This window comes from Massilia niastensis DSM 21313, assembly GCF_000382345.1.
Lineage (GTDB): Bacteria > Pseudomonadota > Gammaproteobacteria > Burkholderiales > Burkholderiaceae_D > Telluria > Telluria niastensis.
Window position 1 is genome coordinate 1 of sequence record NZ_KB908126.1, and the last position, 41189, is coordinate 41189.

Genomic DNA, 41189 nt, shown 5'->3' on the forward strand with positions numbered 1-41189 from the left:
GGGCCCGGCGCATCTGCGCAAGCTTCTGTACATGCCTGCTGTTGTGGCCAGGCGCTGCAACCCACACATCAAAGCCCTGAACGACCGGCTGCTTGCCAAAGGCAAGTCCAAGATGGCGGCTATCGGTGCAGCAATGCGCAAACTGGCGCACCTGTGCTTCGGCGTTGTCCACTCCGGCAAGCCCTACGACCCAGAATTTGCGATGTAGGGCTTGACGGTGAAGACGGTATCTACGTCAGATCCGCCGCCGCCTGCCTGGCCCGCAATGCCAGCGCATACCGGTGCCTTGCCCGCAGCCGCGGGTTGGTCACCAGCCGTCCCAGGGTCTCGCCGACCACCATCACCACGCCCAGCAGCGGCAGCACCAGCATCAGTCCCACCACCCCCGCCAGCATGCCGCCGGCGAAGATCATCAGGACCGTCACCAGCGGATGGATGTGCAGGCTGCGCCCCAGGGTCAGCGGCATGAACACGAAGTCGTCGAGCAGGCGCACCAGCACGAACACCCCGATCGCGCCGTAGGCCACCAGCGGATTGGCGGGCGCATCGGTCGAGGCCACGATCACCACCAGCACGCAGCCGGCCACCGAGCCGACGAAGGGTACCCAGGCCAGCACCGCCGAGATCAGGCCCAGCAGCAGGGGCGAGGACACGCCGATGGTCCACAGGCCGAGCGCCAGCACGGCCGTGTCGAGCACGGTCAGCTTGAGCAGGCCTTCGAAGTAGCGGCGCGCGGTCTGGTCCACTTCGTGCAGCAGGTAGAGCGCGCGCTCGAAGTAGGCATTGGGCACGGCGCGCGCCAGGAAGCGCTTGAAGCGCAGCCCGTCGCGCAGGAAGAAGAAGGTCAGGAAGGGCGCCAGCAGCAGGGACGGGACCCAGGTCGCCACGCCCACCAGGATCTCGCCCAGGTGTTCCTGCGCGAAGTCGTCGGTATAGGTGCGGAAGGCGCGGTTCACGCTCGAGGTCAGGTGCATCTCGGCCAGGAGCGGGAACCGCGCTTCCAGCAGGGTCATCGTGTTGTGCACGAAGGCCACGCCGCCGTCGAGGTAGAGGCCGATGGTCTTTTCCCAGGAGTCTTCTTCCGGTCCGCCGCCCCAGGCCATGGCCGCGGTCAGGGCCAGCGCCGCGAAGGCGGCGAACAGGGCGCACACCGACAGCGCGGCGGCATGGCGGCCGAAGCCGGCGCGCACCATGCGCTGCATGGGACCCAGCAGGATGTAGTGCAGCACGGTGCCGAAGATGAAGGGCAGGGCCAGCCACAGCATCTGCTGCACCACCAGCAGCAGCAGGCAGGTGGCGGCGATGATGCCGCTCCAGACCACCGGACCGGCGCTTTCCTCGTGGATCATAGGGCTTCCAGCTGGGGACGCCCGGTGCCCATCCACTCGCGCAGGCGGTAGCCGATGTGGCGCGCCAGCGCCAGCGAGATCTTGTAGCCGATCACGGCATCGGTTTCCAGCAGGGCCAGGAAGTCGGCGCGGAAGAAGACCGCCATCTCGCACGGCTCCAGCGCACGCGCCTGGGCATTGCGCGGCGAGTTGTCGAGCAGCGCCAGGTCGCCGAAGAAGCTGCCCGGCTCCAGTTCCGCCACCACCTGGGTGCTGCCTTCGTGCGCGCGGCTGATCAGCACCCGGCCGCTCATCAGGAGGTACAGGGCCTGGCCTTCCTCGCCTTCGTCGAAGACGATCTCGTCGGTCAGGTAGCGCCGCTCGTGCATCAGGCCATCGACGATCTTCAGCTCCAGCGGCGTCAGGGTGTTGAACAGCGTCGAATTCTTCAGGCGATGCAGACGCGGCGACATCCGAGGGGGCTTGAGAAAACCGAAAATCACGATCGCTCCAGTGCGGTCAACAATGTTGTTCGTTTGATTATCCCCGATCCCATTCCGCAACGCATCAATAATGCTGGGCAGGCGCCCGGCTGTGTGGCGCATTGTCCAATCGCCTCAACTGTGCGCCCCTTGCGGATCAAAAGCGTGTAACATAATTCTTATAGGAAACAGTTATTATCTTTATATTATCTGCCGCATGAACAGTGCGCGGCCGGACCATGCTTACCCACAAGGATGGGGCAGTGATCGATACGCATACTTTTCTGCTGGCGCTCGGGATCGGCAATATCGGATTCGCCATCCTCATGGCCGGCTACATCCATGGCGCGGCGCCCAGCGCCGGCCTGCGCCTGTGGATCTGGGCCCGGCTCGGCATGGGCCTCACCCAGCTGCTGTGCTGGAGCCGGCCCCACCTGGGCCTGCCGCTGCTCGACGGCCTGGAGGGCGTGGGCTGGATCCTGGCCGTGACGCTCGAGGTGGCGGCCTACTGCGTGTTCTTCGGATTCACGCGCTGGGGCCGGGTGCTGCTGCCGATCGCCGGACTGTCGCTGGCGATCATGGTGGCCGCCGGCAGCATGGGGGCGACGCGCGCGCAGCTGAGCGCCCTGGTCGCCGGCGTGGTCGCCATCTTCGCCGGCGCGATGGCGTGGATCCTGCTGCGGCCCCGCCACGATAGCGGCGCCGGCTGGCGCGCGCCGTCGCTGCTGCAGCGGATCATCGGCGTCAACGACGGGCTGTTCGCGCTGGCGGTCGCGCTGTGGGCTGCGACCTCCCTGGCGGGCGGACGCTCGGCCCATGCCATGCAGGCCTTCGCCTACCTGACCGGCTATCTCCTGATGATCGTGAACGGCTTCGGCTTCCTGCTGCTGTGCAAGCAGAAGGACGATGCGGAGATGGTGCGCCTGGCCACCACCGATTCCCTGACCGGCCTGCCCAACCGCCACGCCTTCCTCGAGCGGGCCGAGCACGCGCGCCTGGCGGCGCAGCGCCTGCGCCAGCCGCTGGCGCTGATGATGATCGACATCGACCACTTCAAGCAGCTCAACGACCGCTGGGGCCATGCCAGCGGCGACGAGGCGCTGGGCGTGTTCGCGCGCACCGCGCGCGAGGTGATGCGCGGGCACGAGACCATCGGCCGCCTGGGCGGCGAAGAGTTCGCGATGATCCTGCCGGGCGCCGCGATCGATGCCGCGGTCCAGGCCGCGCAGCGCCTGCGGCTCGCGGTGCGCAGCGCGACCGTCATCACCAGCGGGCCGGCGTACACGATGACGGTCAGCATCGGCGTGGTCGTGCTCGATCCGAACGAAGACCTCAGTACGGCGCTGGCGCGCGCCGACCATGCGCTGTATGCGGCCAAGCGCGATGGACGCGACCGTGTCGAAGTGGGGGAGCCGCAGCTGCGCCGCGCCTGAATATTGGAAGAGGAAAGCTTAACGGAAAAAGAAAAAGGGTCCGACGAATCGGACCCTTTTCCCTTGATGCTGGCGGAGCGGACGGGGCTCGCCGACGTTCCGCCGGCCGCGGTTTCCCTTGCAAGGGAAACCCTTCTCGCCCAAATCCGTCTTCCCCTCAGGGGAAAACTCCTGCATCTCAATGTTGGCGGAGCGGACGGGGCTCGAACCCGCGACCCCCGGCGTGACAGGCCGGTATTCTAACCAACTGAACTACCGCTCCGTTATTCTTCTTATTACTGCTTCAACCTACTTGAAAAAAAAGGGTCTGACGAATCAGACCCTTTTCTCTGATGCTGGCGGAGCGGACGGGGCTCGAACCCGCGACCCCCGGCGTGACAGGCCGGTATTCTAACCAACTGAACTACCGCTCCGTTTTATTCTGATCTTGCTTCATCAACCTTCCGAATGCTTGGTGGGCGCTGAGAGGGTCGAACTCCCGACCTAATCCTTGTAAGGGATCCGCTCTACCAACTGAGCTAAGCGCCCGCTCTCTCTTTCAGAGGTTTCTACTGACGTTTGTCATCACGTCCGAAGAGGCCCGAATTATAGAGGTTAGTTTTCGGAGTACGCAAGGGGTTTTCGAAAAAAAGAAAAAATCACACCCGGCATGTGGTGTGGAGAGTGTTGTAAATACGTGCACCGCATACATTTGCTTGCTCACTGGCATACACATCACGGAAAATACCGGCTTTGCCAAGCGGGCAACCTTGAGACATCGCCAAGATGCCGGTGCCCCCAGGACGGGCCATACCGTCCGCGCTGCCGACGGCGGCGTCATAAGAAGAGAGCGGAGACACCGGTTCTTTTTTACATCGTTAGGAAAATTCCATGATGAAGATGTCGAAGATGCACAAGCGTGTCATGAGCGCGCATGGCGCAATGCTGGCCCTGACCGCTGCGATGCCGATCGCTCCGGCGATCGCCCAGTCGGCCCAGAACGCCCCCGAACTGCAAACCGTGACCGTGACGGCGCAGCGCCGCACCGAGAACATCCGCGACGTGCCGGTGTCGGTCACCGCGCTCAAGGGCGAGAAGCTGGATGTCCTGATTTCCGGTGGCGAAGACATTCGCCTGCTGGCCGGCAAGGTGCCGAGCCTGAACGTGGAATCGTCGAACGGCCGTACCTTCCCGCGTTTCTACATCCGCGGCTACGGCAACACCGACTTCAACACCTTCGCATCGCAGCCGGTCTCGCTGGTCTACGACGACGTGGTGCAGGAAAACCCGATCCTGAAAGGCTACCCGATCTTCGACCTGGCCAGCGTCGAAGTGCTGCGCGGCCCGCAGGGCACGCTGTTCGGCCGTAACACCCCGGCCGGCGTGGTCAAGTTCGAATCCGAGAAGCCGAAGCTGGGCAAGGTCGAAGGCTACTACAACGCCTCGGCAGCCTCGCACTACACCGTGAATGTCGACGGCGCCGTCAACGTGCCGCTGTCGGACAAGTGGGCGATGCGCGTGTCGGCCACCGGCCAGCACCGCGACGAATACGTCGACAACTACAGCGACCTGGCGAAGACCCGCAAGACCTCCGAAGAAGACGGCTACAACGAACACGCCGAACGCGTCCAGTTCCTGTACCAGCCGGACAAGACCTTCAGCGCGCTGCTCAACGTGCACCAGCGCCAGACCAAGGGCAGCGCCCGCCTGTTCCGCGCCAACCTGATCAAGAAGGGCAGCAACACCTTCGCCGACGGCACCGACCTCGACTCGATCGTCACGAATGGCCAGAACTTCCAGACCCTGAAGTCGAACGGCGCCAACCTGCGCCTGACCTGGGACATCGGCGCGGTCAAGCTGTTCTCGATCACCGGCTACGAGCACGTCAGCGACTACTTCAGCCGCGGCGACATCGATGGCGGCACCCCGGCCGGCCCGGGCTTCATCCCGTTCCAAGTCGAAACCAGCGACTTCATCAGCGACCTCGACCAGTACACCCAGGAATTCCGCGCCGAGTCGCAGTACGCGGGCCCGTTCAACTGGCAGGCCGGCCTGTACTTCTTCGATGAAGACGTCACCGGCGGCAACGAAAACTTCAACAGCGACACCGGCGCGCGCACCACGCGCGTGCGCTCGACCCAGAAGAACGAAGCCTGGGCCGCGTTCGCGTCGGCGACCTACAACCTGACCCCGGACTGGACGATCCGCGGCGGCGTGCGCTACACCAAGGACGAGAAGGACTTGCGGACCGTGGAAGCGACCAACATCGTGCTGGTGGGCCCGGTGGTGCCGGTATCGGAAAGCAAGGACAAGATCAACTGGGACCTGTCGGCGACCTACAAGCTGACCAAGGACATCAACATCTACGGCCGTGCCGCGACCGGTTTCCGCGCGCCGAGTATCGCCGCCGCGTCGGAATTCTCGCCGCTCTCCGTGGCCAATGCGGAAACGATCAAGTCGTTTGAACTGGGCGTGAAGGCCGACCTGTTCGACCGCCGCGCACGCTCCTCGTTCTCGATCTACGACTACACCGTCAAGGACCAGCAGCTGACCGTGGTGGGCGGCAACACGAATGTCAACCGCCTGATCAATGCCGAGAAGACCAAGGGCAAGGGCGCCGAGTTCGACTTCGAAGCGGCCATCAGCACCGCCCTGCGCGTGAGCGCCGGCGCGAGCTACAACTACACCCAGATCCGCGACGGCAACCTGTCGGTCTTCAAGTGCGCACAGTGCACCGTGACCGATCCGCTGAACGCCGCCGGCCGCGTCGTCATCGACGGCAACCCGCTGCCGCAGGCGCCGCGCTGGACCGTGAACGCGACCGCCCGCTACGGCGTGCCGTTCCGTGACGGCGAACTGTACGTGTTCACCGACTGGTCGTACCGCAGCAAGATCAACTTCTTCCTGTACGAAGCCACCGAGTTCACCGGTGCTCCGCTGACCGAAGGCGGCCTGCGCGTCGGCTACATCTTCGGCAACGGCAAGTACGAAGTGGCTGCCTTCGGCCGCAACATCACCGACCAGCGCCGCATCACCGGCGCCATCGACTTCAACAACCTGACCGGCTTCACCAACGAGCCGCGCCAGTGGGGCATGCAGTTCAAGGGCAACTTCTGATCGCCTGAAGCTCAGCAGAAAGGCCGCGCACCGCGCGGCCTTTTTTTCGTCCAGCGCCGGCTCTGCATCGGTAACTAATTGATAATGATAGGTTTTTTGCCATCCGCCGGCATGGTAACCGAAGTGTGACATGCATTATTTTGTGTCTTTAACGTTTTCCCAAAGAAACGATGTTTTTGAAAAAAAGCCGCTTCTCGGTGTGGCGAATACACCGAATCCAATAGGTTTTTTCCTGCGTCCACTCTTCCTTTCACGTTACTCTGCACCCGCCGCTTTTCAGACGGCACCGGCCATGCCGGTCATAAACGCACAGGCGACCCCATTTGCCTGACGGAAAACCAACGTAAGGAAGAACCATGAAGCGAACGCATTCCATTCGCCCGGCCATGTTGAACATCTGCGCCGCCATGTCCCTCGCAGCAGCCTCGGTCTCGGCCGTCGCCGGCGTCGGCGACGACGCGCAGTCGCAGGGCCAGCAATTCATCCTCGACACTGACCGCATCATCGTGAAGTACAAGGATTCGCAGCCAGCCGCCAAGGGCATGCTGGCGCGCGCCGCCGCCATGACGGCCGACCGCAAGGCCCGCCTCGACCGCGCAGGCCAGCAGTTCGGCATGATCATGCGCGAGAGCCACACCATTACGACCGGCGCCCAGGTGTTCAAGCTCGAGCGCAGGCAGCGCCTGCAGGACCTGCGGGCGCTGGCCGCCGAAATGAAGGCGCGCGACCCGTCGATCGAATACGCGGAACCGGATCTCATCATGACCCACATGGCGACCGCGAACGATCCGCAATACACCAACCAGTGGCACTACTTCGACGCCACCGGCGGCCTGCGCCTGCCGGCGGCCTGGGACAAGTCGACCGGCAGCGGCGTGGTCGTGGCGGTGATCGATACCGGCTACCGTCCGCACGCCGACCTGAGCGGCCAGTTCCTGCCGGGTTACGACTTCATCAGCACCACCAGCATCGCCAACGACGGCAACGGCCGCGACAGCGATGCGAGCGATCCGGGCGACGCGGTCGTGGCCGGCGAATGCGGCAACGGCCAGCCGACCAATGACCAGTCGTCGAGCTGGCACGGCACCCACGTGGCCGGCACCATCGCCGCGCGCACCAACAACAGCGTCGGCGTCGCCGGCGTGGCCTACAACGCCAGGATCGTGCCGGTGCGCGTGCTCGGCAAGTGCGGCGGCTACACCTCCGACATCGCCGACGCGATCACCTGGTCGTCGGGCGGCACCGTGTCGGGCGTGCCGGCGAACGCCAACAAGGCGCGCGTGCTGAACCTGTCGCTGGGCGGCGCCGGCACCTGCAGCGCGACCACCCAGAACGCGATCAACGGCGCCCGCTCGCGCGGCGCGGTGGTAGTGGTGGCGGCCGGTAACTCGAACACCAATGTCAGCAACTCGAATCCGGCCAACTGCTCGGGCGTGATCGCGGTCGCGGCCACCGGCAAGACCGGCGGCCGCGCCTCGTACTCGAACTACGGCACCCTGATCGACGTGGCGGCGCCGGGCGGCAGCAGCGGCTACGGCGTGCTGTCGACCCTGAACTCGGGCCAGAAAGCCCCGGCATCGGACAGCTACGCCTACTACCAGGGCACGTCGATGGCGACCCCGCACGTGGCCGGCGTGGCCGCGCTGATGCTGTCGGTGAAATCGGCCCTGACCCCGGACGAGGTGGAAAGCAAGCTGAAGTCGTCGGCGCGCGCCTTCCCGGCCACCTGCTCGGGCTGCGGCGCCGGCATCGTGGACGCGGCGGCGGCGGTCAATGCGGCCCTCGGCACCGCCACCACCCCGCCTCCGCCCGCGGGACCGACCCTGGCCGAGAGCGAGTCGAACAACTCGATGTACTCGGCTGACCGGGTGAGCACCAGTGGCACCAGCGTGACCGGCAACATCGGCGGCACCAGCGACACCGACTACTTCCGTGTCGATCTGCCAGCCGGCAAGACGCTGAGCGCGACCTTGAGCGCGGGCAGCAGCTCCGCCGACTACGACCTGTACGTGTACAACAGCGCAGGCACGACGCTGGGCCGGGGCGAGAACGACGCCGGCATGACCGACAGCGTCAGCTCGGCCAACACCGCGAGCGTGGCCTCGAGCCGCTTCGTGCGCATCGTGTACCGCAGCGGCGGCACCGGCGCGACCAACGGCAAGTACACCCTCAAGCTGGGCTGGTAAGCCGGAGTTGTTGCCGTTTACGGCAAGCTGGAAAGGCCGCGCATTGCGCGGCCTTTTTTTCGTCCGGCGCAAGCGCGTACGCTGCGAACTCATCGTCCAGGGCGCAAAAACCAGAAGTATGACAAGAACGATTGTCCGAAAATTACAGATTTTGAACAGCAGGTACGCGCTGCCGATGTAAATGTGGCAGCAAAGATTCTGTACTTTTAACGCTTTTCCGAAGAAACCATGTTTTTGCAAAAACGGGGGTTTTGGGTGTGGTGAATACAACGAATTCGATTGGAATTTTCCAACGTTCACTCTTCCTTTCGCGCTACGCTGCTCCAGCCGCTTTCAGACGGCACCGGCAATGCCGGTACACAACGACACAGGCGAGATCATCCGCCTGACGGAAACTAAACATAAGGAAGAACCATGAAGCAATCGCATTCGTATCGTCCGGTAATGTTGAAAATCTGTGCAGCAGTATCCCTCGCAGTGGCGTCGGTCTCGGCCGTCGCGGGCGTGGGCAACAGCGAGCAGCCCCGGGGCCAGCAGTTCGTCCTGGAGACTGACCGCATCATCGTGAAGTACAAGGATTCGCAGCCGGCCGCCAAGGGCATGCTGGCGCGCGCCGCCGCCATGACGGCCGACCGCAAGGGCCGCCTCGACCGCGCAGGCCAGCAGTTCGGCCTGGTCGTGAGCGAGAGCCACACCATCTCGACCGGCGCCCAGGTGTTCAAGCTGGGCCGCAAGCAGCGCCTGCAGGACGTCGAAGCGCTGGCCGCCGAAATGAAGGCGCGCGACCCGTCGATCGAATACGCGGAACCGGACCGCATCATGACCCACATGGCGACCGCGAACGATCCGCAGTACACCAACCAGTGGCACTACTTCGACGCCACCGGCGGCCTGCGCCTGCCGACGGCCTGGGACAAGTCGACCGGCAGCGGCGTGGTCGTGGCCGTGATCGATACCGGCTACCGCCCGCACACCGACCTGAGCGGCCAATTCCTGCAGGGCTATGACTTCATCAGCAGCGCCACCATCGCCAACGACGGCAACGGCCGCGACAGCGATGCGAGCGATCCGGGCGACGCGATCGTCGCCGGCGAATGCGGCGGCGGCCAGCCGGTGCAGAACCAGTCGTCCAGCTGGCACGGCACCCACGTGGCCGGCACCATCGCCGCGCGCACCAACAACAGCGTCGGCGTCGCCGGCGTCGCCTACAACGCCAGGATCGTGCCGGTGCGCGTGCTCGGCAAGTGCGGCGGCTACACCTCCGACATCGCCGACGCGATCACCTGGTCGTCGGGCGGCACCGTGTCGGGCGTGCCGGCGAACGCCAACAAGGCGCGCGTGCTGAACCTGTCGCTGGGCGGCGGCGGCACCTGCGATGCGACCACCCAGAACGCGATCAACGGCGCCCGCTCGCGCGGCGCGGTGGTGGTGGTGGCGGCCGGTAACTCGGCCACCAACGTCAGCAACTCGAGCCCGGCGAACTGCTCGGGCGTGGTCGCGGTCGCGGCCACCGGCAAGACCGGCGGCCGCGCCTCGTACTCGAACTACGGCACCCTGATCGACGTGGCGGCGCCGGGCGGCGATGGCGCCAACGGCGTGCTGTCGACCCTGAACTCGGGCACCGGCGCGCCGGCGTCGGACAACTACGCCTACTACCAGGGCACCTCGATGGCGACCCCGCACGTGGCCGGCGTGGCCGCGCTGATGCTGGCGGTGAACACCAACCTGACTCCGGACGACATCGAAGCGAAGCTGAAGTCGACCGCGCGCGCCTTCCCGGCCAGCTGCTCGGGTTGCGGCACCGGCATCGTGGACGCGACCGCGGCGGTCGATTCGGCCAGCACCGTCACGCCGCCGGGACCGACCGTGAACGAGACCGAGTCGAACAACACGACCGGCACCGCCAACCTGGTCGGCACCACGGGCACGACCGTGAACGGCGCCATGGGCAGCACCAGCGACACCGATTACTTCCGTGTCGACTTGCCGGCCGGCAAGACGCTGAGCTCGGTCCTGACCCCGGGTTCGGGTACCGCCGACTACGACCTGTACGTGTACAACAGCGCGGGCACCCAGCTGGGCAAGAGCGAGAACGGCGCCGGCGTGGCCGATACCGTCAACTCGGCCAACACCGGCAGCACCACGGCGACCCGCTATGTGCGCGTGGTGTACTACAGCGGCGGCACTGGCGCCACCAACGGCAAGTACACCCTCAAGCTGACCTGGTAAGGGTTGCCGGCAACGGCAGTGCGACATGAAACACGCGGCTCCGGCCGCGTGTTTTTTTGACGGCTAGCGCATCCCGGATCCGAGGCCGGTGCCCGGCGCGCCGTGGCGACCCGGCGTGATCAGGCCGCGCTGCGCGGCGACCACCACGGCATGGGTCCGCGCCTTCGCGTCCAGCTTCACCATCACGCCTTTCACATGGGTCTTGACCGTGCCCACGCCGATGCCGAGCCGGCGCGCGATCTGCTTGTTGCAGCAGCCTTCCGCCAGCAGTTGCAGGACATCGGACTGGCGCCCGGTCAGGGTCGAGCGGCGCAGACTGTCGGCCACGCGCGCCGCAATCGGATCGCTCAGGTAGCACTCCCCGTCCAGCAGGAGGCGCACCGCCTTCACCAGCTCCTGGGCGCTGCACGACTGCAGGAGGTAGCCGCGCACGCCGCTCGAGATCGCGGTATGGACATCCCACTCCTTCTCCAGGGGCGTGACGATCAGCACCGGAATCCTGTTGCCATGGCGGCGGGCCAGCTCGACACCGCCGGCATGGTCGGCGATCAGCACCCTGGCGTGGGAGCGCAGCCCGGGGTCGCGCGAATCGAGCGTCACGCGCCATTCGCCATGCTCGGCGAGAAAGGCATGCAGCCCTGCGCACATGGCCGGATCGGCATGGGCGATGTGGATAGGAAAGTTCTGGAATTGCATCATATCTCCTCAAAATTGCGTCCATCGGCCTGGTCCCGGCCAAACTTGTGTTGGCGGCCAGGGCCGCTCAGAGCAGGGAGATGGTGCCCACCGCGCCGTGGCGCGTCATCTTGGTGTAGGGGCACAGGCGTTCGGCGTTGCGCACCAGGCCTTCGGCCACGCGGCGCTCCACGCCGGGCAGCGCGATGCGCACGTCCGTGGTCAGCATGTACAGGCCATCCATCGGATCGCGTCCGAACGCCACCTGGACATCGACGCGCGCGGCCGGGATCTCCAGGCCGACGCGCGTCGCAAGCATGTGGAGCGCGCCATGGAAGCAGGCGCCATAGGCGGCGGCGAACAGCTGCTCCGGATTGGTGCCGCTCCCGGGTCCGCCCAGCTCTCCCGGCAGGCGCAGCTCGACCTCGAGTTGCCCGTCGTCCGAGCGCGCCACTCCCGATGCCCGCGCATGGCCGCTTTCGCCTCCGGTGACCGTGACCGTGGTGCGGTACAGTTCCTGGAACTGCTCGCCGCGGTAGCGGCTCAGCAGGATGTCGGGAGGCGGCTTGAGCGGGCTCATTGATTTACGCCTTGGCGGCCTGTTGCTGTTGCAGCCAGCTGTCGAGGCGCGTCGCGCCCAGGCGCGCGTTGGGGCCGGGCACCAGCGTGTCATCCTCCAGCAGGGCGCCGAAGTAGCGCGAGCCGGCGTCTTCCACCACTTCACGCTGGTCGCCGGTCGTGCGCAGGTATTGGCGCACCAGCTCGGTCATGGGCATGCGGTCCGGACCGGCGATCTCGACCACGCCGTTGACCGGCGCGCCGAGGGTGTAGTCGGCCATCGCCTGCGCCACGTCATCGGAGACGATCGGCTGGATGTTGGCCTTCGACAGGTGCACGGTATTGCCCTGGGCGCCAGACTGGGCGATCCCGCCGATGAATTCGAAGAACTGGGTCGAGTGCACGATGGTGTAGGGCATGCCCGACTCGCGGATCAGTTTCTCTTGCAGGATCTTGCCGCGGAAGTAACCGCTCTCGGCCAGGCGGTCGGTGCCGACCACCGACAGCGCCACGTGGTGCTTGACGCCGGCGGCGGCTTCGGCGGCCAGCAGGTTGCGGCCCGAGGCGCCGAAGAAATCGAGCACCGCCTGGTCTTCGAAGGAGGGCGAATTGGCGAGGTCGACCACGATGCTGGCGCCGGCCAGCGCCTCCGCCAGGCCTTCGCCGGTGACCGTGTTCACACCGGTCGCGGGCGAGGCGGCCAGGACTTCGTGGCCGCGCTCGCGCAGGATGGCGCAGGTTTTGCTGCCGATCAGGCCAGTGCCGCCGATGACGACGATTTTCATGATGTGTTCCCTGTTGAGTGGTCCGGGCTGCCTGTCCGCGCCTCGTCTGGCGGAATGCGCCGGACCGGGCCCGTGCTCCAGTACGTCTGGAGTGCCGCTTGCGGAAATCGCAATGGAATCAGTGTAGGCAGCGCGTCCGGCGCGCACTAGATACGCGGAGGGCTGCACATTGTTGTGCGCCGCGCACCAATCGCCGGGGCTGCGTGCGCCGGCGCGGCGCTCAGTCCAGGCCGAACCCGTCCAGGTACTGCAGGTCGAGCGCGCGCACCTGGACCGTCATGTAGTCGACGAAGACCCGGATCCGCGACGGCAGGTGGCGCCGGCTCTGGTAGCAGATGTAGTGGCCGCGGTCGTCCGGCGCATAGGGCAGCAGGCAGGCCTGCAGCCGTCCTTCGCGCAGGTGGTCGCCCACCTGGTAGCCGGCCATCTGGGCCAGGCCTTCGCCGTCCAGCACCGCGCGCAGCACCAGGTCGGCATCGTTGAAGCTGAGCGAGGCCCTGGGCAGCATGCGCTGGACCTGGCCGCCGATCTTGAACTCCCATTCGTACATGCGCCCCGAGGCGAGCCGGAAGTTGATGCAGCGGTGCAGGCCGAGTTCCTCGATGCTCTCGGGCATGCCGTGCGCGGCGACATAGTCCGGCGCGGCGCACAGCAGCATCTGCATCGGGATCAGCTGCTTGGCGATGACCTGGCTGTCGTCGAGCCGGCCATTGCGGAACGAGACGTCGATGCGGTCGGCGATGAAGTCGGTCGGCCCGTCGTCCAGCACCAGGTCGACGCCGATCTCGGGGTAGCGTTCGCGGAAGCCGCGCAGCAGCGGCGCCACCACCTTGCGTCCGAACCCGACCGTCGCACAGACGCGCAGCTGGCCGCGCGGCGGGCCGGAGCGCAGTTCCTGCATCTCCTCGACCGCCTGCACGATGCGCTCGACCCCGGGCTTGCAGTTCTCGTAGAACAGTTCGCCTTCGCCGGTCAGCGAGGTGCTGCGCGTGGTGCGCAGGAACAGGCGCGTGTCCAGCTGCGCCTCCAGCTTCTGCACGCTGCGGCTGACCGCCGAGCGTCCGATGCCGAGCCGCTCGGCCGCCTTCGCGAAACTTCCTTCGTGCACCACCGCAATGAAGGCCAGCACGCCGGCATAGGTGGTCGCGAAACTCGAAGCGAGCGCATCGCCGCGCTCGCGTGGCGCTACCCCCGCAAGCGGCGCCGGGGTGCTCCTGGGGGCGTGGGTTGCTGTAGCCTCCATGGACATCCTTTCCTGATGCGCCGCTCATCGGTGGCTTATGCCAAGTACTGGTGGCGCGATAAGTCCATAGTAGTAACGAAGCCCGTTTGCGTAAATGACAGAAATCCCGGCATTCATGCCAGAGCCCGCCAAGCCCCGATTGGTGCCTGCCATGCACCAGTGTGCAGCCTTGCGGACGTCTACCGGGAACAGGCGCCGCTTCCTACACTGGCTTCATCTTGCGATAAACGCAAATGGCGCCTCAGCCGAACTGAGGAAGGGCTTCGTGCCCGACAACAGGAGTACATGCATGACCCAGCGCATCAACTACATGGAACAGTCGCCGGAACTGTTCAAGAAGTTCCTCGATTTCAACAACGCGATCAAGCAGGGGGCGATCGAAGCATCGATCCGCCACCTGGTGGCGATCCGCGCCTCGCAGCTCAACGCCTGCGGCTTCTGCCTCGACATGCATGTCAAGCAGGCCCGCATCGACGGCGAGCGCGAACTGCGTATCCACCACCTGGCGGCCTGGCGTGAATCGACGCTGTTCGAACCGCGGGAACGCGCTGCGCTGGCCTGGACCGAAGCCCTGACCCACCTGCCCGCGCTGGGCGTGCCGGCCGACCTGTACGACCGCGTGCGCGGCCAGCTGTCGGAAAAGGAATTGTCCGACCTGAGCTTCACGGTCATGGCCATCAACGCCTGGAACCGCATCAATGTCGCCTTCACGACGGTGCCGGGCTCCTACGACGCCGCGTTCGGCCTGCAAAAGGCCAACCTGGCTTGATTCATCAACCGGCCCGCGGCGCGGGCCGCAACAGGAGAGATACCATGTCCTTCATTCGCAGCATGAGCAGCGCGGTCGCCCTGGCGGCCGGCCTGCTCGCCACCCAGCATGCCGTCGCGGCGTCGGACGCGGTCGTGGTCAAGACCCTGACGACCCAGGCGATGCCCGATATCCCGGGCAAGGAAATCCTGATGATCACGGTCGACTATGCGCCGGGCGCGGCCGACCCGGTGCACCGCCATGACGCGCATGCGGTCGTCTATGTGCTGGAAGGCTCGATCGTGATGGGCGTCAAGGGCGGCAAGGAGCACACGCTCACCGCCGGCCAGACCTTCTACGAAGGCCCGCAGGACCTGCACACGGTCGGACGCAACGCCAGCAAGACCAAGCCGGCGAAATTCGTGGTGATGATGGTCAAGGACGTCAAGAAACCCTTCTTCATTCCGGTGAAGTAAGGGCGCGGCCTCAGGCGTGCTGGCGCCGGTAGGCGCTGGGCGAGAGACCGAGGTTGCGCTGGAAGCTGGTGCGCATGCGGTCGGGATCGCCGAAGCCGCAGGCCTGCGCGATCTGCTCGAGGTTGCGGTCGGATTGCTGCAATAGCCGGCGCGCCGCGTCCAGGCGGAACTGCTCGATCGCCTTGGCCGGCGTGCGTCCGGTCTTCTGGCGGTACACGCGCGCGAAATTGCGCGGGCTCATGCACGCCTGCCTGGCCAGCCGCTCCACGCTCAGGTCCGCGCTGGCCAGGTGGTCGGCGATCCAGCGGTGCAGCCCGTCGAACTGGGCGCCGTCCCCGGCCTGCAGCGCCAGCCGGTCGCTGTGCTGCGGCTCGCTGCCGGCGCGCCGCACGTAGATGACGAGTTCCTGCGCCACCAGCATCGCGATCTCGTGGCCGTGGTCGGCCTCGACCATCGCCAGCGCCATGTCGATGCCGGTGCTGACCCCGGCGGAGGTCCAGACCGGATCGTCCCGCACATACACCGCTTCCTGCTGCACATTCACATTCGGGTAGCGGATGGCGAGCCGGTCGCACACCGCCCAGTGCGTGGTGGCCCGGTGGCCGTCGAGCCGGCCGGCCGCGGCCAGCATGAACGAGCCGGTGCACACCGAAGCGATGCGCCGGACATCGACGCCGCGCAGCCATTCGATCAGGGAGTCCGCGCCGAGCAGGGCGCTTTCGATATCGGTCGCCCCGGGCACCAGCACCGTGTCGGCCTGGAAGCCGGGATCGCACAGGCTGGCCACGGCCAGTACCGTGCCTTCGGCCGTGGTGACCGGAGCGCCGTCGACGCTGGCGGTCACCAGCGCATAGCCGGGAAGGCCGCGCTGCTCCAGGTGGCGCGAGGCGCACCAGAATACGGTCTGGGCGCCGGCCAGGTCGAGCATGCAGGTGCCCGGATAGACGGCAAACACGATGCGCCGCACCGTGTACGCTGGCGGAGTGTCATGGGCCGTCGTCATTTATCTTGTCTTTTCGTCCATCGATGCACGGCCAAAGGAATGTACGTACACCAATCATTATAGAGCTTCCCTGAAGAACTTACCTAAGGTGCATAAAGTTCCGGCGACCTCCTCAGCGGCCCTCCGGCCGCATGCTGCGGAACTGGCCCGGCGCGCAGCCGGTGCTGCGCCGGAACGCGGCGCTGAAGGCGCTTTCCGAGGCATAGCCGAGCCGGTAGGCCAGGGTGGCTACCGGCAGGCCTTCTTCCAGCAACGCCTGGCGCGCCAGGCGCATGCGCCACTGCTGCAGGTAGTGCAGGGGCGTGCTGCCGACCAGCTGGCGGAAGCGCAGGGCCAGCGCCGAACGCGACATCGCAACCTGGCCGGCCAGGTCCGCCACGGTCCAGCGCCGTGCCGGCGCGCCATGCAGCAGGCGCAACGCGGCGCCGATCTTCGGATCGGCCAGCGCCGCCAGCCAGCCCTGGGGCGCCGGGTCCTGGCTGCGCAGCGCCTGCACCAGCGCGATGCGCGCCAGGGCGCCGGTCAGCGCGTGCTGCCCGGGCGCGCAGGCGTGCGCTTCGTCGCGGTACAGCGCCAGCAGGGTGTGCAGCGCCGGGGCTGCCCTGGACGCGGCGGGCACCAGCAGTTCCGGCGGCACGACCTGCTCGAGCAGGTCGCGCTGGCACGCATCGAATTCGAAGCGGCCCGCGATGATCTCCAATCCGCCTGGCCCGCCCCAGCTGATGGCGCCGCCGGAGCAGGGCAGGGCCGCGACATGGGCGATCCCGTCCGTCGCCGGCAGCGCCGGGTCGGTGCTCGCGACATACGGACGGCCGCTGCGCATCAGGAGACAGTCGCCCGGCGCCAGGCGGTAGGGCGCGGCGTCGCCGTCGACGTGGACGTACAGGACGCCACTGCGTTGCGCGATGAACTTCAGGTAGGAATAGGCGGGAAAGCGCAGTGCCCACGGGCCGCCGGCGGCCATGCGCAGCGACGCGCCGCTGCGCACCCGGAGCACGGCCAGCACGTCGGAAAGGGGATCGGCATCGTGATCTGGACGGTCGCGCATGAAGGATGGACTGGGCAGCATGGTGGGCCGGACCGGCGGATTCTACACTTTCTTCCTCGAATTCACCGGAGACCACTTCATGCAATACCGACGACTCGGCAATACCGGCATCATCGTTTCGCGCCTGTGCCTGGGCGCCATGACCTTCGGCGGCAAGGCCACGCCACCCTACGACAAGGTGGGCGGACTGGACCTGGCCGCGAGCGGCCGCCTGGTCGACATGGCGCTCGACGCCGGCATCAACTTCATCGACACCGCCAACGTCTACGCCGACGGCGAATCGGAATCCCTGCTGGGCCAGGTGCTCGAAGGGCGCCGCGAGCAGGTGGTGTTGGCCACCAAGTTCCATGCGCCAATGGGCAAGGGGCCGAACGACGCCGGCCAGTCGCGCCTGCACATGACGCGCGCCCTCGACGCCAGCCTGCGCCGCCTGCGCACCGACCACGTCGACCTGTACCAGATCCATAACTTCGACGATCTCACGCCGATGGAAGAAACCCTGCGCGCGCTCGACGACGCGGTCCGCGCCGGCAAGATCCGCTACATCGGCTGCTCCAACCTGGCCGGCTGGCAGGTCGCCAAGGCGCTCGGCCTGTCGGCGCTGCACGACTGGTCGTCGTTCGTCTCGGTGCAGGCCTGCTATTCGCTCGCGGTGCGCGACATCGAACGCGAGATCCTGCCGCAGGTCGAGGACGCGCAGCTGGGCCTGATGGCCTGGAGCCCGCTGGCGGGCGGCCTGTTGTCGGGCAAGTACGGCCGCGACGGCAGTACTGATCCGGACGCACGGCGCCTGCACATCGCGTTCCCGCCGGTTGGGCAGGAGCATGGCCTGGCCGTCATCGATGCGGTGAAGGCGGTCGCGGCGCGGCATGGGGCGACGCCGGCCCAGGTGGCGCTGGCCTGGGTGCTGGCACAGCCGGCGGTCACGAGCGCGGTCATTGGCGCCCGCCGGCCGGAGCAGCTGCTCGACAACCTGGCGTCCCTCGAGCTGGTGCTGGATACGCAGGACCTGGCGGTGCTGGATGCCGCCAGCGCCGCGCCGCCGTCCTATCCGGCGTGGATACGGGCAATGACGAACACGCACCGCGAGGGCTTCTTGCGTTGAATTGAGCGGAGTTGGCTTGCATCAATCCGGTTTTCGGATGATACTGTATGCAATTACAGTAGTCGGCGCCCGCGAGGGGCGGCCTCGCCAGCGTGAACGCCCCGGTCCGGAAAATCATCCACTGCGATTGCGATTGTTTCTACGCATCCGTCGAGATGCGCGACGATCCGTCCCTGCGCGGCCGTCCGCTGGCCGTGGGCGGCCGTCCCGACCAGCGCGGCGTGGTCGCCACCTGCAACTACGAGGCGCGCCGCTACGGCATCCATTCGGCCATGGCCACCGCCCAGGCCATCAAGCTGTGCCCGGACCTGCTGGTGCTGCCGCCGGCGATGGAGAAATACCGCATCGCCTCGCGCCAGATCATGGACATCTACCGCGACTACACCGAGCTGGTGGAACCGCTCTCGCTCGACGAGGCCTACCTCGACGTCACCAGTTCGCCGCACTGCAAGGGCAGCGCGACCCTGATCGCCCAGGAAATCCGGCGCCGCATCTTCGAGACCGTGGGCATCACCGCCTCGGCCGGCGTGGCGCCGAACAAGTTCGTAGCGAAGATCGCCAGCGACTGGAACAAGCCGGACGGCTTGTTCCTGGTGCGCCCGAACGAGGTCGACGCCTTCGTGGCCGCGCTGCCCGTCAAGAAGCTTTATGGCGTGGGCAAGGTCACGGCGGAAAAGCTGAACCGCCTGGGCGCCCAGACCTGCGCCGACCTGCGCGGCTGGAGCATGCAGAAGCTGCAGGAGCATTTCGGCAGCTTCGGCGCCCGCCTGTACGACCTGAGCCGCGGCATCGACAACCGTGAAGTGAACACCTCGCGCGAGCGCAAGTCGATCAGCACCGAGGAAACCTATACTCCCGACGTGCCCGACCTGGCCGCCTGCCTGGCGCTGCTTCCCGATCTTTATGAACACCTGCTGGGACGCATCAAGCGCGCGGGTGCGGAAAAATTCATCAACAAGTTATTTGTGAAGATCAAGTTCAGCGACTTCCAGCAGACCACGGTCGAGTGTGTTGGCTATGCGCCACATATTCCGACCTATGCCCGCCTGATGGAAACCGGCTGGCAGCGCGCCAGCCGTCCGGTGCGCCTGCTGGGCGTCGGGGTGCGGCTGGGCGAGGCCGAGACGGTCGAGCAGCTGCGCTTGTTCGACGATGCGCTGGACAACTCGACAATAGAATAATTTTTCGACTTTCTCGCTGGCGCGGATTGCCGCTGAGCAGCGTAGAATGTCGTTCCCTTGAAATACTGAAACAAAACGGAAAACCTATGTGGTTCAAGAACCTTCAGATCTATCGCCTTCCCGCCCCTTGGGCCTTCACTCCTGAACAGATGGAAGAGGCGCTGCAATCGCAGGCCTTCGTGCCCGCCAGCAGCAATGAGCTGCTGCAGCAGGGCTGGGACTCGCCGCGCAACAATGGCAAGCTGGTCCACGTGGTCAACAAGCAGATGCTGATGATGCTGGGCACGGAAAAGAAGCTGCTGCCCTCGACGGTCATCAACCAGGTGGCCAAGGCCAAGGCGGCCGAGCTGGAAGAGCAGCAGGGCTTCCCGCCGGGTAAGAAGGCGATGAAGGAACTGAAGGAACGCGTGGCCGACGAACTGCTGCCGCGCGCATTCTCGATCCGCAGCAATGTCTGGGTCTGGATCGACCCGGTCAACGGCTGGCTGGTGGTCGATGCCGCCAGCCCGTCGAAGGCGGACGACGTGATCAAGCTGCTGCTCAAGGCGGTCGACCGCATGCCGCTGGAATCGCTGCGCGTGCAGCGTTCGCCGGTGGCCGTGATGACCGGCTGGCTGGAAGCGGACGAAGCGCCGTACGGCTTCACGATCGACCAGGACACCGAACTGCGCGCGACCGGCGAGAGCCGCGCCGCGGTGCGCTACGTCAAGCACACGCTGGAACCGGACGACATCCGCCGCCACATCGCCGCAGGCAAGCAGTGCACCCGCCTGGCGATGACCTGGAACGACCGCATCAGCTTCGTGCTGACCGAATCGCTGGCGATCAAGGGCGTCAAGCCGCTCGACGTGATCAAGGAAGGCGAATCGCCGACCTACAGCGACGACGAGCGTTTCGACAACGACATCGTGCTGATGACCGGCGAGATGGCCAAGCTGCTGACCGACGTGGTCGAAGCCCTGGGCGGCGAAGCCAAGGCGTAATGCCGGCGCGTGCGCGCTGCGCACGCGATCACCGCGGGGGCGGACCAGCCGCCACCCCAGGGGATGCTGCGGCGGCCTTACCGCCGCCTGCTCCCGCATCACTGCGCCGACGCGGCTTCCGCGCGCGTCACGCGTCCAGGAACCCTGCTTACAATTGCTGGAACACGCCGGCGGCGCGGTTCTTCTGCACATTATCCCAAGGGAAGACCTGGCCATTCATCGCGACATACACGCCGGCCGGCAGGACCTGCGCGACGCCGCAGGCGAAGCCGAGGTTGAACAGCGCGTCCGAGTTCGCGATTTCGTAAGGAATCATGGCGCCGGTCAGCACGATGGTCTGCTCCAGCCGGGCCGCGCCCAGCACGGCGGCGGTTTCGCGCATGGTGTCGGTGCCGTGGATGATCACGACCGCCTTCTCCGAAGCATCCTGGCAGGAGGCCAGCACGCGCTGGCGGTCGGCGTCCTGCATGTCGAGCGAGTCGAGCAGCGGCAGCACGTCGAGCGTGACGGGCACCGTCATGCGGCTGCGTTTGACGACCTCCGGCAGGTGGCTGTCGGCGAAGCCGAGGACGCCGTTCAGTTCGTTGTAATGTTTGTCGAAAGTGCCGCCGGTGGCGATGAGTCGCAAAGTCATGTTGGTTTATACACGCGATGAAAAAAGGTGGCTAATGATAGCCCCAAAGGGGTATGTATCGACATGTGTCTGCGCTAGAATCGGCCGGATCGGATGAGTACACTGATCGACTTCCACCTCTTCTTCTACGTTTCCCCATGAAAGCAGTCGCCCCTGGAACCGTCATTTTCCACCGCCATCGAGGCTATGGCGTGATCACCCACGTCAACTTGCTCACCGGCTGGATTTCGGCGCGTTTCGGCAGCGAATCGCGCACCCTCGACCTGAACCTGTCGAGCGACGAGGTGCAGCATGCGGATGGCGAGCCGATCCTGTTCCGCCGCGCCCCGCCGGACCGCATGCCGCATGCGCGGCTGATGGCGGTGGTGCGCGAACTGCACCAGGCGGGCTACCAGAAGCTGTACCTGTATTCGTGGCCGAAGCCATCGGGACTGCACTGGCGCTGGCACATCTTCACCGGCCCGCGCACCTGGATGCAGCGCACCTGGCGCGAAGGCTGGTATGGCTCGGGCGCGGAGTACAACAACAACCCGGTGATGGGCTGGGGCGATACGCCGGGCGCGACGACCGATGAGCTGATCCATGCGCTGGCCAGGTTCGATCCGCAGGGCCTGGCCCAGGCCCTGGGGCGCGATGAGGATCATACGGCGTGGTTCGCCCAGGCCTGCGAGGTGCTGTTGCCGGGGTACATGTACAGCCTGAACATGGAGCGGCCGGCGGGTGGGGGACTGGTCGAAGCGCCGCCGGTGCCGGTGGTGCCGGTGCGGGCAGGGCTGAAGCCGTATGCCGGGCCGGATATCGGCTGGCCGCCGGGGTGGGCGGGCTTGTGGACCGGCACCCATGTCATGCCGGCGCGCAAGATCAGCCTGAGCGGCGAGCCGGAGCCGCAGCCGCCGCGCGAGCAGTCGCTGCGCTGAAAACGTCGGCGCAAAAAGCCTACTGCTCCAAGGCATCCGGATTCAGGATATTCGTTGGCTCCCCAGCCGCAAACCGGACCACGTTCTCGAACGCCGCCCTGAAGTAAATCTCATAGCTGTCCTTCTCCACATACCCCAGGTGCGGCGTCGCCAGCACCGTCGGAATCCGCAACAGGGGCGCATCGGGAGGCAAGGGTTCGCTGCTGAACACATCCAGCGCCGCCCATCCCGGCCAACCCTGCTTCAGCGCCTCCTCGAGCGCTCCTTCCTCGACCAGTTCCGCCCGGCTGGTGTTGACGAACAAGGCATCCGGCTTCATGCGCGCCAGGTCGCCTGCCGTGACGATGCCGCGCGTCCCTTCCGCCAGCCGCAGGTGCAGGCTCAGCACGTCCGCCTGCGCGAAGAATTCCTCGCGCGATGCCGCCGCCTCGAAGCCATCGGCCACTGCCGCCTGCCTGCTGGCTTCGCTACCCCACACCAGCACGCGCATCCCGAAGGCCCTGGCATAGCCCGCCACCATGCTCCCGATCTTGCCGTAGCTCCAGAGCGCCAGGGTCCGTCCACGCAGCACCCGGCCGAGGCCGTTCAGCACCGGATTGATCGACGCCGTCTGCCACAAGCCATCCTTCAGGTTGGCGGCATACGGCACGATCCTGCGGCTGGCCGCCATGATCAGCGCCCAGGTCAGCTCGGCCGGCGCGACCGGCGAGCCGACCCCCTCGGCGATGGCGACGCCGCGCTCGGTGGCGGCCTCCACGTCGATGTGGCCGCTGACCTTGCCGGTCTGCGAAATCAGCTTCAGGTTCGGCAGCCTGGCCAGCAGGGCGCGCGAGACCACGGTACGTTCGCGGATCAGCACCAGCGCGTCGTAGGACGCCAGCCGGATCGCCAGCTGGCCCAGTCCGCGCACCGAGTTATTGAAGACCTTTACCTCGTGGCCATCCAGCAGGCTGAAGCACTCGAGGCCGCGCACCGCGTCCTGGTAATCGTCGAGAATCGCAATTTTCATGTGTGTTGTCAGAGTGTAATCATTCGATCGTAAGGAAATAACAGGATCAGGTCGAAGCTTGAATAGCCTACTACATTCGTCAAGTATTTTTCCTACTTTTTTGTAGTGTAAGAAGTCCTGTCCGGCTCCGGCAGGTGTACAATCGGCCCAGAACTTGAGGGTTTGACACGCACCCGCGCGTCTCGACCCAGCTGCACCGTTCCCAGCCTCGCCATGAGGTTGTCGACACGACCGCCGTACCGCCGATCCCCATGAGGGACTGGATGCCTGCCGACAGGCCCGGCCAGACGACGATCCTGCCGTGCCGGGACAAGAAAGAATTCTCAATTGGCATTGGAGGTACTCCCTATGAACCAGCCCGTGATGGGCGGCGTCGCCGCACTGAACGTTCCAGCTTACATCAAACACCAAAAGCTCATCAATTGGGTGGCGGACATCGCCGCCCTGACGAAGCCTGACAGCATCTACTGGTGCGACGGTTCCGAAGAAGAGTATGACCGCCTGTGCGCCCAGATGGTGGCTGCCGGCACCATGAAGAAGCTGAACCCGGCCAAGCGCCCGAACTCCTACCTGGCATGGTCCGACCCGTCGGACGTGGCGCGCGTCGAAGACCGCACCTTCATCTGCTCGGCCACCAGGGAACAGGCCGGCCCGACCAACAACTGGACCGATCCGGCCGAGATGCGCCGCACCCTGAACGGCCTGTTCGACGGCTGCATGGCCGGCCGCACGCTGTACGTGGTGCCGTTCTCGATGGGCCCGCTGGGCTCGCCGATCGCCCACATCGGCGTCGAACTGTCCGATTCGCCTTACGTCGCCGTCAACATGCGCATCATGACGCGCATGGGCAAGGCCGTGTACGACGTGCTGGGCGCCGATGGCGACTTCGTGCCCTGCGTGCACACCGTCGGCATGCCGCTGGCCGCCGGCCAGCAGGACGTCGCGTGGCCGTGCAACGCGACCAAGTACATCGTCCACTACCCGGAAACCCGCGAGATCTGGTCCTACGGCTCGGGCTACGGCGGCAACGCGCTGCTGGGCAAGAAGTGCTTCGCCCTGCGCATCGCCTCGAACATGGGCTACCAGGAAGCGCAAGCCGGCGGCACCGGCTGGCTGGCCGAGCACATGCTGATCCTGGGCGTCGAATCGCCCAAGGGCGACAAGAAATACGTGGCGGCGGCCTTCCCTTCGGCCTGCGGCAAGACCAACTTCGCGATGCTGATCCCGCCGAAGGCCTTCGACGGCTGGAAGGTGACCACCATCGGCGACGACATCGCCTGGATCAAGCCGGGCCAGGATGGCCAGCTGGTGGCGATCAACCCGGAAGCCGGCTACTTCGGCGTGGCCCCGGGCACCAACGAGAAGACCAACCCGAACTGCATGGCCTCGCTGCGCGAGAACGTCATCTTCACCAACGTGGCGCTGACCGAAGACGGCGACGTGTGGTGGGAAGGCATGACCAAGCAGGCGCCTGATCACCTGATCGACTGGCAGGGCAAGGACTGGACCCCGGCGTCCGGCACCAAGGCTGCGCACCCGAACGCGCGCTTCACCGTGGCCGCGACCCAGAACCCGGTGATCGACCCGGCCTGGGACGATCCGGCCGGCGTGCCGATCTCGGCCTTCATCTTCGGCGGCCGCCGTTCGACCACGGTGCCGCTGGTGACCGAGGCGAACAACTGGGTGGAAGGCGTGTACATGGCCGCGACCATGGGCTCGGAAACCACCGCCGCCGCCGCCGGCCAGATGGGCGTGGTGCGCCGCGATCCGTTCGCGATGCTGCCCTTCATCGGCTACAACATGAGCGACTACTTCCAGCACTGGCTCGACATGGGCAAAAAGGTAGCTGCGAACAATCCGGCCGCGCTGCCGAAGATCTTCTGCGTCAACTGGTTCCGCACCGACGAGCAGGGCAACTTCGTGTGGCCCGGCTATGGCGACAACATGCGCGTCCTGAAGTGGATCCTGGACCGTGCCGAAGGCAGCAGCGGCGGCGCCGAGCACCTGTTCGGCACCACGCCGAACTATGGCGACCTGAACTGGGAGGGCGTGGAGTTCACCGAGACGCAGTTCGTCCAGATCACCTCGATCGACAAGGACGCCTGGCGTGAAGAGCTGACGCTGCACACCGAACTGTTCGACAAGCTGGCCTACCGCCTGCCGCAGGAGCTGGTGGCGACCAAGGCCAAGCTGGAGAAGCAACTGGCTGAGTGAGGGGAGAGACCGCTGATAAAAGCGGCGTAAAAAAAGAGACAGGGGCAGTGCCGATGGCACTGCCCCTGTTTCATTTGATGGCCACCTTGCCGCTTATGCCTTCAGCAGCGGCTTCAGGTACTTGCCCGTCACGCTGGCCTTGTTCGCCGCCACGGCCTCCGGCGTGCCCGAGGCCACGATCGTGCCGCCGCCGGCGCCGCCTTCCGGCCCCAGGTCGACGATCCAGTCCGCCGTCTTGATGACGTCCAGGTTGTGCTCGATGATGGCGAGCGTGTTGCCCTGGTCGCGCAGGCGGTGGATCACCTTCAGCAGCAGGTCGATGTCGGCGAAGTGCAGGCCGGTGGTCGGTTCATCGAGGATGTACAGCGTGCGTCCCGTGTCGCGCTTGGACAGTTCGAGCGACAGCTTGACGCGCTGCGCCTCGCCGCCCGACAGCGTGGTCGCGCTCTGGCCCAGCTTGATGTAGCCCAGGCCCACGTCCAGCAGGGTCTGCAGCTTGCGCGCGATGACCGGCACCGGCTTGAAGAACTCGTGCGCGTCCTCGACCGTCATCTCCAGCACCTCGGTGATGTTCTTGCCCTTGTACTGGACTTCCAGGGTCTCGCGGTTGTAGCGCTTGCCGTGGCAGACGTCGCACGGCACGTACACGTCCGGCAGGAAGTGCATCTCGACCTTGATCACGCCGTCGCCCTGGCAGGCTTCGCAGCGGCCGCCCTTCACGTTGAACGAGAAGCGGCCGGCGCTGTAGCCGCGTTCCTTCGCGGTCGGCACCGTCGCGAACAGGTCGCGGATCGGAGTGAACACGCCGGTGTAGGTCGCCGGATTCGAGCGCGGGGTACGGCCGATCGGCGCCTGGTCGACCGAGATCACCTTGTCGAAGTGCTCCAGCCCGTGGATCGCGTCGTGCGCCGCCGGTTCGGTCTGGGAACCGTACAGGTGGCGCGACAGCGCCGGGTACAGCGTGTCGTTGATCAGGGTCGACTTGCCCGAACCGGACACGCCGGTCACGCAGGTGAGCAGGCCCACCGGCAAGGTCAGGCTGACGTTCTTGAGGTTGTTGCCGGTCGCGCCGGTGATCACCAGCTGGCGCGCGGCGTCGGCCTGGGTGCGCTTCTTCGGCACCTCGATCTTGCGGCGGCCGTCCAGGTACTGCGCGGTCAGCGAGTGCTTGTTCTTCATGATCTCCTTCAGCGAACCGGAGGCGATCACTTCACCGCCATGCACGCCGGCGCCGGGACCCATGTCGACGATGTAGTCCGCGGTGCGGATCGCATCCTCGTCGTGCTCCACCACCAGCACGCTGTTGCCGATGTCGCGCAGGTGCTTCAGGGTCGCGATCAGGCGGTCGTTGTCGCGCTGGTGCAGGCCGATCGACGGCTCGTCCAGCACATACATCACGCCGGTCAGGCCGGAACCGATCTGCGACGCCAGGCGGATACGCTGCGCCTCGCCGCCGGACAGGGTGTCCGCGCTGCGGTCGAGCGACAGGTAGTCGAGGCCGACGTTGTTCAGGAACTTCAGGCGCGACACGATTTCCTTGATGACGCGCTCGGCGATGTCCTTCTTGGCGCCCGACAGCTCCAGCGTATCGAAGAACTCGAGCGTCTCGCGCAAGGGTTTATCGGACACCTCGTAGATGGCGCGCTGCTGCGCCCCCTGGCCGATCTTCACGTAGCGCGCCTCGGTGCGCAGGCGCGCGCCATCGCAGGACGGGCACTTCTTCTCGTTGATGAACTTCGCCAGCTCTTCCTTGACCGCCATCGAGTCGGTCTCGCGGTAGCGGCGCTGCAGGTTGTTCACCACGCCTTCGAAGGTGTGCTCGCGGATCACGGTGCGGCCGCGCTCGTTCACATAGCTGAACGGAATCGAGGTCTTGCCAGAGCCAAACAGCACGGCTTCCTGCGCCGGCTTCGCCAGCTGCTCGAACGGCTTGTCGAGGTCGAACTCGTAGAAGGCCGCCAGGTTCTGCAGCATCTGGAAATAGAACTGGTTGCGGCGGTCCCAGCCCTTCACGGCGCCGGACGCCAGCGACAGGTGCGGGAAGGCCACGATCCGCTTCGGATCGAAGAACTCGATATGACCCAGGCCGTCGCACTCGGTGCAGGCGCCCATCGGGTTATTGAACGAGAACAGGCGCGGCTCGAGTTCCTGCAGCGAATAGCCGCAGACGTTACAGGCGAACTTGTTCGAGAACACCGTTTCCTTTTCGGTGTCCATCTCGTAGGCCACGGCGCGGCCATCGGCCAGGCGCAGGGCGGTCTCGAAGCTCTCGGCCAGGCGCTGCTTGATTTCCGGATTGACCTTGACGCGGTCGATCACGACGTCGATGGTGTGCTTCTCGGTCTTCTTCAGCTTCGGCAGGTCGTCGATCTCGTAGATCTTGGCCGCGTTCACGCCGCTGGCGATGCGGAAGCGCACGAAGCCCTGGGCCTGCATGGCCTGGAACAGGTCGCCGTGCTCGCCCTTGCGGTTGGCCACGACGGGCGCCAGGATCATCAGCTTGGTGCCTTCCGGCATGGCCAGCACGGTATCCACCATCTGCGACACGGTCTGCGCGGCCAGCGGCTCCTGCGGGTGGTCCGGGCAGTAGGGCGTGCCGACGCGCGCGTACAGCAGGCGCAGGTAGTCGTGGATCTCGGTGACGGTGCCGACGGTCGAGCGCGGGTTGTGCGAGGTGGCCTTCTGTTCGATCGAGATGGCCGGCGACAGGCCTTCGATCAGGTCGACGTCGGGCTTTTCCATCAGCTGGAGGAACTGGCGCGCATAGGCCGAGAGCGACTCGACGTAGCGGCGCTGGCCTTCGGCATACAGGGTGTCGAAGGCGAGGGAAGACTTGCCGGACCCCGACAGGCCGGTGATGACGATCAGCTTGTTGCGCGGCAGGTCAAGGTTGATATTCTTCAGGTTGTGCGTGCGCGCACCACGAATACGAATTTCTTCCATTAAGTTTTTGCTGGCTTTCAATTAGTTTGTAGGGCCAGCGCACGAGACTGTCGCGGTGAGCGGGCCGATCGGGGAGAACCCATAAGTGTAGCGTGTTTTTCTTAGTGCTGTACATCCATCCAGCAATTGATGGGCTGGCCGTGAATGTTTTGACATGCCGTCCAGGCAAGTCCGCGTCGGCAGCCAACTGCTGGGCCCGCTTTATGTGGGCCGTTTCCCCTGCTGTTCAATGACAAAGGGTCCAGGAACCGCAAATAAATGCGCTGGAAAATGTACTGAAGTTCACTGAACCGTGGATGAACCGCTCAATTGTAGGCGGTGTCGAAGAACCGTGGCGCGAGGGGTACGGGAGGGGGCGGGAATGGCCGGGAAGCCTCTTGACCCGGAGGGGTGGGATGGTTTGAGCGGGCTTACAAAATCCTCTTTTTAAGGAGCCCAACAGGCCCCATAATAGCAAGTTGATTCACCCCGTTCCCTGACGCTTAGTCTTGTGCAGAGTCAGGGCTCCACATACTTTGAAGGAGTAACAACATGGCATCAGTTAACAAGGTCATCATCGTCGGCAACCTCGGCCGTGACCCGGAAATCCGCTACATGCCGAGCGGCGACGCGATCGCGAACATCGCGGTGGCAACCTCGTACAAGTCGAAGGACCGCAACACCGGCGAGCAGAAAGAGCTGACCGAGTGGCACCGTATTTCCTTCTTCGGCCGCCTGGCCGAGATCGTGGGCCAGTACCTGAAGAAAGGTTCGTCGGTCTACGTCGAAGGCCGCCTGCAGACCCGCAAGTACACCGACAAGGACGGTATCGAGCGCTACGCCACCGACATCATCGCCGAGAACATGCAGATGCTGGGCGGTCGCCAGGGCATGGGCGGCAACGACCAGGGTTACGGCGGCGGCATGGACGACGACTACTCGTCGGCGCCGCAGCAGCAGCAGCGTCCGGCGCCGCGCCAGGCTCCGCCGGCGCCGGCAGCCCGTCCGCAGCCGAAACCGGCGCCGAACTTCTCGGATATGGATGACGACATTCCGTTCTAGGACAGAGCTTTAACTAGTTCTTCAATAAAAAGCCTGCACGCCATTTTGGCGGCAGGCTTTTTGTTTTTTGAGCCAACTCAGGCTCGCCGGTAAGTAGAGCAGCTCTGTGATCTCAAAATTGCATTTGAGAATTCAATGCCCATACTTTCAGTTGTCGCGCACGTCCCTACCTCTGCTTAGCGCAGCTGGCCTTTACCCGTCGCCGCCCAGTAAATCCCTCCCAGCAGATGGGTCAGGTACTGCGGATCGCGGTACATCTCGCCGTTATGCCCCAGCGTGGTCACGAACACGCGCCCCTGCTCGACCTGGTGATACCACGCGATCGGATGGTCCTTGCCCATCGGCTCGGACACCTGTCCCGGCCAGATCTTGCGCGGATCGTAGCTCGACTCGTCCACGCCCAGCACCGTGTTGATCTTCACCTTGTAGGGATTGGTGGTCACGTAGAACTCGTCGCTCCAGATCCAGCGATCCGGAATGCCGTAGGTGGCCGGAAAACCCTTGTCGACCACGGTCACCACGCCGGTCTGCACCATCGGATGCACGCCCACGGTCCGTCCTACCAGCTTCTCGTACCAGACCCAGTTGTTCGGCGGCGTGATCGCCGCACGGTGCACCACGATCGCATTGCCGCCCGCGCGCATATAGTCTTCGAACTTCTTGCGCTGCGCCGGATTCAGCTCCTCGCCCGGCGTATTCATGAACACCACCGCCGCATACTGCCGCAGGTCGCCGTCGAAGGTGTCGGTCTTGTTGGACCAGGTGAAGTCGAACGAATGCAGCTTGCCCAGCCTTTCCAGGCTCTCGCGTGCGATCGGGATGTATTCGTAGTGGTACTTGTTCGGAATGGCCAGCACCAACAGCTTGAACTGGCTGTCGGCCCAGCTGGTCGATGATGCGGACGCGGCAAGCAGGGCGGCCAACGCCAGGGTAGTACGTTTCATCAGAATCTCCTTATGGTGCAGGCACGCCTTCCGGCGCGCGATTGCCGCGCGGGACCAGCCAGCCGCCATCGGCCAGCCAGTCGCCCAGGCGGTCCGGCCAGTGCTGCAGCGAGACACGCTCGCCGCGCTGGCCCACATTGAATGCGTGGTCGGTATCGGCATACAGGTGCAGCTCGGCCGACACGCCGGCTGCGACCAGCTGCTGGTACAGCGCGACGGTCGGCGGCATGCAGCAGGTGTCGCGCGAGCCGGCCACGAGGAAGGCCGGCGGCGCGTTCTTCACGTCCTGCGCCGGCACGCCCAGCGGGCCGGGATAGACCAGTACCTGGAAGTCCGGCCTGGCGCTGAGGCGGTCGACCGCATCGCGCCTGCCGGAAGACGCAGGTTCCGGATTGTCCGCCACCAGCGACACCAGCTCGCCGCCGGCCGAGAAGCCCATCACGCCGATGCGCTGCGGGTCGACGCCATAGTCCGCCGCATGCGCGCGCACCCAGCGCACGGCGCGCCGCAGGTCGCTGGCGGCGTCGTGCTCGATCGAATAGGCCGAGCCCTGGTCGCGCGCCAGCCGGTACTTCAGCACGAAGGCGGTGACGCCGACCCGGTTCAGGTTCTTCGCCGCCAGCACGCCTTCGTTCTGGAACACGAGCATGCGGTGCCCGCCACCCGGGACCACGATCACCGCCGCGCCGTTGGCATGGCGCGGGTCGGCTTTCATGACGGTCAGGGACGGATCGTGCACATTGCTCACGTAGCTGTTCTCGATCTTTTCCGGCTCGCCGTGACGCTTCTCCGAGCCCGGCGCGCCGCCGGGCCAGAGTTGCACGCTCGGCGGCGCCGGCGGCTGCTGGGCGAGGGCGGCCGCACCAGCCAGGGCCAGCACCGCGCAGCACGCCGCATGCAGGATTCCGGATACAGGCTTCATGGCGCGCCTCCGTTCACTCGACCTGGGTCGAGTACAGCGAGTGGTGGGTCAGGATGAACAGGGTGCGCTTGTCCTGTCCGCCGAAGAGCAGCTGCAGCGGACGTTCCGGCACGTCGATGCGGCCTTTCTGCTTGCCGTCCTGGCCATAGATGAAGACCTGGCCGTTCGCCACGTACACGTCGCCGTTCGGACCCAGCGCCGCGCTCTCGCCGCCGCGGTCGGCCAGCAGCTTCAGGTCGGTGAGGCCGCCGCCCTGGTTGACGACGCCGCTGAAGGTGCGGTTCTCCGAACCGTTGGTGAACACCACGCGCTGGCCGACCGGGGCGCTCACGAAGCCGTGCGTCTGCAGCGAATCGGCCCAGCGCCAGCCCAGGTGGTCCGGCCCGCCCTGGCGCAGCACGCGGTAGGCCGGCAGCACCAGGCTGCCGTCCGGCGACACGTATTCGTTCGCCTTCGGCAGGGCGACGTCGCGCGCGAACATCTCGGCCAGGGTGGTGAACTCATAGGTGTCGAAGTTGAGCTGGTCCTTGAATTCGCCGTTCTGCCAGAAGTTGACCGGCACCGCCACGCGCGCGCCGTTGCGCGGCGCCACCGGGGTCGGCTTGATCATCGTGAATTCGGTATCGGGCGCGCCCGGCTTGAACGCGTACACGGTCGCCTGCGGGCCGTACGAGGACTTCACCATCACGTTGCCGCTGTTGTCGACCGCCAGGTTGACCGGGTCGAGCGGCGCGTCGCGCACCACCACCAGGCCTTCGTCCTTCGCCCAGCTGAAGATGCGCTTCCAGTAGCGGTCCACGAAGTACAGCTTGCCCCTGGCATCGACGGCCGCGCCGGCGATCGAGTAGAAGCCGCCTTCCAGCTTGTCGACCTTGCCCAGGGCGGGCGGCGCGCTGCGCTGCTTGCCGGTGTAGTCGAACACGGCGAACTCGCGTTCGCGGATGTCGAGCTTGTTGGTGAGGTCGCGGATCGAATTCTCGTAGGCGTACTTGCTGGCCCGCAGGTAGGTGGCGCAGCCGTTCTCGTCGCAGGTGGCGAAGCCGCTCTCGCCGTTCACGTGCACGTTGCGGAAGCGGATGTCGCTCGAATTGGTGATCAGGACCGCGGCCGGCATCGGCTTGGTCGAACGCGTCACGCGGTAGGCGTGGTAGTTCGCGAACAGCAGGTTCTTCGAGTTGCGGATCTCGAGCGAGACCGCGTCGGCGCCGTCGCGGATTTCCTCCTCGGTCTGCGGCGCCAGGAATTCCCAGTTCTCGACATTGTCCAGCACGATCTCGGCGCGGATGTGGTGCTCGGCCGAGAGTTCGTATACCTTGCCCGGGGTCCTGGTATTGGTCACGTAGAAGCCCGCCTGCGCGTAGCCGCTCGGCGACCAGATGCCGGAGAAGGTGCCGCCGCCGCCGTCGGTCACCCACACGCTCGGGTACTGGCGGTCCCAGTGCGCGGTGGTGTCGAATTTCGCGTCCTTCTTGTAGGGATCGGCGCGGCTGCCGTCGTACAGGCGGGTGCCGTGGCCGCCCTGGATGCGCACGTCGTCCACCAGCGAATGCTCGCCCGCGCGCCACAGCAGCGCCACCGCGCGGTTGTTCACTTCGCCGGTCGCCAGGCCGATGCCCGACACGATGCCCTCGCCGCCGCGCGCGCTTTCCAGCAGCGCCTTCGGACCGTCGACGCCCTGGAACTTCGGCGAGCCGTTCGGGATCAGGAGCTGGGTCAGGCCCGGATGCAGGGCCACGATCACCGTGTCCGGCTTCATGCGGATGGTGTCGTTGACCACATAGAAGCCGAGCGGCAGGTAGACCACGCGGCTGCTGTCGATGGCCTTCTGGATGGCCGCCGTGTCGTCGGTCTGGCCGTCGCCCCTGGCGCCAAACGCATGCACGTTGGCCCATTCCCTGGTCGGCGGCAGCGGGCGCAGGGCGCGCGCGGCCGTGGTCGTGGCGGGCAGGGCCGCGGTCTTGTAGTTGGTGGCGAACTGGCCCGGTTCGCCCATCTGCTCGATCTTCAGGCCGTAATTGAATTCCTTGACCTGGTAGCTGCGGCCCTTGCCCGCCAGGGTCTTGCCGCTGTCGCGGAAGCGCACGAAGGTCGGCACGTTGCGCGCGATCGCCTTCTCGAAGCCGACCTGGGTATAGACGTTGTCCTCGTTGCTGATGATGAGCGCCGCCTTGCTGACGTTCTCGAAGCGGACATCCTTGCCCCACAGCCAGTCGCCATAGCCGCGGTTGATCTCGACGCCGACCGGCGTGTTGCGGATCTCGGTATTGATCATCGTGAGGCTGGCTTCGTGCTCGCGGATCGCGGCGTCGCGCTGGCCTTCGAAAGTGGAATCCATCAGCGTGAACTGCCAGGCGGGCGAGGTCTTCTCGCTCAGGATGCCGTAGCGGCCGCCGTAGAAGCGCAGGTTGTAGGCCACGTTGCCGACCTGGTAGACGCCCGCCAGCCCGGAGCCGAGATGGAAGTCGATGTGGCTCAGGTTCGAGTGCTGGGCCGTGTGCATGCGCACCGCGGCGGCGGCCGGGTTGCCGTCCTTGATCTCGAAGTCGACGTTCGACAGGGCCGAATAGAAGGTCGAGGAGTTCGCGTTGCGCACGTCCTCGCTGAACGGCACCGCGCTCGGCACCGGCATCGGCACCTTGCCCACGCTGTACTGGTCGCCGCCGGTGAAGACCACCATGTTGGCCACACCCTTCTGGAAGCCGGGCGTGTTCGGCGCCAGCACGAACACCGGGCGGGTCGCGCCCACGCCGTACACGCGCACCGCGAGCGGGATCAGGATCGAACGGGTGATGCGGTAGCGGCCGGAGGGCAGGAACACCACGCCGCCCTGGCCCTTGTTGGCGGCCTGGTTGATGGCGTCCTGGATGGCCGCGCTGTCGTCGGCCTTGCCGTCGCCCTTGGCGCGCACCACGACCGCCTTCGGGTCCTCGGGCATGGTCTGGTAGGCGGAGACCGAGGCGGCGTTGGCCGTGGAAGCGGCCAGCGCGACGGCCAGCGCCAGCGCGTGGCGGACAGGAAGAGTCATTTTCATTGTTGGTTCCTCAACTGAAAGACAGCGGTAAAAGCAGCGACAAAAGCATCACGAACAACAGACCGAACACCCCGACCAGGGTCTCCATCAAGGTCCAGGAACGGAATGTGTCCTTCAAAGACAAACCGAAATATTCCTTGAACATCCAGAAACCGGAATCGTTCACGTGGCTGCACATCAGGCTCCCCGCGCCGATCGCCAGCACCATCAGGTTCGGATCGACGCCCGAGCTCTGCACCAGCGGCGCGACGATACCGCCGGCCGTCACGCCGGCCACCGTGGCCGACCCGAGGCAGATGCGGATCAGGGTCGCCACCGACCAGCCCAGCACCAGCGGCGGCACCGGCAGGCTGCCGAGCAGGGCGCCCAGTTCCGCGCTGACGCCCGACTCCACCAGCACCTGCTTGAGCGCGCCGGCGCCGGCGATGATCAGGAGGATGGGCGCGATCTCGCGCATGGCTTCCGCCGGTCCCTGCATCACGCTCGAGAACTTCTTGCCGCGCGCCAGGCCGAGGGTGAAGATCGCCACCACATAGGAGATCAGCATCACCACGAGCGGGTTGGACAGGACGGCCAGCACGCCGTTGAGGTCCGGGCGCGCCATGGTGAGCACCGTGGTCGCGCCCAGCAGGACCACCGGCAGCAGCGCGGTGGCGAAGCTGTTGAAGGCGCCGGGCAGTTCCGCGTCCGGCACCTGGCTTCCGTTGCGGAAGATGGCCGAGGGTTCGCCGCGGATGCGGCGCAGCGACATGGCGAACACGGGACCGGCCAGGATCAGGGTCGGGATCGCGACCACGATCCCGTACAGCAGCGTGGTTCCCATGTCGGCGTGGATGGACGCCACCAGCGCGACCGGCGAGGGATGCGGCGGCAGGAAGCCGTGCGCGATCGACAGGCCGGCCAGCAGCGGGATCGCCAGCGCCACCGCCGGCCGGCCCGATCCGGCGACCAGCGAGAAGATCAGCGGCACCAGCAGCACGAAGCCGACGTTGTAGTACAGCGGTATGCCGACCACGAAGCCGGTGATGGTCAGCGCCACCGGGATGCGCGCCGGTCCGAGCGAGTCGATCAGGCAGGTGGCGATGCGGCGCGCGGCGCCGCTGTCGGCGATCAGCTTGCCGAACACGGCGCCCAGGCAAATGATCACCACCAGGGAGCCGAGCAGGTCGCCGATGCCCTTCTCGATCGCGCCCGGGATCCTCGCGACCGGGACGCCCAGCAGCAGGGCGGCGACCAGCGCCGCCACCACGAAGGCCAGGAGCGGCTGTACCTTGCCCCAGGCGATCATGATGGTCAGCAGGCCGACTGCCAGCAGTACGGAAAGCACATTCCACACGGCTGGCTCCCGTCAGAAGCCGTAACGCAGGCCGACCCGGTAGGTGCGTCCGACCACGTCGTACAGGGCCGGGTTGATGCCGTAGCTGGCGTTGGTCTGCGGCGCCGCTTCCGGATCGCGGTCGGTGACGTTGTCGACCTTGAAGTAGAACTGCATCTGCTTCGAGAAGTTGTAGCTGCCGCCGATGTCGAGGTAGGCCGCGCCCTTCATCTTGTTGTTCAGGATGGTCGGGTGGATCAGGGTCGATACCGGGCAGTTGGTCTGGCACTCGATGAAGTCGTTGCGGTAGGTGCCGTCGCTGATCCAGCGCTCGGTCAGCGACAGGCTCCACTTGTCGTAGTCCCAGGTCTGCTGCGCCAGCACTTTCCACTTCGGCGTATTGCCCATGTTCGAGCCTGCGGAATCGACCGGGATGGTGCCGACCACGCCCGAGTCGGTGATGAAGTGCAGGTTGCGGGTGCCCAGTGCGCGGAAGGTGAAGCGGCCCGGCAGGTTCAGTTTGCCCAGGTCGGTGCGGTAGGCGGTCTCGATGTCGAAGCCCTTGGTGTGCAGCGACGCGAGGTTGAAGTTCTGGACCGTCACGTAGTTGTTGCCCGGGCTGTTCAGCACCATGGCCGAGCAGATTTCCTGGTTGCCGGCCACGCACAGGTCGACTTCCTGCTGGATCGTCAGCGCCGAGATCACGCCCTTGACCTTGATGTCGAAATAGTCCGCCGAGATGCTGAAGCCCGGCGCCCAGCTTGGCTGGCTCAGCACGATGCCGAAGGAGTTGTTGCGCGCGATCTCGGGACGCAGGGCGGTGTTGCCGACGGTGCGTTCCTGGACGCTGATGGTGTTGCCCTGGTACTGGACCACGTTGTTGACCACCACCGGCGCGGCGAACAGCTCGCTCAGGTTGGGCGCGCGCACGTCCTTCGAGGTCACGCCGCGCAGGCGCAGGCCGTCGACCGGGGTCTGCCAGGTGGCGCCCAGCTTCCAGCTGCCCACGCTGCCGGCGGTGCTGTACTTGGTCTCGCGGTCGGCCAGGTTCAGATTGGCCTCGCCCCAGGTGTCCGACTTCAGCACCGGGATGTTCAGCTCGACGTAGGCTTCGCGCACGTTATACGAGCCCTCGCCGTTGTGGTAGTTACCCGCGTACCAGTTGTTGCCCACGGTGGTGTTCAGGAGCGGATCGGCCGGGTAGTAGGCGTTGTTCTGGGAAGTGGGCGTGACGCCGTTGCCGTAGGCGTCGCCGCGCACGCGGTACTTCTCGCGGCGGTACTCGGCGCCGGTCGCCAGCGAGACCGGGCCGGCCCAGCCTTCGAAGATCTCGCCGTTGATGTTGAAGCTGCCCACGTCCTGGCTTTGCGTGGTGCGCTGGCGCGGACCCTGTTCCGGGGCGATGTAGGCCCAGGCCCTCGGATCGACCGGGTTGTTGCCGATGATGTTCAAGGGGACGCAGCCGCTGGCGGCCGCCACCGGGTTGCGGCAGACGATACGGCCGTCCGGCGTGCGCACGGCGTCGATCGCGGCGTTGTAGCGCGCGTTGAGCGTGATGTCGTGGACGTCGATGTTGGTCTTGTTCTCGCCATGCGTCACGTAGGCGTCGTACGCCCATTCCTTGCCGAAGGCCTTGAACCGGCCGTCCGCGCCGAGCACGAAGCGGCGCTGGGTGCGGGTCGGATGCACGTTGATGTTCGCCGGGAAGATCGCGTTGGCGGTGCCGTACTGGAAGCTGGTGATGTTGTTGGCCGCGCAGGCCGCCACGATCGACGCCGGCAGGAAGGGGTTGCTGCACTGGATGGTCAGGTTGGCGTTCTTGGCCGCGCCCGGATTCGGCGAGAAGTGCGATCCCACCTGGCCGAAGTTGGCGGTGAAGTAGATTTCGTTGTCCGGGTCGATGTCGAAGGACATGCGGGTGTAGGCCACCTGGCGCTTGAAGTTCATTGCCAGGTTGGTGCCCGCGCCCACGCTGCCGCTCAGGTCACCGCCGATGCAGAACGGGTTGATGCAGTTGGTGACCGCGCCGGTGCCGGTCGGCTTGCCGCCCGAGCCGTACTGGAACTGGTAGGGCACGCCGCCGTCGCCGAAGGCGATGCCCTGCAGCGGACCGTTGGTGATCAGGCCGTACTTGGAATACTGGTACTGCTGCGCGTGTTCGATGACCTGGTACTGCGGCTTGCCGTCGGTGGTCTGGCCCAGCGGGCGCACCGAGTAGGCCGGGTTCTTGTACCAGGTGCGGCCGTTCGGGCCGACTTCGCCGAAGCCCGGCGAATCGATGCCGTTCTCCTTGGTGAATTCGCCGCTCATGGTCACATGGAAGCGGTCGTCCAGGAAGGCGCGGCCCCAGGCCGCCTGCACGGTGGCGCCCTTGTCGTCGTCGTACTTGGTCTGGCCGCCCTGGACGTGGGCCTTGAAGCCCTTGAACTTCTTGTCCGTGACGAAGTTGACCACGCCGCCCACCGCATCCGAGCCGTACGAGGCCGAGGCGCCGCCGGTCACCACGTCGACGCGCTTGACCAGCAGTTGCGGGAACTGGCTGACGTCGGTCACGCCGGTGACGTTGGCACCGACCACGCGCTGGCCGTCCAGCAGGGTCAGGGTCCGGATCGTGCCGAGGCCGCGCAGGCTCAGGGAGCTCAGGCCCTGGATGCCGCTGCTGGTGCTGTTGGTGCTGGTGGTGCGGCCGGTGCTGCCCTGCAGGGCCGGCAGTTCGGCCAGGGTGTTGAACAGGTTGGGCTTGGCGGCCTTCTCGAGGTCGGCGCTGCTCAGGCTGGTGGTCGGTGTCGGCTGCGAGAAGCCGCGCGCCACGATGCGCGAGCCCGACACCCGCACCACCGACGCTTCGCCCACCGCGGCGGGCGCTGGCGCGGCATCGGCCGCCGCTGCCACGGGCGCTTCGACGCCCTGGGTGTCGGCCGGCGCGGCGGCGCTCGTGGCGTCAAGCTGGGCCTGCTGCGCATGGGCGGCGGCGCCGATCAGGACGCAGGCGCTGGCGACGGCCAGGTTGATCAAAGTCCTCTGAACTGGGGTACGCATTGTTGTCTCCTTGGTTGTTAGGGGCGGCGCGCCGGCCTCGCTGGTGGGCGGCTACGCCATGACGCGTGAGTCGTGTTGCCTTGGGCCCGGCGGCTAGGCCTTGCCGGTGATGCTTGCGATCAGCGTGGCTGGCGCCAGTGCGATATCCAGGTCGAGGCCGGCCTCGTCGGCCCCCAGCGGTTCCAGGATGCGCAGCTGGCTGTCCAGCAGGGAGGGCGGCATGTAATGGCCGACACGCTGCTGCATGCGCTGGGCGATCAGTTCGCGCGGTCCGGCCAGGTGCACGAACTGCAGCGTGGGATCGGCTTCGCGCAGCAGGTCGCGGTAGCGCCGCTTGAGTGCCGAGCACGACAGGACCAGGCCGCGCTCCTCCGCACGGGCCTGGCGGATCTCGCTGGCGAGCGCCTGCAGCCAGCCGGCGCGGTCCTCGTCGTCCAGCGGTATGCCGGCCGACATCTTGGCCACGTTGCTTTCAGGATGGAATGCGTCCCCCTCGAGGAAGGGAACGGAGAAGGTGTGTGCCAGCGCGGTGCCGATCGTGCTCTTTCCGCATCCGCTGACGCCCATGATCACCCAGCGTCGCCGGGCATGGGGTACATCGCTTGCTGCTGCCATATGTCTCCTTGTAGATCACCGTTAGCGCTATCATTCTTTTTTCCAAGTCTTGGGCAAGCTAGAAAATTTGTAAAGCCGTGATTTATATTGCAATGCAACATTGGCAAGAGCCTGGCCGGGTTCGTTTTCCCGGGATGCATAGATGCCCGGGAGGCTTTCACTGGGCAAGGATGAGCAAATTGATAGCGCTAACGGTAGCGCTAACATTTGTGCGCTGCGACAACGCTTGTGCGGGCTGTGGTGTTTACAACACGCGGCTGCCGGATGAGCTCTTCAAGATTGCATGGCGCGGGCCGCACGCTTCCATACGGCGGTGCCGTGCACCGCAAACGCGGGCATACTGTGCTCCGGCGTTCCATGACGGAGGGCGGCATGCAACGAAGCTATCGCTGGGCAACGCAGCAGGGCGGAGGATGCGAGCACCTCGCGCTTTCCTACACGGATGAGCTGGTCATTGCCGAGGGTGTGGTGATCGGTCCCGCATCCGGCAACCTGTTCCCGGGCGAGCTGTTCGGTGTCGCTTATGTCGTGCGCTGCGATGCGCACTGGCGGGTGCGCGAGGTCGAGGTGCAGGTCGCGGGCGGCGCCAGCCTGCTGCTGGGCGCCGATGGCGAAGGACGCTGGAGCGGCGCCGACGGCGAATCCATCCCCGCGCTGGACGGCTGCATCGATGTCGACCTGTCCTGCACGCCCTTCACCAATACCTTGCCGCTACGCCGGCTGGGCGACCGGCTGCGGCAGCGGCAGGACATCCAGGTCGCCTTCATCGAGCTCCCGTCCCTTGCGCTCCGGCCGGCGCACCAGGCCTACACCTGCCTGGCGCCCGGCCGCTACCGCTTCGACAGCCCGGCCGACGCGTTTACCGCGGAGATCGAGACCGACGCCGAAGGGCTGGTGCTGCGCTATCCCGGGCTGTTCACCCGCATCCCGACCTAGTCGGCGCCAGCCCGTCAAGACCAATTTCTACAACAGCACGTCTCCCGCCGCCAAAGTACTGACGCCTACAAGCCGGATAGCGAACTCCGCGGTGCTATCCGTGTCAGTATTTCCATACAGGATACCGCCGGCGAATTTCAATTGCCCTGCCTGGGTAAAGGCCTCAGTGCTACCGATAAAACCAGTGAAGGCATTGTTCGTCGTAGTCAAGGTGTTGGCATCGATCGTGGAGAGATCGATCTTGTCCGTCCCGCTGACGAAGTCGGTAATCACATCCGCGGTGCCGGTGGTCAGCCCCATCTCCGACAAGGCATTGAAGTCGAAAATGTCACTGCCGCCCCCTCCGGTCAAGGTATCGATACCGGCGCCGCCAGTGATGATGTTATTGGCGCTATTGCCCTGGATGGTATTGGAAAGGGCATTGCCGGTGCCGTTGAGCGCGGCAGTTCCGGTGAGGACCAGCTTCTCCACATTCGCGCCCAAGATATACGTCACACTGCTTTGGACCGTGTCAGTGCCTCCATTGGCATATTCGTTCACCGTATCGCCAATGTTGTCGATGACGTAGGTGTCGTTGCCGTTGCCGCCTTCCAGATAGTCCCCCTGGGTGCCGCCCTTGAGGATATCGTTGCCGTCTTCGCCGTACAGCCGGTCCGTACCGCTTCCGCCATCGAGGGTGTCGTTTCCTTCCCTGCCGTACAAGGTATCGTCACCGCTTGAACCGCCCAGGCTGTCTGCCGAGGCGTAGCCATAACGAATGTCGTCCTCCGCGGTCGCGGCCAGCACCTTCGTTTTCACCGTTGCCACATCCCAGATGACGCCATCGGCAAACTTGATCTGCTCGACCTGGTAGCCACTGGCCGCGTCGCCACTGAAGTAGCTGTTGATCCGCAGTTCATCGGACGTCCCGGTGATGCTCAGCACCAGGTTGGAACCGTCGCGCGTCGCGCTCAGGTTCGCCGCCGTCACGCCGGTGCCGAGCTGGACCAGGTCGAGCTTGCCGGCGGCGCCGTCGTAGGAAGCGATGGTGTCCTTGCCCGAGCCCAGGCCGAACAGGTAGATGTCGTTAC

32 protein-coding genes, 3 tRNA genes and 1 pseudogene are annotated in these 41189 nt (G+C 65.7%); 15 read left to right on the forward strand and 21 right to left on the reverse strand.

Translation table 11 applies throughout. The features are described from left to right. Positions 1 to 208, forward strand: a pseudogene (locus H162_RS34810) (IS110 family transposase); the annotation flags it as partial. 22 nt (positions 209 to 230) lie between these two features. Here H162_RS34810 and H162_RS0123110 read toward each other — a convergent pair. Both H162_RS0123110 and H162_RS0123115 read right to left on the reverse strand, forming a co-directional pair. Then, positions 231 to 1349, reverse strand: a complete 1119-nt coding sequence (locus tag H162_RS0123110; RefSeq protein WP_020655864.1) for an AI-2E family transporter — start codon at positions 1347 to 1349, stop codon at positions 231 to 233. Next, a complete protein-coding gene (locus tag H162_RS0123115) occupies positions 1346 to 1801 on the reverse strand; it encodes a cyclic nucleotide-binding domain-containing protein (RefSeq protein WP_020655865.1) in 456 nt (151 codons plus the stop codon). The genes H162_RS0123110 and H162_RS0123115 overlap by 4 nt, the downstream gene beginning before the upstream one ends. 272 nt (positions 1802 to 2073) lie before the next feature. Between H162_RS0123115 and H162_RS0123120 the strand changes: the two genes are divergently transcribed. Continuing rightward, positions 2074 to 3243: a GGDEF domain-containing protein gene (locus H162_RS0123120; RefSeq protein ID WP_020655866.1), complete on the forward strand. Its 1170-nt coding sequence runs from the start codon at positions 2074 to 2076 to the stop codon at positions 3241 to 3243. 185 nt (positions 3244 to 3428) lie between these two features. Here the strand turns inward: H162_RS0123120 and H162_RS0123125 are convergent. From H162_RS0123125 to H162_RS0123135, 3 genes are all read right to left on the reverse strand, one after another. Further along, positions 3429 to 3505: transfer RNA gene (locus tag H162_RS0123125), tRNA-Asp, on the reverse strand. A gap of 74 nt (positions 3506 to 3579) precedes the next feature. Next, positions 3580 to 3656, reverse strand: a tRNA-Asp gene (locus H162_RS0123130). Positions 3657 to 3695: 39 nt separating this feature from the next. Then, positions 3696 to 3771, reverse strand: a tRNA-Val gene (locus H162_RS0123135). Positions 3772 to 4113: 342 nt separating this feature from the next. On the opposite strand from H162_RS0123135, the gene H162_RS0123140 reads away from it, so the two are divergent. The 4 genes from H162_RS0123140 (at position 4114) to H162_RS0123150 (ending at position 10754) form a co-directional block, all read left to right on the forward strand. Further along, positions 4114 to 6339: a TonB-dependent receptor gene (locus H162_RS0123140; RefSeq protein WP_020655867.1), complete on the forward strand. Its 2226-nt coding sequence runs from the start codon at positions 4114 to 4116 to the stop codon at positions 6337 to 6339. A gap of 130 nt (positions 6340 to 6469) precedes the next feature. Further along, positions 6470 to 6670, forward strand: a complete 201-nt coding sequence (locus H162_RS34420) for a hypothetical protein (protein ID WP_156885767.1) — start codon at positions 6470 to 6472, stop codon at positions 6668 to 6670. Positions 6671 to 6695: 25 nt separating this feature from the next. Further along, positions 6696 to 8525 carry a S8 family peptidase gene (locus tag H162_RS0123145; RefSeq protein ID WP_026354978.1) on the forward strand — a complete coding sequence of 610 codons (1830 nt, stop codon included), beginning with the start codon at positions 6696 to 6698 and terminating at the stop codon, positions 8523 to 8525. 414 nt (positions 8526 to 8939) lie between these two features. Then, a complete protein-coding gene (locus H162_RS0123150) occupies positions 8940 to 10754 on the forward strand; it encodes a S8 family peptidase (protein ID WP_026354979.1) in 1815 nt (604 codons plus the stop codon). Positions 10755 to 10817: 63 nt separating this feature from the next. On the opposite strand, the gene H162_RS0123155 is transcribed toward H162_RS0123150, so the two are convergent. The 4 genes from H162_RS0123155 to H162_RS0123170 form a co-directional block, all read right to left on the reverse strand. Continuing rightward, entirely contained in the window at positions 10818 to 11450 is a 633-nt protein-coding gene (locus tag H162_RS0123155; protein ID WP_020655870.1) for a response regulator transcription factor, read from the reverse strand. Between the two features lie 67 nt (positions 11451 to 11517). Continuing rightward, positions 11518 to 12009, reverse strand: a complete 492-nt coding sequence (locus H162_RS0123160) for an Ohr family peroxiredoxin (protein WP_020655871.1) — start codon at positions 12007 to 12009, stop codon at positions 11518 to 11520. A 4-nt stretch (positions 12010 to 12013) separates the two neighbouring features. After that, positions 12014 to 12772, reverse strand: a complete 759-nt coding sequence (locus H162_RS0123165; RefSeq protein ID WP_020655872.1) for an SDR family oxidoreductase — start codon at positions 12770 to 12772, stop codon at positions 12014 to 12016. A gap of 220 nt (positions 12773 to 12992) precedes the next feature. Further along, positions 12993 to 14015, reverse strand: a complete 1023-nt coding sequence (locus H162_RS0123170) for a LysR family transcriptional regulator (RefSeq protein ID WP_020655873.1) — start codon at positions 14013 to 14015, stop codon at positions 12993 to 12995. 289 nt (positions 14016 to 14304) lie between these two features. Here H162_RS0123170 and H162_RS0123175 point away from each other — a divergent pair, with 289 nt between their 5' ends. Further along, on the forward strand, positions 14305 to 14784 hold the full coding sequence (locus tag H162_RS0123175) for a carboxymuconolactone decarboxylase family protein (RefSeq protein WP_020655874.1): 480 nt from the start codon (positions 14305 to 14307) through the stop codon (positions 14782 to 14784). A 44-nt stretch (positions 14785 to 14828) separates the two neighbouring features. Beyond that, a complete protein-coding gene (locus H162_RS0123180; RefSeq protein ID WP_020655875.1) occupies positions 14829 to 15239 on the forward strand; it encodes a cupin domain-containing protein in 411 nt (136 codons plus the stop codon). A gap of 10 nt (positions 15240 to 15249) precedes the next feature. Here the strand turns inward: H162_RS0123180 and H162_RS0123185 are convergent, their stop codons facing one another. Both H162_RS0123185 and H162_RS0123190 read right to left on the reverse strand, forming a co-directional pair. Next, on the reverse strand, positions 15250 to 16242 hold the full coding sequence (locus tag H162_RS0123185; protein ID WP_020655876.1) for a GlxA family transcriptional regulator: 993 nt from the start codon (positions 16240 to 16242) through the stop codon (positions 15250 to 15252). A 112-nt stretch (positions 16243 to 16354) separates the two neighbouring features. Beyond that, entirely contained in the window at positions 16355 to 17290 is a 936-nt protein-coding gene (locus H162_RS0123190) for an AraC family transcriptional regulator (protein ID WP_026354980.1), read from the reverse strand. On the opposite strand from H162_RS0123190, the gene H162_RS0123195 reads away from it, so the two are divergent. From H162_RS0123195 to H162_RS0123205, 3 genes are all read left to right on the forward strand, one after another. Further along, positions 17289 to 18395: an aldo/keto reductase gene (locus tag H162_RS0123195; protein ID WP_020655878.1), complete on the forward strand. Its 1107-nt coding sequence runs from the start codon at positions 17289 to 17291 to the stop codon at positions 18393 to 18395. The two genes, H162_RS0123190 and H162_RS0123195, sit on opposite strands and share 2 nt — an antisense overlap. 92 nt (positions 18396 to 18487) lie before the next feature. After that, positions 18488 to 19576 carry a DNA polymerase IV gene (gene dinB / locus H162_RS31685; RefSeq protein ID WP_267872160.1) on the forward strand — a complete coding sequence of 363 codons (1089 nt, stop codon included), beginning with the start codon at positions 18488 to 18490 and terminating at the stop codon, positions 19574 to 19576. A gap of 86 nt (positions 19577 to 19662) precedes the next feature. After that, entirely contained in the window at positions 19663 to 20559 is an 897-nt protein-coding gene (locus H162_RS0123205) for a recombination-associated protein RdgC (protein WP_020655880.1), read from the forward strand. Between the two features lie 148 nt (positions 20560 to 20707). On the opposite strand, the gene H162_RS0123210 is transcribed toward H162_RS0123205, so the two are convergent. Further along, entirely contained in the window at positions 20708 to 21193 is a 486-nt protein-coding gene (locus H162_RS0123210; RefSeq protein ID WP_020655881.1) for an asparaginase domain-containing protein, read from the reverse strand. 137 nt (positions 21194 to 21330) lie between these two features. Between H162_RS0123210 and H162_RS0123215 the strand changes: the two genes are divergently transcribed. After that, a complete protein-coding gene (locus tag H162_RS0123215; RefSeq protein ID WP_026354982.1) occupies positions 21331 to 22110 on the forward strand; it encodes a hypothetical protein in 780 nt (259 codons plus the stop codon). Positions 22111 to 22129: 19 nt separating this feature from the next. Here H162_RS0123215 and H162_RS0123220 read toward each other — a convergent pair whose 3' ends face one another. Next, a complete protein-coding gene (locus H162_RS0123220) occupies positions 22130 to 23119 on the reverse strand; it encodes a D-2-hydroxyacid dehydrogenase family protein (protein ID WP_020655883.1) in 990 nt (329 codons plus the stop codon). 348 nt (positions 23120 to 23467) lie between these two features. Here H162_RS0123220 and H162_RS0123225 point away from each other — a divergent pair, with 348 nt between their 5' ends. Continuing rightward, on the forward strand, positions 23468 to 25333 hold the full coding sequence (locus H162_RS0123225; RefSeq protein ID WP_020655884.1) for a phosphoenolpyruvate carboxykinase (GTP): 1866 nt from the start codon (positions 23468 to 23470) through the stop codon (positions 25331 to 25333). Between the two features lie 93 nt (positions 25334 to 25426). On the opposite strand, the gene uvrA is transcribed toward H162_RS0123225, so the two are convergent. Then, positions 25427 to 28276: an excinuclease ABC subunit UvrA gene (uvrA, locus tag H162_RS0123230; protein ID WP_020655885.1), complete on the reverse strand. Its 2850-nt coding sequence runs from the start codon at positions 28274 to 28276 to the stop codon at positions 25427 to 25429. A gap of 531 nt (positions 28277 to 28807) precedes the next feature. Here uvrA and ssb point away from each other — a divergent pair. Next, the gene (ssb, locus tag H162_RS0123235; protein ID WP_020655886.1) at positions 28808 to 29317 is read left to right on the forward strand and encodes a single-stranded DNA-binding protein; all 510 of its coding nucleotides are present in this window, start codon (positions 28808 to 28810) and stop codon (positions 29315 to 29317) included. 176 nt (positions 29318 to 29493) lie between these two features. Here the strand turns inward: ssb and H162_RS0123240 are convergent, their stop codons facing one another. The 6 genes from H162_RS0123240 to H162_RS0123265 all read right to left on the reverse strand — a co-directional run bounded on the left by H162_RS0123240 (position 29494) and on the right by H162_RS0123265 (position 39183). Continuing rightward, complete coding sequence (locus tag H162_RS0123240) at positions 29494 to 30261, reverse strand: ThuA domain-containing protein (protein WP_020655887.1); 768 nt, start codon at positions 30259 to 30261, stop codon at positions 29494 to 29496. 10 nt (positions 30262 to 30271) lie between these two features. After that, the gene (locus H162_RS0123245) at positions 30272 to 31183 is read right to left on the reverse strand and encodes an alpha/beta hydrolase (protein WP_020655888.1); all 912 of its coding nucleotides are present in this window, start codon (positions 31181 to 31183) and stop codon (positions 30272 to 30274) included. Positions 31184 to 31196: 13 nt separating this feature from the next. Continuing rightward, the gene (locus tag H162_RS0123250; protein ID WP_020655889.1) at positions 31197 to 34214 is read right to left on the reverse strand and encodes a glycosyl hydrolase family 28-related protein; all 3018 of its coding nucleotides are present in this window, start codon (positions 34212 to 34214) and stop codon (positions 31197 to 31199) included. A 10-nt stretch (positions 34215 to 34224) separates the two neighbouring features. Next, entirely contained in the window at positions 34225 to 35550 is a 1326-nt protein-coding gene (locus H162_RS0123255; RefSeq protein WP_040788017.1) for a gluconate:H+ symporter, read from the reverse strand. A 12-nt stretch (positions 35551 to 35562) separates the two neighbouring features. Next, entirely contained in the window at positions 35563 to 38568 is a 3006-nt protein-coding gene (locus tag H162_RS0123260) for a TonB-dependent receptor plug domain-containing protein (protein WP_040788018.1), read from the reverse strand. Between the two features lie 93 nt (positions 38569 to 38661). Then, positions 38662 to 39183: a gluconokinase gene (locus H162_RS0123265; RefSeq protein ID WP_229452213.1), complete on the reverse strand. Its 522-nt coding sequence runs from the start codon at positions 39181 to 39183 to the stop codon at positions 38662 to 38664. Between the two features lie 372 nt (positions 39184 to 39555). Between H162_RS0123265 and H162_RS0123270 the strand changes: the two genes are divergently transcribed. Then, a complete protein-coding gene (locus H162_RS0123270; RefSeq protein ID WP_026354984.1) occupies positions 39556 to 40119 on the forward strand; it encodes a putative glycolipid-binding domain-containing protein in 564 nt (187 codons plus the stop codon). Between the two features lie 27 nt (positions 40120 to 40146). Here H162_RS0123270 and H162_RS0123275 read toward each other — a convergent pair. Then, a partial coding sequence (locus tag H162_RS0123275; protein ID WP_020655894.1) for a calcium-binding protein occupies positions 40147 to 41189 on the reverse strand: 1043 nt, incomplete at its 5' end.

Coding starts and splice junctions, on each gene's coding strand:
- H162_RS0123210 (WP_020655881.1), bottom strand. CDS start 21,193: ATGACTTTGCGACTCATCGCCACCGGCGGCACTTTCGACAAACATTAC.
- H162_RS0123145 (WP_026354978.1), top strand. CDS start 6,696: ATGAAGCGAACGCATTCCATTCGCCCGGCCATGTTGAACATCTGCGCC.
- H162_RS0123195 (WP_020655878.1), top strand. CDS start 17,289: ATGAAGGATGGACTGGGCAGCATGGTGGGCCGGACCGGCGGATTCTAC.
- H162_RS0123175 (WP_020655874.1), top strand. CDS start 14,305: ATGACCCAGCGCATCAACTACATGGAACAGTCGCCGGAACTGTTCAAG.
- H162_RS0123190 (WP_026354980.1), bottom strand. CDS start 17,290: ATGCGCGACCGTCCAGATCACGATGCCGATCCCCTTTCCGACGTGCTG.
- H162_RS0123155 (WP_020655870.1), bottom strand. CDS start 11,450: ATGCAATTCCAGAACTTTCCTATCCACATCGCCCATGCCGATCCGGCC.
- H162_RS0123185 (WP_020655876.1), bottom strand. CDS start 16,242: ATGACGACGGCCCATGACACTCCGCCAGCGTACACGGTGCGGCGCATC.
- H162_RS0123165 (WP_020655872.1), bottom strand. CDS start 12,772: ATGAAAATCGTCGTCATCGGCGGCACTGGCCTGATCGGCAGCAAAACC.
- H162_RS0123260 (WP_040788018.1), bottom strand. CDS start 38,568: ATGCGTACCCCAGTTCAGAGGACTTTGATCAACCTGGCCGTCGCCAGC.
- H162_RS0123270 (WP_026354984.1), top strand. CDS start 39,556: ATGCAACGAAGCTATCGCTGGGCAACGCAGCAGGGCGGAGGATGCGAG.
- H162_RS0123150 (WP_026354979.1), top strand. CDS start 8,940: ATGAAGCAATCGCATTCGTATCGTCCGGTAATGTTGAAAATCTGTGCA.
- H162_RS0123245 (WP_020655888.1), bottom strand. CDS start 31,183: ATGAAGCCTGTATCCGGAATCCTGCATGCGGCGTGCTGCGCGGTGCTG.
- H162_RS0123225 (WP_020655884.1), top strand. CDS start 23,468: ATGAACCAGCCCGTGATGGGCGGCGTCGCCGCACTGAACGTTCCAGCT.
- H162_RS0123240 (WP_020655887.1), bottom strand. CDS start 30,261: ATGAAACGTACTACCCTGGCGTTGGCCGCCCTGCTTGCCGCGTCCGCA.
- ssb (WP_020655886.1), top strand. CDS start 28,808: ATGGCATCAGTTAACAAGGTCATCATCGTCGGCAACCTCGGCCGTGAC.
- H162_RS34420 (WP_156885767.1), top strand. CDS start 6,470: ATGCATTATTTTGTGTCTTTAACGTTTTCCCAAAGAAACGATGTTTTT.
- H162_RS0123180 (WP_020655875.1), top strand. CDS start 14,829: ATGTCCTTCATTCGCAGCATGAGCAGCGCGGTCGCCCTGGCGGCCGGC.
- H162_RS0123220 (WP_020655883.1), bottom strand. CDS start 23,119: ATGAAAATTGCGATTCTCGACGATTACCAGGACGCGGTGCGCGGCCTC.
- H162_RS0123265 (WP_229452213.1), bottom strand. CDS start 39,183: ATGGCAGCAGCAAGCGATGTACCCCATGCCCGGCGACGCTGGGTGATC.
- H162_RS0123215 (WP_026354982.1), top strand. CDS start 21,331: ATGAAAGCAGTCGCCCCTGGAACCGTCATTTTCCACCGCCATCGAGGC.
- uvrA (WP_020655885.1), bottom strand. CDS start 28,276: ATGGAAGAAATTCGTATTCGTGGTGCGCGCACGCACAACCTGAAGAAT.
- H162_RS0123110 (WP_020655864.1), bottom strand. CDS start 1,349: ATGATCCACGAGGAAAGCGCCGGTCCGGTGGTCTGGAGCGGCATCATC.
- H162_RS0123140 (WP_020655867.1), top strand. CDS start 4,114: ATGATGAAGATGTCGAAGATGCACAAGCGTGTCATGAGCGCGCATGGC.
- H162_RS0123205 (WP_020655880.1), top strand. CDS start 19,663: ATGTGGTTCAAGAACCTTCAGATCTATCGCCTTCCCGCCCCTTGGGCC.
- H162_RS0123170 (WP_020655873.1), bottom strand. CDS start 14,015: ATGGAGGCTACAGCAACCCACGCCCCCAGGAGCACCCCGGCGCCGCTT.
- H162_RS0123115 (WP_020655865.1), bottom strand. CDS start 1,801: ATGTCGCCGCGTCTGCATCGCCTGAAGAATTCGACGCTGTTCAACACC.
- H162_RS0123250 (WP_020655889.1), bottom strand. CDS start 34,214: ATGAAAATGACTCTTCCTGTCCGCCACGCGCTGGCGCTGGCCGTCGCG.
- H162_RS0123160 (WP_020655871.1), bottom strand. CDS start 12,009: ATGAGCCCGCTCAAGCCGCCTCCCGACATCCTGCTGAGCCGCTACCGC.